30 protein-coding genes (1 of these 30 running past the window's edge) are annotated in these 45578 nt (G+C 65.2%); 17 read left to right on the top strand and 13 right to left on the bottom strand.

Translation table 11 applies throughout. From position 1 onward, the window contains the following. Window positions 1-19: 19 nt before the first annotated feature. Window positions 20-1951 carry an acyl-CoA dehydrogenase family protein gene (locus IIB36_08375; GenBank protein MCH7531757.1) on the bottom strand — a complete coding sequence of 644 codons (1932 nt, stop codon included), beginning with the start codon at window positions 1949-1951 and terminating at the stop codon, window positions 20-22. Window positions 1952-2061: 110 nt separating this feature from the next. Beyond that, window positions 2062-3258, bottom strand: a complete 1197-nt coding sequence (locus tag IIB36_08370; protein MCH7531756.1) for a patatin-like phospholipase family protein — start codon at window positions 3256-3258, stop codon at window positions 2062-2064. Window positions 3259-3422: 164 nt separating this feature from the next. Here IIB36_08370 and IIB36_08365 point away from each other — a divergent pair, with 164 nt between their 5' ends. Beyond that, window positions 3423-3893: a hypothetical protein gene (locus IIB36_08365; GenBank protein ID MCH7531755.1), complete on the top strand. Its 471-nt coding sequence runs from the start codon at window positions 3423-3425 to the stop codon at window positions 3891-3893. 18 nt (window positions 3894-3911) lie between these two features. Here IIB36_08365 and IIB36_08360 read toward each other — a convergent pair whose 3' ends face one another. Continuing rightward, window positions 3912-4298 (bottom strand): hypothetical protein, encoded by a 387-nt coding sequence (locus tag IIB36_08360; GenBank protein MCH7531754.1) that lies wholly within the window; start codon window positions 4296-4298, stop codon window positions 3912-3914. A gap of 581 nt (window positions 4299-4879) precedes the next feature. Here IIB36_08360 and IIB36_08355 point away from each other — a divergent pair. The 3 genes from IIB36_08355 to IIB36_08345 all read left to right on the top strand — a co-directional run bounded on the left by IIB36_08355 (window position 4880) and on the right by IIB36_08345 (window position 10028). Further along, window positions 4880-7855, top strand: coding sequence for a SusC/RagA family TonB-linked outer membrane protein (locus IIB36_08355; GenBank protein MCH7531753.1), 2976 nt, complete (start codon window positions 4880-4882; stop codon window positions 7853-7855). 19 nt (window positions 7856-7874) lie between these two features. Next, window positions 7875-9233: a RagB/SusD family nutrient uptake outer membrane protein gene (locus tag IIB36_08350; protein MCH7531752.1), complete on the top strand. Its 1359-nt coding sequence runs from the start codon at window positions 7875-7877 to the stop codon at window positions 9231-9233. A 219-nt stretch (window positions 9234-9452) separates the two neighbouring features. After that, window positions 9453-10028, top strand: coding sequence for a hypothetical protein (locus tag IIB36_08345; protein ID MCH7531751.1), 576 nt, complete (start codon window positions 9453-9455; stop codon window positions 10026-10028). Window positions 10029-10279: 251 nt separating this feature from the next. On the opposite strand, the gene IIB36_08340 is transcribed toward IIB36_08345, so the two are convergent. Next, complete coding sequence (locus IIB36_08340) at window positions 10280-11017, bottom strand: hypothetical protein (protein MCH7531750.1); 738 nt, start codon at window positions 11015-11017, stop codon at window positions 10280-10282. Beyond that, window positions 11017-12099, bottom strand: a complete 1083-nt coding sequence (locus IIB36_08335; protein ID MCH7531749.1) for a hypothetical protein — start codon at window positions 12097-12099, stop codon at window positions 11017-11019. Before IIB36_08335 ends, IIB36_08340 begins: the two co-directional genes overlap by 1 nt. Window positions 12100-12540: 441 nt before the next feature. Here IIB36_08335 and IIB36_08330 point away from each other — a divergent pair, with 441 nt between their 5' ends. Continuing rightward, a complete protein-coding gene (locus tag IIB36_08330) occupies window positions 12541-13938 on the top strand; it encodes a hypothetical protein (protein ID MCH7531748.1) in 1398 nt (465 codons plus the stop codon). Between the two features lie 13 nt (window positions 13939-13951). On the opposite strand, the gene IIB36_08325 is transcribed toward IIB36_08330, so the two are convergent. Then, window positions 13952-14371 carry a hypothetical protein gene (locus tag IIB36_08325; GenBank protein ID MCH7531747.1) on the bottom strand — a complete coding sequence of 140 codons (420 nt, stop codon included), beginning with the start codon at window positions 14369-14371 and terminating at the stop codon, window positions 13952-13954. Between the two features lie 308 nt (window positions 14372-14679). Here IIB36_08325 and IIB36_08320 point away from each other — a divergent pair, with 308 nt between their 5' ends. The 5 genes from IIB36_08320 to IIB36_08300 all read left to right on the top strand — a co-directional run bounded on the left by IIB36_08320 (window position 14680) and on the right by IIB36_08300 (window position 22866). Then, window positions 14680-16269 (top strand): hypothetical protein, encoded by a 1590-nt coding sequence (locus tag IIB36_08320; protein MCH7531746.1) that lies wholly within the window; start codon window positions 14680-14682, stop codon window positions 16267-16269. A gap of 134 nt (window positions 16270-16403) precedes the next feature. After that, entirely contained in the window at window positions 16404-17198 is a 795-nt protein-coding gene (locus tag IIB36_08315) for a TonB-dependent receptor (GenBank protein MCH7531745.1), read from the top strand. 200 nt (window positions 17199-17398) lie between these two features. Beyond that, window positions 17399-20398 (top strand): SusC/RagA family TonB-linked outer membrane protein, encoded by a 3000-nt coding sequence (locus IIB36_08310; protein ID MCH7531744.1) that lies wholly within the window; start codon window positions 17399-17401, stop codon window positions 20396-20398. Window positions 20399-20418: 20 nt separating this feature from the next. Further along, window positions 20419-21831, top strand: coding sequence for a RagB/SusD family nutrient uptake outer membrane protein (locus IIB36_08305; GenBank protein MCH7531743.1), 1413 nt, complete (start codon window positions 20419-20421; stop codon window positions 21829-21831). A 237-nt stretch (window positions 21832-22068) separates the two neighbouring features. Then, a complete protein-coding gene (locus tag IIB36_08300) occupies window positions 22069-22866 on the top strand; it encodes a carboxypeptidase regulatory-like domain-containing protein (GenBank protein ID MCH7531742.1) in 798 nt (265 codons plus the stop codon). A gap of 99 nt (window positions 22867-22965) precedes the next feature. On the opposite strand, the gene IIB36_08295 is transcribed toward IIB36_08300, so the two are convergent. The 3 genes from IIB36_08295 to IIB36_08285 all read right to left on the bottom strand — a co-directional run bounded on the left by IIB36_08295 (window position 22966) and on the right by IIB36_08285 (window position 27815). Beyond that, a complete protein-coding gene (locus IIB36_08295; GenBank protein MCH7531741.1) occupies window positions 22966-23388 on the bottom strand; it encodes a hypothetical protein in 423 nt (140 codons plus the stop codon). A gap of 624 nt (window positions 23389-24012) precedes the next feature. After that, complete coding sequence (locus IIB36_08290; protein MCH7531740.1) at window positions 24013-26994, bottom strand: hypothetical protein; 2982 nt, start codon at window positions 26992-26994, stop codon at window positions 24013-24015. Beyond that, window positions 26991-27815, bottom strand: coding sequence for a 3'-5' exonuclease (locus IIB36_08285; GenBank protein MCH7531739.1), 825 nt, complete (start codon window positions 27813-27815; stop codon window positions 26991-26993). The genes IIB36_08290 and IIB36_08285 overlap by 4 nt, the downstream gene beginning before the upstream one ends. A gap of 60 nt (window positions 27816-27875) precedes the next feature. On the opposite strand from IIB36_08285, the gene IIB36_08280 reads away from it, so the two are divergent. After that, window positions 27876-28853, top strand: a complete 978-nt coding sequence (locus IIB36_08280; protein ID MCH7531738.1) for an NAD(P)H-quinone oxidoreductase — start codon at window positions 27876-27878, stop codon at window positions 28851-28853. On the opposite strand, the gene IIB36_08275 is transcribed toward IIB36_08280, so the two are convergent. Then, window positions 28854-31667, bottom strand: coding sequence for a 2-oxoglutarate dehydrogenase E1 component (locus IIB36_08275; GenBank protein ID MCH7531737.1), 2814 nt, complete (start codon window positions 31665-31667; stop codon window positions 28854-28856). 264 nt (window positions 31668-31931) lie between these two features. Between IIB36_08275 and IIB36_08270 the strand changes: the two genes are divergently transcribed. The 5 genes from IIB36_08270 (at window position 31932) to IIB36_08250 (ending at window position 37917) form a co-directional block, all read left to right on the top strand. Continuing rightward, window positions 31932-32123, top strand: a complete 192-nt coding sequence (locus tag IIB36_08270) for a hypothetical protein (protein ID MCH7531736.1) — start codon at window positions 31932-31934, stop codon at window positions 32121-32123. Window positions 32124-32168: 45 nt separating this feature from the next. Beyond that, window positions 32169-32396, top strand: a complete 228-nt coding sequence (locus IIB36_08265; protein MCH7531735.1) for an OsmC family protein — start codon at window positions 32169-32171, stop codon at window positions 32394-32396. A gap of 295 nt (window positions 32397-32691) precedes the next feature. Further along, window positions 32692-33813 carry an MBL fold metallo-hydrolase gene (locus tag IIB36_08260; protein ID MCH7531734.1) on the top strand — a complete coding sequence of 374 codons (1122 nt, stop codon included), beginning with the start codon at window positions 32692-32694 and terminating at the stop codon, window positions 33811-33813. Window positions 33814-34465: 652 nt separating this feature from the next. Beyond that, entirely contained in the window at window positions 34466-36124 is a 1659-nt protein-coding gene (locus IIB36_08255; protein ID MCH7531733.1) for a glycosyltransferase, read from the top strand. Window positions 36125-37206: 1082 nt separating this feature from the next. Further along, window positions 37207-37917 carry a glycosyltransferase family 2 protein gene (locus IIB36_08250; protein ID MCH7531732.1) on the top strand — a complete coding sequence of 237 codons (711 nt, stop codon included), beginning with the start codon at window positions 37207-37209 and terminating at the stop codon, window positions 37915-37917. Here IIB36_08250 and IIB36_08245 read toward each other — a convergent pair. The 3 genes from IIB36_08245 to IIB36_08235 all read right to left on the bottom strand — a co-directional run bounded on the left by IIB36_08245 (window position 37910) and on the right by IIB36_08235 (window position 42985). Further along, a complete protein-coding gene (locus IIB36_08245; protein ID MCH7531731.1) occupies window positions 37910-38749 on the bottom strand; it encodes an alpha/beta hydrolase in 840 nt (279 codons plus the stop codon). The genes IIB36_08250 and IIB36_08245 overlap by 8 nt on opposite strands. Before the next feature lie 295 nt (window positions 38750-39044). Further along, on the bottom strand, window positions 39045-41732 hold the full coding sequence (locus IIB36_08240; protein ID MCH7531730.1) for an AAA family ATPase: 2688 nt from the start codon (window positions 41730-41732) through the stop codon (window positions 39045-39047). Then, window positions 41729-42985: a metallophosphoesterase gene (locus IIB36_08235; GenBank protein ID MCH7531729.1), complete on the bottom strand. Its 1257-nt coding sequence runs from the start codon at window positions 42983-42985 to the stop codon at window positions 41729-41731. Before IIB36_08235 ends, IIB36_08240 begins: the two co-directional genes overlap by 4 nt. Window positions 42986-43232: 247 nt before the next feature. Between IIB36_08235 and IIB36_08230 the strand changes: the two genes are divergently transcribed. Then, on the top strand, window positions 43233-45578 hold the start of the coding sequence (locus IIB36_08230) for an NAD-glutamate dehydrogenase (protein MCH7531728.1). It continues 2565 nt past the right edge of the window; 2346 of the gene's 4911 nt are visible here — the first part of the coding sequence; the start codon lies at window positions 43233-43235; its stop codon lies off the right edge, out of view.

Below are 45578 nucleotides of genomic sequence, written 5' to 3'. Positions count from 1 at the left end.
GCCTGTGAAGCATCTGGGGCTAGCCCGTAGCCACCGGTTCCCGGACTGAAGGCTCGGACGCGGTATCCGCGGCCACGCCCGCCTCGACCTGCTGGCGGTACGACTCGAGCGAGACGATGCCGCGCTCGAGCCACTCGAACTCGCCGCCCAGGAACCGTCTCGCGATACCGTACGTTGCTTCGTCGTCGTTGTTGAACATGGCGTCGAAGCGCGCCGCGATTCGGCGTCGAGCGTGCCGGCAATAAAGGTCCGCGAGAGCGGTCGCCCCCGTCTCATCACTGCCTCGATCCGTGAGCATCTTCGCGCGCACGAGGGAGGCCGTCATGACGAAGAGGTCTGCCCCGATATCGACGATCCGGCCGAGCACCGCTTGGCGTTTCTCGAGCGCGGGCCCGAAGCGGACCATGGCGTGGAAGGTCGAACGAGCGAGCCTGCGAGAAGTCCGCTCGACGAAACGCAGATGGCCTGCGAGCGGGCCGAAGGATGCGTAGCGCGGCCAAAAGCTCCAGCCGAGGAAACGCGTCGGGTACCACCAGGCGTAGTGCACGCCCGACCTGAAGAGCGCGGCCAGCTTCTTACCTGCCGACGCTTTCGGGTCGATGAGGGCGCCCGCGATGCTCAAATGTGTGTCCACGGCCTCGCGGGCGATGAACAGCCGCATGATTTCGGAGGAACCCTCGAAGATCGTGTTGATGCGCATGTCGCGGAGGTAGCGCTCGATTGGGTACGGCGTGTCTCCGCGCGCGAGCAACGAGGCATGGGTCTCGTAGCCGCGGCCTCCTCTGACCTGCAGCGCGTCGTCCACGATCTGCAAGCCGGTTTCAGATGCCCACAGCTTCGCGATCGCGGCTTCGAGTCGAATGTCGAAGGTCTTCGCGTCCGCCATCCCCGAGGTGAGCTCGACCACCGCCTCCATGGCGAACGTCTCAGCGGTCATCCTGCCGAGCATCTGTGCGATCGCGTCGTGCTTGCCCACCTGACGGCCCCACTGGACGCGGGACCCAGCCCAATCTCGGCACATCTCGAGTGCGCCCTTGCCGGCCGCCGCGCAGAATGCGGGCAGCGCAAGCCGGCCGGTGTTCAGCGTGATGAGCGCGAGCTTCAGGCCCTTGCCCTCTGCCCAAAGCAGATTCTCGCGCGGAACCCTCACGTCCGTGAAGCGAATGACTCCGTTCGAGAGTCCGTTGAGGCCCATGAAGGTGCACTCGCGTACGGTCTCGACTCCTTCCCACTCGGTCTCGACGATCAACGCAGTGATCGGCTTGCGCCGAGAGCCTTCGGGAGTCGGCGTGCGTGCCATGACGACGATGATGTCCGCCCGCGGCCCGTTCGTCGTCCAAAGCTTTTCGCCGTTCAGGATCCAGTGCGATCCGTCCTCGGAGAGTATTGCGGTCGTGGACATGTTCGCGGGGTCCGACCCCACGTTGGCCTCGGTGAGCGCGAACGCAGAGAGCGCTCCCCCGGCGAGCCGCGGGAGGTACCGTTGTTTCTGCTCGTCTGTCCCGAACTCCAGGAGTGGCCCCGGTACGCCGATGCTCTGGTGCGCCGATAGGAACGCCCCGGTCGAGCCGCAGCGCGATGAGACGATCTCCAGTGCGCGATTGTATGAGAGCTGGGACAGCTCGAGTCCGCCATACTCGCGTGGGATCTTGATACCGAACGCGCCTAGCTTCGCGAGTCCGTCCAGGACTTCTTGAGGGACGTGGCGGTCGCGGTCGATCTGGTCGCCGTCGATGTGATCTCGGGAGAACGCCTCCAGCTTCGCGAGGAAATCCGCCGCCCGCTCCTGCTCTTCCGGGTCAGGCACGGGGTGGGGGTGGATCAGATCCAGCTCGAATCGCCCTTCGAAGAGAGAGCGCGCGAAACTGCGCCGTTCCCAGTCCTGCTCGCGAGCGTACTCGGCGACCTCACGGGCCTCGAGTTCGGTGGCGAGCTTCTTGTCGTTTGCCATGTATGTTTCCGCGGTGATGGGCGCGTCCGTCCGCGAAGCCGGGAGGTGCCTGACGGGAATCGTTCCTAAAGCTAACTACGGGCCCAGATAGAGTGGCCACCGACGAGGCTCTATTCGTCGTCTTGCAGGAACTCCAAGATCTCCTGGCCCCGTGCCTCGGCGTCAGCCTCTCCGACCTCCATCAGTTTCTGGAGATAGTCGGGTTGGAAGAGTATCAGGCTCAAGAAGTCGGGGCTGCGCGCCTGTTTCGTTCCCAGTCCGCGCGTGAGGAAGCGAAAGGCCCTGGGCAGCTGGGGCTCGTACTCGTACGCGAGCCTCCCCAGGTCCATCGACGGTCGCAGCTTCAACAAGCGGACCGGCTTGAGGCCGTCCCGTTTCTCGGGGGGCAGGCGCTCGAGCAGCCGGTTGAGCCGCTCGAGCCGTAGAGCGTCGTTGTCGAGCAGGTCGAGGAAGATCGAGTTCATCAGGATGCCCGCGACCTGAGCTGGGGGAGGGTACGCCAAGACGGTGGGCTCCTCCGCCTCGTGCTCGCTGCCTTCGTAGCGGGTCGAGATCGCGAGGATCCTTCGGGCTCCCAGGTGCAGCGCTGGCGAGAGAGGAGCGGTCAGACGGATGCTACCGTCGCCGTACCACGCGTTTCCGAGTCGGACGGCGGGAAAGATGAGCGGCAGCGCGGCGGAGGCCATCACGTGCTCGACGGTCATCACCGCGTTCACGGCCCTCCGCCGGGCGCGCTGCCACTCGTGGATGTCGGATCCCTGCACCCAGGTGACCGATTGCTGGGTCGAGTAGCTCGACGTGCTGATCGCGACAGCCTTCAACGAACCACGCTCCAGATTGTAACGCACGCCCGTGAGCTCGCCGTCGACGGCGTGCAGCACCTCGGTCAGGTAGTTCCGGAGAGGCTGTGTGTCGACCAGCCCCCTCACTCGCGGTGCACCTCCCATGCCCCCGGATGCCAGCTGGCGCAGCCACCGAAAGCCGTTCATGGTGAGCGAACGGATATCGACGCAGAAGACGTCTTCGATGGTGAGGTTGCCCCACAACTGACTGAGTTCCCCCACCGCCTGCAGGAAACTTCCGTGATGCGACGCGATCAGCGCGGCGTTGATCGCCCCGGCGGAGGCGCCGGTGACGTACGGGATCCGCAGCTCCGGAAAGTTGCGGGCGACGTACCTCAGAAATCCCACCTGGTACGCCGCGCTGGCGCCACCGCCCCCCATCACGAGCCCGAGATCGCTCGGGCCGGCGGTGCGGTTAGCGGTGGGGACTTCCTCGAGAGGACCGAGCGGCGGGACTGGAGTCATGGACGCGGTTAGGTGGTGGGCGCGACGCCATGGTCGAGGCCCATGCCTACTCGAGTCAAGGGTGGATCGCTTGTCGCGTTGGGATCAGCACGACACGTTTCCGGTTTCAAATCGTCTACTGATATAGGCGCCCTTCGTTCTGACCCAAAATGCGATTGCAAAACATGCCCAACTTCCGTCCGCTTCTCTTCGTGGTTCTCTTCGCCGCTGCGGGCTGTGCCTCCTACCAGCCGGCTGAAATCTCGAGTCTCCGGCCGCAGGAGAAGATTCGTCTCGAATTGGAGCAGACTGAACTGGCGAGACTCATCGCGTTTGTGGACCCCGCGACGCGCTCGGTCAGTGGTCGCTTCGTGAACGAGATCGGTGACTCGGTGGCGATCATCGTGGAGACACCACTGTCGTACATGCAGGTCTCCGTTCCCCGCAGCTCGATCGTGCAGACGCGACGCCGCGTGGTCGACAACCGGAAGACCTTCATGTTTTCGGCGCTCATGGTCGGTGGAGTGGCGGCTTTGGCCGTGGTCGGCTTCGAAGGAGCTGGCAGTGACCCGGCCGGAGAGGACCCGGGTGTGGACCAGACCAAAATCCCGCTGCTGGGCTTCCGCATTCCGTTCAGCTTCTCGTTCGGCCACTGACGCGACTGCCGCTACCGATCAGCCTACGATCGGGCGACCGATCGCCATGATCCCCATGGCGACGAGCGCCAACGCTACCAACGTGCCGACGATGTGCGGCATGAAGGTCCGCTGCGCGATGGGGCGGCGTTTCATCACCGCCGCGACCACGTGGACCACCACCGCGGCGAGCACCATCGACGCGATGTGTCCGCCTAGCTGCGGATAGAATGATACTCCGCTCAGCAGGTAAGCCACTCCGAAGAGCGCCGTGAGGTCGATTGCACCTGTGAAGACGGCGGCCAGAATCCGCATGGTCTTGTCGTATTCGCGCTTCGTGGCCTGGCCGTATCCGGCGTAGCCCAGAACGAGGACGCCGGCCAAGAGCACCAGGTAGCGAAGGCCCGAGTGGGCGTAGAAGAGCATGACTGTTGATCCGGGATTAGGGTCTGTTCGTCAGCAAAGATGTCGAAAAACCCTCGGAACGCCGCATGTCGCATCGACATTTCAAGCTTGCGTGTCGCTGGGAGGTGGCTACCGCAACATCTTTTCGCTCCAGCCGTATCAATAACGTGGGGTGGATGGGTGATGGAAACCATTATGTGTTTCCCAGTTTCTTGGACCTAGGCTATAGGCTAAAGCTTCTCGGGAAAGTGCGCTCGTCTTGAGGGGAATCCCTCGACGGATCGCACCGGAATTAGCCCGACACACCAGGCCCTGCTGCCTCCATTCAGCCGTGGCGGCGCGTGACGCGTGAGGGGAATCGCGCTACGGAGCATCGCTGAACGTGCTCCTACAGTGACTTCCGGCTCCGCTTGTGAAATTTGGCACGAGCAGCTGACTCAAGGCTTAAATCCGGGACGTCCATGGGTGGTCGCCTAGCGTCGTGTCCCTGTGGGGAACATTCCCACGGGTGCAGCGGGTCGATCCCCACAGCGGGTGCTCGTGGTGCTGTGGAGATTGTCTCCGACGCTTGACTCCGGTCCCGCTCATGGTGAGGAGGCAACATGTCCCGAAGCAATGTTTGCAATGGGATCCTCCGCAGGACAACGCGCACCCTGACCATCACGGCCTTCGCCGTCATGGTTGGCTTGACTCCGGTCCAGGCGCAGACCGGCACGGTGACAGGTTCGGTTCGGGACGGCACCAATGGGCAGCCGATCGCTGGCGCCCAGGTGAGCATCTCGTCGCTCAACCTCGGTGCGCTGGCCAACAACGTTGGTCGCTACCTGCTTCTGAATGTGCCTGCAGGTACGCATTCAGTGCAGTTCCAGTACATCGGCTACGGCACCGAGACGATCGAAGTCACGGTCGCAGCCGGCCAAACCGCGACGGCTGACGCACGACTTCGCTCAGAGGCGATCAGCCTCGACGGCGTCGTCGTGACCGGCACCGCCGGTTCCGCGAGGCGTCGCGAGATCGGGAACTCGATAGTGCAGATCAACGAGTCCGTGATCGAAGCGATTCCGGCCTCGGACGTCGCCGACATTCTGCAAGGCCGGACCACGGGCGCGACCGTGCTGCAAAACGGCGGCATGATCGGTGCCGGCAGCACGATCAAGCTGCGTGGCAACAACTCGATGACGCAGGGTAACTCGCCGCTCGTCTACGTCGACGGCGTACGCATGCGTGCGACTTCCCTCGTCTTCTCGGACGAGGCCAACCAGGCCTCGAATCCGTTCGACGACATCAACCCGAACGACATCGCGCGCATCGAGGTCATCAAGGGCGCCGCTGCCACGACGCTGTACGGCACCGAGGCCGCGGGCGGCGTGATCCAGATCTTCACGAAGCGTGGCGTCGCCGGCGCCCCGGCGTGGAGCCTGATCATCGATCAGGGTCTGAACACGATCGGCCACATCGGTCCGGACGCGGACGTCAACCCGACCGGTCTCGGTCTGAACAAGTGCAACTACACCGAGGGTGGTGGGGACTCGATGTTCCCGGCCGACCCGTCCTGCCCGGAGAACGGCTCTTGGTTCAAGGACGGCTACAAGCAGCGCTACAATCTGTCGGTTCGAGGCGGCGCCGAGCGCATGAACTACTTCATGTCGGCGTCATGGGGTGACGAGCGTGGCGTGATGAACCCGGACGCGTGCAGCACGAACGAAGAGGGCGTGAAGCAGTGCGGCGCGGCCGGCGGCTTCGAGAACCCCGCGCAGGGTCAGCAGGACTGGAGCCTGCGCGGCAACTTCTCGTTCTCGCCGCTCGATGAGCTCGACATCCGCTTCAACACGTTCTACAGCCACAAGGACATCGACTGGCTGGCCGACGGCAACAACGCCGAGGGTCTTCTGCTGAACGTCTTCCGCGGTGGTGCGGACTATACGAACGACGAAGACGGCAAGACGCTCACCATGAAGCTGAACAACCTGAACGACCACTTCGTTACGGGCCTCAACCTGCTGTACAACCCCGGCGGTGGTATAAGCCATCGCCTCAACACCGGTATCGACTGGACGCGTGCCACGTACCGTGAAGACCGCCCGTGGGGCTTCTTCTACGTGCCGCTCGGTACCCGTGAGGTCGACGATCGCACGTTCCGCAAGCTGACGTTCGACTACGCGGGCACCTGGGAAGCCGACCTCGTCGGCGTCGCTTCCTCGTTCTCGTGGGGTGTTCAGATCTACAACGACTTCAGCTCCGGCATCAACGGCTTCGGTGACGACTTCGCCGGCCCTGGTGACAAGGTTCTGGAGTCCGGTGCGGTGACGGAAGCCTTCGAGTACAACTCCCAGGTCACCTCCGGTGGCTTCTTCTTCCAGGAGATGATCGGACTTTCCGACAAGCTGTTCCTGACGGCTGGTCTGCGCGTCGACGGTCACTCGACGTTCGGTTCCGACTTCGGTCTCGAGCCGTACCCGAAAGCGTCGGTCGCGTACATGATCTCGGATGAGGGCTTCTTCCCCGAGTTCATCGGCACCTTCAAGCTGCGGGCTGCGGTCGGCGAGTCGGGCAAGGCGCCTGGTCTCTTCGACGCTTCGCGTACGTGGAACTCGGTCGCGGGTGACAACGGCCAGCCAGCCGTTACGCCCGACAACCTCGGCAACCCGGATCTCGGCCCCGAGCGCACGCTCGAGTACGAGTTCGGTTTCGAGGGCTCGACGTTCAACGACAGGGTGACGTTCGAGTACACGTACTACGACCAGACCACCTCCGACGCGCTCGTCCGCGTCCGTCAGCTGCCCTCGGGCGGTTTCGTCGGCACGCAGCTCGAGAACGTGGGTGAGGTCTCGAACAAGGGCCACGAGATGTTCGTCAACGCCAACGTGATCGCCTCGGACAACCTGTCCTGGGACGTCGGCGCCCGTCTGTCGACGAACGACTCCGAGGTCATCACCCTCGGAGGTCTCGAGAGCATCAACGTCAGTTGGAGAAACTACATCCGTCCGGGTCTGGCGCTTCCCACGTTCTGCCACGACCGCGTCCAGAACCCGGACGAGATCGCCGCGCCGGTTTACGAAGAGGAATGCCTGGGCCCGACGACGCCGACGCACACATACGGGCTCAATACGTCGATTACGTTCGCCAGCCGGCTGACGTTCGACATTCTGGGCGAGGGCATGGGCGGCCACGTGCTGTCGTCCGGCACCGCGTACCAGAACGCGCGCCGTTCGGTGTGGCCACTGTGCCGCTCGACGGTCGAGGCGATCGCGGCGGGCAACCGCGGGACCCTGACGGCCGGTGAGCGCGCGCTGTGCGACCCGGGCAACACTCGTTACGGCATGTGGACGCAGGATGCGAGCTTCTTCAAGATCCGTTCGGCTTCGCTGAGCTACCGCGTGCCCGATGCGTGGCTGCCGTCGAGCATTCGTGCTGCGACGCTGCGCTTGCAGGGTCGCAACCTCGCCACGTGGACGGACTACGAGGGTGTGGATCCCGAGGCGTTCGAGGACGGGTCGGCTGAGGTTCTGTTCCGTCAGGAGTACTACAACCTGCCGCCGATCAAGAGCTTCAATTTCTCCGTCAAGATCGACTTCTAGAGCCACGGGAATACACATCATGAGACTGATGAAAAATCGCTGGCTCCCGATGGTGGCGCTCGTCGCCACGTTCGGAATGTCCGGCTGCAGCGACGAGCTGTTCGACGTCAAGAACCCGGGTCGCATCCTGGATGAGGATCTGAACACCCAGCGGGGCATCGCAGCCCTGGTGACCGGGATGTCCGCGGACTTCTCCGAGGGGTACGACGAGCAGGCATTCACCACCGCGATCCTGTCCGACGAGGTCGTCGGCTCGGGTAGCTATTTTGCCACAGGTCGTTACCGCCGAGGTCTCTTCGACTCGGAGGACTCCAACGGCCGTTGGAACGACGTTCAGCGCGCGCGCTGGGTCGCCGAGTCTGGTCTCCAGCGCATGGCGAACATCGAGGGATTCACCTTCACCGGGAACCCGTTGACCGCGCGGGCCTACCTCTTCGCGGGTCTCGCCAACCGCACATTCGGCGAGAACTTCTGCGAGGTCGTCTTCAGCAACCCCTACACCGAAGAAAGTCCCGGCCTCGGTGGAGAGATCGATCTGGGTGTGGCGCTTAACAGGACGGCCGCGTTCGAGCGGGGAATCCCGGAGTTGCAAGCGGCGGTCTCGCACGGCAGCACCGCGGGCGCGACCGACATCGTGACGGCGGCGCATGGTGCGCTCGCCAGCATGTACGTCGGTCTGGGACAGTGGTCGAACGTGATGACGGAGGCGGCCCAGGTGCCGACGAGCTTCGTATACAGCGCGGAGTACTCGTCGAACTCGAGCCGCGAGACAAGTGAGATCTGGGACGAGACCCATGGTCGTGCCGAGGTCTCAGCCTTCGGGACGCTGGCTGGGACGGTGGGCGCAGGTGACCCGCGGACGCCGTGGACCGACTGCAGCGACCCGGCGAACGCGTGCCCGTCGGCGAACGGTGCCGATGGTGTGACGATCCATTACCGCCAGGAGAAGTACCCGACCAAGGACGATGACATTCCTGTGGTGAAGGGTACGGACATGCGGCTTCTCGAGGCCGAGAACGCCTTGATGAACAATGACTTGACGACCTTCGACGCGAAGATCAACGAAGTCCGGGCGTTCCACGGTCTCGGTGCCTTGACGGCTACGGCGGTCGGTTCGATTACGGGTGGTGACGGCGGTGGGGCACACCTGACGTCGATGCTCGGTTGGGACATTCTCGACCGTGAGCGCCACCTCACTCTGTGGCTGGAGGGTCGCCGGCTTTGGGACATGCATCGGTGGAACCACCCGCACCTCGACGGTGGCGGCGTGATATACCAGGCGACCGTGGCACGTCGCGCGTCCTGCATGCCTATCTCCGACGACGAGTGTCAGGTGAACGACAACATCGACAGTGCCACCAAGTGTTTCACGATGTAGTCGACGTTCACTAGCGGGACATGCCGCCCCCTGGCCTTCGGGTCAGGGGGCGGCTTTGCGTCGGGGAGGGTCATCCCCTTTGATGACTGAGGCGCGTCGGGACGGGCGGTCGTCATGATGGGGGGTCGGGGGCGTATGGATTCTTGGACCGACTCTTTCGTTCGAGTCGGGGACGATGCACACTTCGAGACGGTCAGGACACGAGCTGGAGGCAGGACGATGACGAACCTGGACCGGGACGTGCGGCGGGCATCGCTTGCGGCGGTGGCATCGCTGGCGATCGCGTTCGCGACGCCGCTTCAGGGGCAGGTGAGGGTCGAGGGCGAGGTCATCGACAACAGGAGCGGGCTGCCGGTACCAGGCGTGATCGTCCAGTTCGCGGACCTCGGCCTGGCGGCTCTGACCGATTCGATGGGGTACTTCCAGTTCGACGCCGTTGCGCGCGGCACGCAGATCATGAACCCGAACGCGTGCAGCACGAATGAAGAGGGCGTGAAGACCTGCGGCGAGGCCGGTGGCTTCACATCACGGAACCCGAGCAGGGTCAGCAGGACTGGAGCCTACGTGGCAACTTCTCGTTCTCGCCGCTCGACGAGCTCGACATTCGGTTCAACACTTTCAACAGCCACAAGGACTATCGACTGGCTGCCCGATGGCAACAACGCCGAGGGGCTTCTGCTGAACGTCTTCCGCGGTGGTTCGGACTATACGAACGACGAAGACGGCAAGACGCTCACGATGGGGGTGCAAAACCTGAACGATGTAATGACCGGGTCATCAGTCGGAAACGTCTGAGCCTGAGCAGGCGCTAGCGAGAGGCCGGCGACCACAACGAAAGCGAGCCATGTGTTCTTCATGGATATCCGTCCGGTCGAGCTGATCACGAGCGGCGCAATCTAGACCTAGACCTAAGATCTAGTGGACTGTATCCGGTGTTTGGTAGACACCGAGAAGTCCACTGGGGGATTGTCTACCCGCAGTCGCGTGCCGGCTTCGACCGGGGCGTGCTCGGTCATCGGCGCGACGTTCGAGGGGGACAACCGTGCTCAGCGCGGCACCACCCTGCAGTCCACCAGTGTGCCGCAGCGCACTTCGAAACGGGCGCGATCCTCGGGCTCGAGCGAGAGGATCGTGACCGCCTCGACCGCCTGCCGCAGATCGATCACCTGCCCCGGGCGAAATGTGATCAGAAGCTGCCACTGCTCGTTGCCGTCCACGGAGGCCGACTCGAGCGCCGCGCCGGCGATCCACGGCACGCTCGCCAGCGCCGCGTGCAGGTCGGCTTCGTCTGACGGTGTAGCGGGCCCCGTGGCGAGGGGCAGCGAGAGCGGATCCGCCGAGAACGGGTGATTCTCACGCCAGCGGTTGACCGCGAGGTTCACCCTGCGCCAGTCCGCGCCTCGCGACAGCTCGTACTGGGCGTAAATCTGAAGGAGGTAGTTGTTGTGCTTCACGCCGGTAGCGAGCGCCTCCTCGAGCCGCGCGATCGCTTCCTCGTCGTCGCCGTCCGCGGACGCCTGCATGCCCAACAAGAAATCGGTGTCGGGATCGCCCGGATTGAGCTGGGCGACGACCTCCGTCATGTCCGCATGGCGACTCCAGAAGGTCGAGTCGTTTGCGGGGGCAGAGCTCTGCTGGCTGGAGGAGCATCCGGCGGCCGACTCGCACGCGCTGATCCAGTCGACCGTACCGCCGGAGCGGGATATCAGGAACTCCCGTGTGCCGAACACGAGCGTGACCACGTAGACGATCACCAGCATCCGGTACCGCTTCAAGACAGCCATCACAGCCCCGCCTGTACCTGCTTGTCCCGGACCTTCCAAATGAATGAGTCGAGATAGTAGTGCATCATGCCATACGCGTAGACCATCATCTGAGAGAAGAGCGCGTACGACGCCTCATAGTCCAGCGCCGGGATATTGAACTGAGGGATCGCCGGGTAGGGGGCGAAGTTCACCACCCCGAAACCGAACTCGTCCAACGGGTGGTTGATCAGTAGCTGGAAAAGAACCGCGTAGGCGGCGCCACCGAGCAAGAACCAGCGCAGTCGTCCCTGCCCCACCACCAAGCTCCAAAAACCTGGTTTGGCGGTTGGTCCGTCGGCGGTGCGTCCCATGAAGGCATAGACCATTACGATGTACTGCACGCCGTGCATGATCCGGTGGGCCACCGCGTACAGCAGGATCGAGTTGGTATTCCAGGCGACGAAGTACCAGAGGAAGTAACTCGCGGCGATGAACGCATACTTGATCGGGTTGATCCAATGGCCGGCCGCGATCGTCCTCCAGATGTGCCACACGTAGACGACGAGGTACGCGACCAGGACCAACCAGCTCGCGGTCAGCAGACCCTCCACGAAGCCGACCGAGACCGGAATGTCCATCCGGTGGAGCTCGCGGATCCACAGGAAGCGGAACATAGGCGCGTGCACGAACATGAAGCCGTACAGCACGATGTGGAGCGTGATGTCGAAGCGGCCGGTCGCGGGCAGCCCCGCCTTCGCCTTGAAGTCGTAGATCCGCGAGAGCCCATGTTGCTGCATGATGCTGTGCTGATGGTCCCACGCAGTGACGAGAAGCAGTAGCGTGATCGGGGCCCAGATCAGGCCGGCACCCGTCAGCGCGAGGATGACGAACGGCCCGACGAGCAACCGCTCCTTGAAGCGCTCCCACACGTCCGGCATGCCGTAAGAGCGAACCCAGCCGGCGTAGTGGTGCGGTATCGTGATCCAGAGATTGATGGACGCGACCGCGACGTACGGAAGCCATCGCTGAAAGCCCAGAGCGACCAGAACCGCGGCGAACGGCAGGCCGAGGAACCAGACAAGGTCCGCTCGGCGACTCAGGATGTAGCCCGTCTTGAACATGCCGATCAGCTAGCTGGATTAGGCTGGGAGAACCGGGGAATTTCAGAGTGCGAAAGCTATCCAGTCAGCACAGAAAACGGACATCCCGAACTCGAGGGACGCCTGCCGCCTCCTAAACCGACTCGGTGCCTCCCGGGGTACTACTCGAACGTGCGACTCTTGGATTGTATCTTGAGCCAGACTGACGCGTGGCACCGCTTGCGTTGGTCGGTCATCCTGCAGGATGTGCGCGAGAGGAGGAGGGGGCAAGCTCAACAAGGTCATCAAGCAGAAATGTCGGACGTCGGAAAGCCGACTACTGCTGCGGTCGGTCTCTTGCGATTCCGCTCACGGTCCCCGCGTCCGGTGTCATTGGACCTCGGCCGTGGCAAGGGGAGCCGGTTGCCGAGGGGAACACGCCACGATTAACCTCTCGTATCGGAGAAGTCCATGCGTGCAGTGCTGACAGTCTTGTCCTTGGCGGCGTTGGCCGCCGTCGCCGTGGTATTCGTGGTCAGGTCGGCCCCGGACCCCGCCGTCGTAGCGGCCCTCGACGAGAAGCTGCGCGCGCAGTTGGCCGAACGCGAGTTCACGGGACGCATCGAATCCACGCTCGAGGCGCGTCTCGGCAGGCCCGTCGATCCTCGCCTCGCGGAGGTTGGCCGGCTCCTGTTCTTCGATCGGATCCTCTCGCTGACCCGCGACAGTAGCTGCTCCGGGTGTCACGGGCCCAACGTGAGCTTCAACGACTCCAAGTCCATAGCGATCGGGGTCGGCAACAACGGCGTCGTCGGTCCGGGGCGCCGCGGGCCGTACAACCAGCGGCGTGCGCCGAGCGTCATCAATGCGGCCTTCTTCCCGCGCCTGATGTGGGACTCGCGGTTCGCTGCGGTTTCCATCGACCCGTTCCGCAACGACAAGGGCTTCAGCTTCCCTCCGCCGGACGGGCTTGCGCTCTCGCACATGGAGCACTTGCTGGGCGCGCAGGCATTCACCCCGGTCATCAACACGGTGGAGATGGCGGGGAGCTTCGTTGGCGACCATGAAGACATGAGAAGGGAGGTCTCCAGGCGCGTCGACGCGGTCGACGAGTACCGGACGCTCTTCAGCGAAGTCTTCCCGGAGGTCGCGGCCGGCCAACCGCTCCGCTACGAGCACATCGCGCTAGCCCTCGCCGAGTTCCAGTTCACGCTGGTGCGGGCGGATGCCCCCATCGACGCGTTCGCCCGCGGTGATACCGATGCCATGACCGTCGAGCAGAAGCGCGGCGCCCTGCTCTTCTTCGGCAGAGCGCTGTGCGGCGAGTGCCATATCGTGAGGGGCTTCGCGAACGAGATGTTCAGCGACTTCGAGCCCCACGTGCTCGGGGTCCCTCAGGTCGTACCGACGGACGGGATCCTGCCCTTCGACGGCCCCGGCGCCAACGAGGACCACGGACTGGAGCAGCATACCGGCAGGGAGCGTGACCGATACAAGTTCAGGACCCAACCCCTGCGCAACGTGGCGTACCAGCCTTCATACATGCACAACGGCGCCTACAAGTGCCTGAGCGACGCCATCCGCCACCACCTCGATGCCTTCGAGAGCGTGCGCAACTACACAACCGATCACCTCGACCCTAGGCTTCGAGGACCGCTCGGACCCAGCGAGCCCGTGCTGGCGAGAGTCAACAGATTCGTCCGCGACCCGGCGAGGCTTTCCGATGAGGAGTCCGGGCAGATTCTGGCATTCGTGCGATACGCCTTGACCGATCCGGAGGCGGCTCCGGAGGCGCTCAGGCATCTGGTGCCCGAGAGGGTGCCCAGCGGGCTGCCGGTGCACGAGTTCGAGTTTGGGGAGTGGGCGGGTGGGGGGTGCTAGGCCAGGCCGCTGGTCACCCGATGGTGCGGGACGTGAAGAGGAACTCGATGAACTCCCCGCTGCTGATCTCGGCCGACCGGTTGTGGAGCCGCTCGCTACCGATGAAGACCACCAGCCGAACCTGCTCCGGCGTGACCTCGTCGTTTGCGACGCGGACGTAGATGCGCGCGAAGCGCGCGATGCTGACCTCCTGTTCGAAGTCGCCGGTGAGTCGCGTGGTATCCGCCGTGAGAATCACCAGGTCACGCACCCCGGTCTCTTCGTCGAAACTGGCCAGGAAATTGGTGGAGACGATCAACTCGAGCGGAGCCGCCGGGTTGGCCTCGACCACCACGCGCGCGACCGTCGGTGTCTCGTCGTTTATGCACGCGGCGAACAGCGGTAGCCCCACCGCCAGGATGATAGCGACCCCCCTCATGGTTTCCGTCTTCACGTCAGCTGACTCCGTTCACGCCCAAGCGATCGAGGATACCCCACGTCACCCTCATCGGCTTCCTAAGTGAGCCGGCTCATATCTTGGCGCCCCGTTCGCCGATCAGTCAACCGGCCGGGATGACGCGCAACGCGTGCCGGCGGCACTCATCGCCGATTGTGCCCCGCAAGCCCGGCCCTTAACGTGCAGGCTTTCTCCCGCAGACGCGACACTATAGTCCGGAGTCCGGCGAGTGTCGTGGATCTCCCTCCCAAGCCGGACAGTTGGCCACGGGTGAACGAAAAACCAAGCACGAAAGACCGATGGCCATGGACCCCATGAAGCCCGCGGCATCCGGTGCGAGGCAACTCTCGCCCGGAAAGGCCGTGTTGTTGCCGTGCGCGTTTATCGCCGGGCTGGCCGGGCTCGGCCTTCTGGTACGACTGGGTGGTACTCGTCAGGCGGCGGTGGTGAGCCTCTCGATGCTGGGTGCGGGAGGCTCGCTCCTGGTGTGGGCAGCCGCGCTCTACGTGGCGGCGCGACGCTCGCATAGGACGCTGTTCCTGGAGGTCATGCTGGTCAGGGCCCACTGGGTGCAGGCGTTGACTCAGGTGGCGATCTACACCTACTGGGCATGGTACGTACCCAGCGTCCGCGTCTACTGGCCTTTGCTGCTCGCCCAACTGCTCTTCGCGTACGGGTTCCATATTCTGCTGACCTGGTCTCGGCGCGACCACTACGCTCTGGGTTTTGGGCCCGTCCCGATCACGGGTAGCTTGAACCTCTTCATTCTGTTCAGACCGGAGTGGTTTTACTGGCAGTTCGGGATCGTTGCGGTCGCGTTCGCCGCCAAGGAGCTGATCCGGTGGGAGAAGGACGGGCGCTCGGCACACATCTTCAACCCGTCTTCGTTCAGCCTCGTCGTGTTTTCGGCGGTGCTGATCCTGACAGGGACGACGGATAGGACGCTGGGTGTGGAGATCGCGTCGTGGTTGGTCCACCCGCCCCACATCTACGCGGTACTCTTTCTGGTCTCAATACCGGTTCAGCTCCTCTTCGGCGTCGCGACGATGACGGTAGCGGCGGCCGTCACGACGTACGTAGTAGGCCTCGCGTACTTCGGCATGACCGGTACCTACCTCTTCTTCGATGCGTACATCCCGGTCGCCGTCCTCATCGGCATGCTCCTGCTGATCACTGATCCGTCCACGGCCCCACGCACCGAGTCGGGCCGAATCGTCTTCGGCGTCCTGTACGGAATCGCTGTCATGGTGACGTTCGCGCTTCTGCGTATGGCGGACTTGCCGGCCTTTTACGACAAGCTGCTGCCGGTGCCCATCCTGAACCTGCTGGTGCGGGTCATCGACCGCGCGGCGGCGGCGGGAGCATTCAAGCTCGTGGATTTCTCGGACATCGGGCAGAAGCTCAACGCGGCAGGACGCCGCACCGCCATAGTGGGAATCTGGGCCTGCGTGTTCGTAGCGATCAGTGCCGCCGGGGCGCTCGATGACGAGCATCGAGGTCAATGGGTGCCCTTCTGGCAAGAGACCTGTCAGGAGGGGTCGGACCGTGCGTGTGAGCACCTGGCGGTCGTTCAGCAGAACCTCTGCCTGGCGGGTTCGGGTTGGTCCTGCAACGAGCTGGGCATTCTGCTCGTGGCGCTCGAGTTGGATCCATCCGAGGTCCAGGATGCGATCAGACGCGGGTGCATGTTGGAGTTCCCCACAGCATGCGAGAACCTGGGACGAATGACGACCGGCCCAGAGACGATGGAAAGCGCCCGCCCTCTCCCTGGAGATCTGCCGTTCATACTGAGAGGCAACAAGGGACCGATTCGTGAGCGGGACCCGAACGAGTTGTACGCGCTCGCGTGTGAACGAGGGTTCCAGGGCACATGCGGGATGCGCATCGACCCATAGTCGTGTCACGAAGTTCTAGTCGGTCTGGCCCTACTGTGCGCAGATTCTCGCGCAGTGGCTCGACCGTCCGCTGGCGCGCCGCCAGACCGGTCGCTACCGTTCACCGGTACTCGGTAGGCACAGGTGACCGCACCATGAGATTCACGCATATCCTCCCCGCGTGCGCATTCCTACTCACCGCGGGGCTCTCGGCCCAGGAGCCGCCCGCCGCGACCCTGGAGGGCGAGGTCGTGGACAGCGTCACGGGGCAGCCAGTGGCTGGCGTCCTTCTCCGCCTGGACTCCGGTCCCCAGACCCTCTCCGACGAAGACGGCCGCTTCCGGCTCGTCGGTCTTGAGCCGGGGCCGCATATGTTCGCGCTCCTCACCCATGACTGTCGGATCATGTGGAGCGAGGTCGAACTGACACCCGGGCAGGTCTCCCGTGTGGAGGTCCGGTTGGCGTCGGCCTTCGGCACGCGGGTAGAGCGGGAGCGCGAGCAAGCCGAGCGCCGCCGCTCCGAAGGGAAGCTGGTCACCGCCGAAGAGATCGAAGAGATGAACGCAACGTCGCTCGCCGACGTCATCCGGCGGGTGAAGCCGACGATGATCGGAGCTCCGCGCGGAACCGTCGGCGCCCCCACGTCGGTGAGCGGACGCAGCAGGAACTCCTTTCTGTCCGCGACCGGGGCGAGCGAACCCGTGGTGGTAGTCAACGGTGTCAGGGTGGCGCATGGGGCTCAGGCTCTGGACTTCATCCGCCCGTCCGAAGTGGAGACGCTCGAGCTGCTCCCCGGCGCGGCCGCCGGATGGGAGTTCGGCTCGGCCGGCTCGGCGGGAGTGATACGTGTCACGACCCGCCGGGGCGACGACAGGGCCCCTTCGCGTTCCGGTGCCGAGGGCTGCGTCGTCCCGGACTTTCCCGTTGGTGTGCGTCGCGCGCCGGCCTGAATCCCCCGTGGTTTCTGCGCAAGAGTACATGCAAGAGTACATGAAGGCAGCGTGGTCATTGACATTGGCGCTGCCCGGAAGTACACGTAACAATTCTGGGGCACCAAACGTAACAATTCTGGGGCACCAATAGGGGTAGGACCCTCCCTTTATGTTGTGTGTGTTGGTGCCGGGGCGTGGGTACTTACAGTGAGGAGGACATGATGATTCGTTCATTGTTAGAAAGCTTGGGTAGTGCTGCCACGCGCAGCCTCACCGGGCTCGCGATGGCTCTCGCGTTCATGGCGTTCGGTGCCGTGGGTACCGCAGCGCAGACGGGAACCGTGACCGGGTCGGTCGTAAACATCGTGAGCCAGACGGCACTCGCCGGCGCCCAGGTCTCCGTCCTGGGCACCAGCATCGGCGGGCTGGCCAACAACGTCGGGCGGTATCTGATCCTGAACGTTCCCGCTGGGCAGCACACCATCCGGGTGCAGCTCATCGGCTTCGCGACCGTCGAGCAGACGGTGACCGTGACCGCAGGCGAGGTCGCGGCCGCAGACTTCCGCCTCCGCCAGCAGGCGCTAGCGTTGGAAGGCGTGATCGTGACTGGCACGGCCGGACAGGCCCGCCGGCGCGAGATCGGTAACACGATCAGCCAGATCTCGGTCGAGGACATCGAGCTGACGACGGTCACCGACCTGGGTGACATCCTGCAGGGCCGTGTCACCGGGGTGCAGATCAACGACCACGGCGGACAAGTCGGCGGCGCGAGCATGATCCGGCTGCGTGGCAACAGCTCGCTCACGCAGGGGAACTTCCCGCTGATCTACATCGACGGACTCCGGATGGAGAACAGCGCCATCATGTCCGACGACGAGGCCGGTCAGGAGGCTTCGGCGTTCGACATGATCAACCCGAACGACATCGAGCGCATCGAGATCATAAAGGGGCCGGCGGCTACGACGCTGTACGGCACCGAAGCGGCCGGCGGCGTGATCCAGATCTTCACGAAGCGCGGTAGCGCGGGTGCTCCGGCGTGGACGTTCAACATGGACGGGGGCATCCACTCGATGAAGCACCAGGCGGGCGGCATCAACCCGAAGTCGATCAACCCCACGGGATACTATCTGAACGACTGCACGGTGAGGCGGGAGTTCGACACCAACACCAAGGAGTTCGTCACCATCAACGAACGCCAGGCCGGGTGTCCGGAAAGTGGGAGCTGGTTCAAGAACGGCTTCCTGCAGCGGTACAACCTGAGCGTGCGCGGCGGCGGTGAGACCGCGACGTACTTCGTCTCGGGCCGTTGGGAGAACGAAGAAGGCGTCGTCGACCCGCAGGGCCTCACCGCATACGGCGTGCGTGCGAACGTCTCGTTTCAGCCCTTCGACGGTCTCGACATCAGCCTGAACAACAGCTACCAGCACAAGACAATCACGTGGATCCCGGACGGCAACAACGCCTCTGGGTTCCTCCTCAATGTGCTGCGTGGGACCGCGGGCTACACGCCCCAGAACGACGACTCGAAGGTCTTCGAGAACGACATCCTATCGATCATCGACCAGTACCAGTTGTCCGCGAACATCAATTGGTCGCCGAACAGCACCTGGGCGCACCGCCTGAACGTCGGCCTGGACTACACGGTCAACGACTTCATCGACTGGAAGTACTGGGACTACTACGCCGAGCCGACGGGCGACCGTGAGGACGACCAGAGGCAGGACCGTAACCTGACGTTTGACTATGCCGGCACCTTCAACTACAGCCCGCTATCCGACGTGACGTCGCACTTCGCATTCGGCGGACAGCTTTACGAGGAGTTCAATTACCGTCTCAACGGTTTCGACGAGAGGTTCGCGGGCCCGGGTGAGCCGCAGCTGGGTGACGGGACCAACCCGGGTATATTCGAGAACCGTCTGCGGGTGCGCAGCGGCGGTGCCTTCCTGCAGGAGCAGCTGGGCTGGCAGGACAAAGTCTTCGTGACCGCCGGTGTGCGCTGGGACGGCTTCAGCACCTTCGGCGAGGGGTTCGGCCTCGCGACGTACCCGAAGTTGTCGGGTACGTACCTGATCTCGGACGAGTCGTTCTGGCCGGGCGTCGTGGAGACGCTCAAGCTGCGGGTGGCGTGGGGCCAGTCGGGTAGGGCCCCGGGCGCCTTCGACGCGGAGAAGCTCTGGGAGGCGACGCAGGCGGACGAGCAGCAGCCGGCGGTGGTCATCAACAACTTGGGCAACCCGGATCTGGGCCCGGAGAAGAGTACCGAGCTCGAGTGGGGCTTCGACGCCACGGCCTACGGCGGCCGGCTTACCGTCGAGTTCACGAAGTACGATCAGACGACGGCGGACGCCCTTATCCGCGTGTCGCCTACGCCCTCCACCGGGACGAACAACCGTGTGCTCCGGAACCTGGGCGAGATGAAGAACTGGGGGACGGAGCTGTCGGTGCAAGTGGTGCCCGTGCGCTCGGACGACATCGAGTGGGCGCTGGGTGTGCAGTGGAGCACCAACGACAGCGAGGTCACGGACCTGGGTCCGCTCAAGGACCTGGGCAGCACGATCCGGTTGGGCCTGCCGCTCCGGATCCGATGGGACGACCAGCTCATCGTCTGCGGGCGAGATAACGACCCCGGCGAGGCATGCTGGGACCCCGTGGCTGCGTACGACCCAAGCAGTCCTCCGAAGAAAGGGAAGAGGTTCATCGGGCGGCAGTTCCCGACGGACCTCCTCAACTTGACCACGCGGCTGACGCTCTTCCGGTCGCTCACGCTGGACGTGGTGGGCGAGGGGCAGTACGGCATGTTCCTGTCGGTGGGGCCGGCGTACCAGAACATGCGCCGCACGTCCCTCTCGAACCCGGTGTGGCCGTACTGCGCACCCATTCTGGACACTTGGAATAGCGGCGACCGGACATCCCTCACGAACCAACAGGTGGTCGAGTGCGTCCAGAAATTCTCGGACCAGGGCGTCTGGACGCGGAAAGCCGACTTCTTCAGGCTGCGCTCCACGACGCTGGCGTGGCGCGTGCCCGACAGGTGGGTGCCCGGCGGAGCCCGGAGCGTCCGGCTCTCGCTGCAGGGCAAGAACATGCTCACGTTCACCGACTACGTCGGGCTCGATCCGGAAGGGCAAGATAACGGGCTCAGCGACGCGACGCCGAACGACTACTACACGTACGGGCCGCCGCGCACGTTCCTGTTCGGCGTGAGGGTGACCTTCTGATGGCGCGCGCGCAGAGGACGGTGAGCAAGCGACCGATCATGGCCGCGGGCGGCCTCGCGGTGGGTCTCGTTCTTCTTCTTCTGTCCAGCTGCAGCCTGGACATCCAAAACCCCGGAGCGATCACGGACGATTCCCTGAACGACGCGAGCCTGATGCGCGTGGTGGTGAACGGCATCGCCAACGAGTTCAACACCATGGTCGAGGGCTTCGCCTTCGACAACGCCCGGCTCGGCGATGGTCTGGCCGGCACCGGGAGCTACTTCCAGACTGGCCGCCTCCGCCGCGGCGCCATGGATTGGGAGGAGACCGCCGGCGACTGGGGACAGATCCACGAGACGATCTGGACGGGCCAGCAGGCGTGGGGCCGGATGACGAGCCTGGAGGACTTCGACGAGACTACCAGCGAGCTCGCGTCCAGGGCGTGGATGCTGATGGGCTTCGCCCACCGGACCTTCGGCGAGAACTTCTGTCAGGTGGTGTATAGTGTTGACTTCGACCCCGAACTCGCCGGCCCCGTCCAGCCCAGGGAGGTGGCGTTCGACAGTGCCGTCGTGGCGTTCAATCGGGCGATCACCATCGGCACGGCCGCCGGGAGTGCCGGCGCCGACTTCGCGATGGCGTCGCGCGCCGGGCTGGCGCAGGCCTACATGGGCAAGGGCGATTTCGGGCAAGCGGTGACCCATGCCCAGCAGGTCCCGACGGACTTCGTGCTGTCGGCGATCTTCAGCCTCCAGTCGAACAATAACTTCGTCTATGTCGAGACGGGGGGCCGTGCGGAGGGTGGCGTCTTCGGGACGTACGCGTGGCAGCTCGACTCGCAGGATCCGCGGGCGCCGTTCACCATCTGCGGTACGTTCGACGATCCCGATAACCCCAAGAACTCGGACGTGACGCCCACCAACGCGGCCGGTTGTACGTCGCACCAGGGGGCGGACGGGGTCACGGCGCACTACCGGCAGGACAAGTACCTCGACGAAGGGTCGGACATCCCGGTGGCGACGGGCGTCGAGATGCGTCTGATCGAGGCGGAGGCTGCGCTTGTGAGCAACGACCTCGCCACGTTCACGGCCAGGATCAACGACGTCCGCACCTTTTACGGGCTGGCGGCGATCGCCCAGCCGGCGACGCGCGGCGCGTTGGAGTATCCCAACGCGTACGACGCGAGCACGGGAGATGTCACCGGAGCGGGTGTGGACGGCTGGTCGATCCTGGACGGCGAGCGTTGGCTCACCACATGGTTGGAAGGACGGAGGGTGTGGGACCTGCATCGTTGGAACCACCCCTTCCTCGACGGAGGGATCGTCTTCTGGGACTCCGAGGCCAGGAGGGTCTCGTGCTGGCCGATCCCTGAGATCGAGTGCACGCTCAACGACGCCCTCCGCGGCGAGACGTTGTTGACGGGCTTGGGGAGCGAGACGATGACGTGCGGATGAGTCTCGCCCACCGGAGTTGCGGGTACGGGCGTCCGTCGTAGCGCCGAACCCACACTCGACCGGGTACAGTTACCCCCGCCGGCTCGCCGGCGGGGGTAACGCTTTTCGGGGCCATCCGTATGTGCCCGGGTGCACGACGGGAGGCCACGACGGGAGGCCGGTTGAACCACGGGGAGTACCCGACGGAGGGACGCGGGGCGGGAGCCGAACGAGGAAGTGATGCGTGCGGGACATCGAATGCGAAGGGCCTTCGCGGCGGCGGCGTTCGCGGTTGGCGCCTGGCTGGCCGGCGCGGTGCCGTTGCACGGCCAGGTCATCCGCGGCAGGGTTGTCGACTCCGAGTCGGCCGAGCCCGTCGTACTGGCCTACGTGGGCCTCCTCGCCCCGGGCAGCGAGCTGGTCGTTGCCACCCTCGCCGACGACGACGGCCACTTTTCCGTGCGTGCGCCGGCCGTGGGTTCGTACTTCCTCTACGTGACGCGGACGGGATACCGGGCCGTCGTGGACGGGCTCTTCGAGCTTGGTGAGAACGGCGTCTTCGAGCTGTTAATCGGCATGAGACGGGCGCCGATCCCGGTGGACCCGATCACGGTCGCGGTGGAGGGGGGCGTCCGCGACCTACGCACCGTCGGGTTCTACGAGCGACGGGACCTCGGGCTCGGGCACTTCATCGAGCGGGAGGAGATCCAGCGGGTGGCGATCGAGGACCTGACCGACGCGCTGAGGGGGATCCCCCGCTTTCGGGTGGTCACGCCAGCACCCAGCCGCGTCGCGCCCACCGGAGTGCTGAAGCCCGAGATCCTCGTTCGCCAAGGCGCCGACTACTGCTCGCCCACACTCTTCATCGACGGGACAGTCGTCGCGTTGGGGAGCAGGAACCGCCGCAGCCCCCAGACGGCGGTGCGTCCGGACGACTTCGTCGATCCCTCCGACGTGGAAGCAGTCGAGATCTACACGAGCCCCGCCAGGACGCCTGCGGCGTTCGAGGCAACGGGCGGGTGCGGCGCCGTCCTCATCTGGACGCGCATGCGGTGAACTGGCGCCGCCTCTGGGTCCTCGGCCTCGGGGCTGCGCCAGCGAGGCCGCGAGGCCGGCGGCATGCCACGTGCCGGAGCAGCCAGTCCGGGACGCCCCTCAGAAGATCGTGGTTGCGGTGGTCTTGCCCGTGACGAGAAAGGCGCCGATCACGGTGACCCCCACGAGCACCCCTGCGATCAGGAGCGAGGTCTTGTTCGGTTCGACTCCCGCCACCAGCACTGCGCCGATGTCGGAGAGCGCAAAGGTGCGCGCCCGCGTAGTGTTGCTCCCGTCCGTCCCGCCTCCGTCCGGGGTCGCGAGCGCCCCGACGATCGAGAGCGTCGAATCGGTCCACTCGACGTGATCCACCCGACTGAACTCGATGCGCTCGCCCGACTCCGGGTCGCCGAGGACGACGCCGCGGACGTTGGTGGAGGATCGCAGCGCGGGCTCAGGGAGCGGTTGAGCAAGTGTGCCCATGCAGCCCGCGAGGAAGGGGACGATGCCCGCGATGACGAGGATTCTCCGGGGTTTCTTCATGGTCGCAACATGAGTGGGCCCGCTGGGCCTGGCAAGCGCTGCGTAGGGCGGTGAAGCGTCCGTGCTCGGCGAAAAACTCCTGCTTCACACACGCCAGGTCGGCGACACGGTGACCGCCACGTGCCAGCCTGTGATACGCGCCGAATAGCCGAGATTGCCACCTGTCGGTCGGGCCGTGGCCGTCGCGGAGCGAAGCGAGGGTGGCGCCCGGATCACCCGTGGACAAATTGCCGAAGCCCAAAGGCTGTCTCGCGAATGGGTTGAGGCACACTGTTGAGTTCAGGGACCATACTACGTAACACGCGACGGGGAGGGAGGACCGCGAGCAGATCCTCCTGCAGCAACACCAGCGGCAACCGAGGCTCGAAGATTAGAGCCCGAACGCCAGCAGGATAGAGCCGACGATCATCACTCGACGCCCTTGCGCGCGGCACGCAGATCATCAGCACCCACCACTTCGCGTGCGATGCGCTGGCGGCCGAGACGCCGATCGTGCTCGGTGATGTGCTCGCGCTCACGCCTCGTCCTATCGCGCTCGCTGGCGTCGCGGTCGACGTGCGGCCCCCGGGCGAGATCGGGTCGCTTGGGTACGGTCGAAGTCGTGACGAAGCGGCCGTCGGGCCGCTAGCCTCCGCGCACTTCCTCGAACAGCGCGCGCGCGGTCTGCACGGCAGCGCGTTGGCTCTCCGTAGGCGGATAGAGCGTTCCCGGTCTCACACCGCTGCCGTTCAGCGCGCCGTAGACCTGTTGAACCGTGCGCGCCGCCGCGGCGAGCTTGCCCGCCGGTGTGTCTATCGGAGGACGGCCGCCCCGGCCGCCTCGGCCCCGGCCGCCTCCGCCCCGGCCACCTCCGCCAAAGCCGTTCTCGCGCCGGTACGTCTCGATCTCGTCGGTGAGCGCGATCAGGTCGAGCATGAAGCGCTCGCGAGACTCGTACATCGCGACCGTGATCGGCATCTCCGGGTCGCCTCTCACCTCCACTCGAGTGGACGCGCTGGTGCCGCGGGCATTCACAGTGACCGTGTAAGAACCCGGCGAGACCCAGGGCCCTCGCTGCCCGATGGGCCGGGCGAGCTCCGGGTTCGTGAAGCGCTGCCATGTCTCGAGGCTGCCAGGAATCGAGTGACGCAGATCCCAGTTGACCCGGTGGGTGCCCTCGGTGGAAGGGACCCCCATCTCGCGCACCGTGTTGCCCATGGCGTTCGTGACCGTCAGAGTGGCCTCACCGCTGCCCGCGCCCAGCTTGTACGTGATCTCGACGCCATCGACCGGATTCGTGCCGGCGAACGCGGCCTGCCCGCGGTACGAGGTGTCCTTGCGGTAGAGCTGAATCGTGCCCCGGTCGGCCGAGAAGACCGTCACTGGGCCGGAGGCGTTCCCCCACTCGGCGAGCGCGCGCGTGTCGTCCAAGATCCAGAAGGACCGGCCGTGCGTCGCGAGCACAAGGTCCTTGTCGCGCGGGTGGATGAGCATGTCGTCGTAGTGTGTGGTCGGCAGGTTGGGGATCTCGGCCCAGTTCGTCCCAGCGTCCGTGCTTGCGAACGCGTGGTGCTCGGTACCGAGGAAGAGCACGTCGGTATTGTCGGGGTGCTCGACGATCACGTTCACGACGCCCAGCTCCGGCAGCGTCGACTGAAGCGGCTCCCACGACCCGCCGAAGTCCTCTGTGCGGAAGACGTAGGGAGCGAAGTCTCCGTCGCGGTGACCGTCGAAGGCGGCGTACGCCGTGCCCGGCGAGCGATACGAGGCTGTGATACGGCTCACGTACGTGCCGTCCGCGATTCCCGGTACGTTCCGGGAGACCTCGCTCCACGTCGCTCCGTGGTCGCGGCTCACTTGCAGGTTGCCGTCGTCGAAGCCGACCCACAGCACGCTCGGGTCGATGGGCGATTCGTCCAGGGTCACGGCTTCCCCGAAGCTGCCCGTGCCGTCGTTCCTCGAGATCGTGATGTCGCGACCCTTGATCCCCATCATGTCGAGCTCGTCGCGGTCGATCTGCCGGCTCAGGTCCTCCGTGCGCTCCCACGACGAGCCGCGGTTGTGGGAGATGAAGAGCCGGTTGCCGGCCACGTACAGCACGTCCGGATCGTGCTGGGAGAGCATCATCGGCGACGTCCAGTCGAAGCGGTAGTTCTCTCCGGGCGGCTCGATCGGCGAAACGTCGAGCATGTCGCCTGTCTTCGTGTCGTAGCGGAAGTAGCTGCCGCCGTTCGAGCTGCCGTACGAGTATCGGGCGTCCCTCGGGTCGGCTGCCCAGTACATGCCGTCGCCGAACCCGGACTGCATCCAATCGTCGTTGAGGATGCCGGCCCAGCGGCGCGTCTGGGACGGCCCCATGAACGAGTGGTTGTCCTGGAGCCCACCATACACCCAGTACGGATCGCGCATGTCGACGGCGAGCGCGTAGAACTGGGCGATGGGAAAGTTGTTGATCCTCTGGAAGTTGCCCCCCCCATCGTAGCTCTCGTGCAAGCCGGCGTCCCCGCCCAGGTAGAGGTGCTCCGAGTCGTTCGGGTCGATCCAAAGCGTGTGGTGATCCGCATGCACCCCAACGTCATACGTCGGTCGCCGGGCGATCTCCGTGAAGGTGCGGCCTCCGTCACGGCTCACGTACGAGTCCGTCGCGAGCTCGTAGACTCGGTTCTCGTCGTTCGGGTCGATGAAGATGTGCGAGTAGTACATGGGGCGGCCATTGAGAGCGTTCACGCGTTCCCAGGTGAGTCCGCCGTTCTCAGTGCGGTAGGTACCCTGAAGGTCCCTGTCGGCGTGCTCGATGAGCGCGTTGAGCACCTGCGGGTTCGACTCCGAGATCGCGATGCCGATGCGACCCTTGTCGCCTGCGGGCAGCCCGCCTTCGAGTTCGTTCCAGTTGGCTCCCCCGTCGATGGTCTTGTAGATGCCGCTCCCGGGCCCGCCACCGTTGAAGCCCCATGCACGACGTAGCCTCTGATATGTCGCGGCGTAGAGCGTGTTGGGGTCGGAGGCGTCCATTACGAGGTCCACCGCACCGGTGTACTCGTCGATGTACAAGACCTTCTGCCAGGAGCGGCCGCCGTCAGTGGTCTTGAAGACGCCGCGCTCCGCGGACGCCGCCCACAGGTTTCCCAAAGCCGCCACATACGCGACGTCGGGGTTGGTGGGGTGGATGCGCACCCTACCGATGTGCCGCGTTTCCTCCAGCCCGAGGTGTCGCCACGTCTCGCCCCCGTCGTCCGAGCGGTACACGCCGTTTCCGTACGACGTGCTCTGACGGTTCTGCTGCTCACCTGTCCCGGCGTATATGATCTCGGGGTCGGAGAGAGCGAGCGCCACGTCCCCGAAAGTGCTCACCTCCATATCGTCGAATACGTTCCTCCACGTCTGGCCGCGGTTGACGCTCTTCCAAAGGCCGCCGGAGGCGGAAGCCACGTAGATCGTCGAAGGGTCGTCTGGGATCGCCTCTACGTCGTGCACCCGTCCCCCGGTTACCGCGGGCCCGATCACGCGAGGGTGGAAGTTGACCATGTCCTCGCTCGTGATCGGCGTCTGAGCCGACAGCGATTGAGTGGTCGAAGCGACCGCGACGAAGGCTAGTAGCGTGCTGGAGAGACGGCTCATGTACGTCATGCTGATTCACTCCCATTGCTCGGGTCTGAAAGCGGTAATTCGGGTGGCGCGGAAGTGGTGACGGCTTCCTGGACGATGCTCAGCACGTCCTCGTCCATGTCTTCGACGTCGAGCATCCAACGCAAGTAGTCCGGCGCCTCGGCCGCGACCTGCGCCAGCGGTTGGCCCTGGTGCTTCCCACGCCGAAAGACACGTCCTTCTTCGGCGCTGCTGAACCAGCGGTCGACCTCCGTACGGAACGGCGAGAACTCGTCGCAATAGGCGTGCAGCGCATCCAAGTCCTGCGGGATGTGCGGGTACCGCTCGAGCTGGGCACCGAGCACCGCCGCCGAGGTCCGGATATCGCCCAGAGCGGTGTGTGCCTCTTCGTGCTCACGGCCCAAATAGAATCGTGCCGCGGCGGAGAGGTCTCGTGGCTCCTCGCGATGGAAGATGTTCTGCATGTCGAGCACGCGACGGCCGTCGAGAGTGAAGCGAATGCCACAGCGTCTGAACTCCGCGATGAGCATGTGCAGATCGAAGCGCCGAATGTTGAACCCGCATAGGTCGCAGCCCGCGAGAAGCTCGTCGTTAAGGTTCCTCGCGGTTCGGCAAAACGGGTGCTCGTCGGCGACGTCGTCGTCGGTGATGCCGTGCACGGCCGTGGCCTCGGGGGGAATCGGCAGGCCCGGGTTGTACCGTCGCACGCGCTCGAGCACGTCCCCCTGGGGCGTGACCTTGATGAGCGCGAGCTCGACGATCCGGTCGTTCTTCACATCGAGACCCGTGGTCTCGAGATCGAAGAAGATGAGGGGCCGGACCAGCTCGAAGGGCAGTTTCATGGGACCGGAAAGGTAGTGGGCGGGCTTAAAAAGGACTACGGTGACTCCATGAGTGACTCCATGCGCGCGATCGTCATGCGCGAATCAGGCGACGCAGACGTTCTCGAGATGCAGGACGTCGAGCGGCCTGTACCCGGCGAGGGAGATCTGCTCGTACGCGTCGCTTCGTCAGGCGTGAATCGGGCCGATCTGCTGCAACGCGCGGGCCGGTATCCCGCTCCCCCCGGGTACCACGAGCACATCCTGGGACTGGAGTATGCGGGCACGGTCGAGGCCGTCGGTCGGGGGGTCGAGCGCTTCGCGGTCGGCGAAGCGGTCATGGGCATCACCGGCGGCGGTGGGTACGCCGAGTTCATAGTCGAGAGCGCGAGCACCGCGGTCACCGCCCCTGCACACATGGAGTTGCTCCGAGTAGGCGCCCTACCCGAGGTCTTCATGACCGCCTTCGACGCGGCCTTCGTGCAGGAAGGCCTCCTCCAGGGCGAGACCCTCCTCGTGCACGCGGTCGGAAGTGGCGTGGGCACGGCAGCGCTACAGCTCGGCACGAGGGCCGGAGCGACCGTAATCGGCACATCCCGGACGCCCGCGAAGCTCGAGCGCGCCGCGGAGCTCGGCCTCGGGCACGGGGTTGTGGCGGAGGAGGGCTGGCCGGACCGCGTGATGGAGCTGACCGGGGGCCGTGGCGTGGACGTCATCTTGGACCTCGTGGGAGGACCCTACCTGGCGGGGAACCAGCGAGTGCTCGCCGAGCGTGGACGGCACATCGTGGTCGGCGTGCCGGGCGGCCTCAAGGCCGAGATCGACCTGAGAGCCCTCATGGGCCGTCGCGGATCGATTCGCGGCACCGTCCTGCGCGCTCGCCCCGTCGAGGAGAAAGCCGTCCTGGCCCGAGCCTTCGAAACGCACGTCCTACCTGGCTTCGACGACGGCACCCTTCAACCCGTGATCGACACCGTCTTTCCAGCCGCCCAAGCCGCCGACGCCCACCGCTACATGGAATCGAACCAGAACTTCGGCAAGATCCTCTTGGAGTGGTGACTACCCCTCTAACCCCAGCGCCTCCAGCACCAAAGTCGCTTGCTCCGCCGCATGCTCCTTCGCCTTCCCCCCCGCAGGGCTCGCGCGCTCCGGCCGTGCCACGTACGTCAGCGGCACCTTACGCGGTACCACACCCCGCAGCCGCGGCCCGATGAACGTGAGCCCACCCATGTTGCGGGGCTCCTCCTGCGTCCACACCACCTCTTTGAGGCTCGGGTAGCGGGCCAGCAGCTCTGTGAGGGCGTCTCCCGGGAACGGGTAGAGCAGCTCCAGCCTGGCCACCGCCGTCGAGGTCGCGTCGGCGCGGCGCTCGTGGGCCTGGATGTCGTAGTAGACCTTGCCGCTACAGAGCACGACTCGCTCGATGGCGGTCGGATCTGGGACGGTCGGATCGTCTAGAACGTGCTGGAATCCACCCTCCGTAAGCTCGGCGACGGTGGACGAAGCCATCGGGTGTCGCAGTAGGCTCTTCGGGGTCATCACGATCATCGGGCGCTCAGGACGTCGAAGCGCTTGGCGGCGGAGCAGGTGGAAGTACTGGGCCGGGGTCGTCGGGTAGGTGACCCGCATGTTTTCCTCGGCGCACATCTGGAGGAATCTCTCGAGGCGGGCGCTCGAGTGCTCCGGTCCTTGCCCTTCGTATCCGTGCGGGAGCAGCAGTGTCAGGCGCGAGTACTGTCCCCACTTCACCAGCCCCGAGGACAGGAACTGGTCGATCATGACCTGGGCGACGTTCACGAAGTCCCCGAACTGGGCCTCCCACAGCACGACGTCGGCGTCGGCACCGACGGAGTACCCGTACTCGAAGCCGATCACCGCTGTCTCGGTCAGCGGAGAATTGTAGATTTCCAGCCGCGCGTCCGAGACCTGTTGCAACGGCGTGAACTCCTCGCCCGTCTCCACATCGTGCAGCGTCAGATGCCGGTGGCTGAACGTGCCGCGCTGGACGTCTTGGCCGGTGAAGCGGATCGGGATTCCTGCCGTGAGCAGCGAGCCGAGCGCCAGCGTCTCAGCGTGGCCCCAGTCGAGCGTACGATCGAGGTCGAAGTCCTTGGCGCGGCGCTCCAGCTGCCTCCACAGCTTGGGATGGGGCGTGAAGCCCTCGGGAAGCTCGAGCGTGGTCTCATTGATGCGTGAGAGCAGATCGAGGTCGACACCCGTGCTCTGGGGGACCACCGGCACTTCGCGATCCTCGTCGGGCCCGTCGTCGCCCACCGGTTCGTAGTGGCGCACCTGATCTTGAGCGTCGCGCAAGCGACTCGCGATTTCCTCGCGCATCGTTTGAGCCTGCGCCGCGCTGAAGACACCCTCCTCCGCGAGCTGATCGGCGTAGATCGCTCCAGCGGTCGGGTGCCCGGCGATCTTCTTGTACTTGAGCGGCTGCGTGTACGCGGGCTCGTCGCCTTCGTTGTGGCCGTGTCGGCGATACCCGACGAGGTCGATCAGGAAGTCATCGTGGAAGTGAGCCCGGTACATCATGGCGAGCCGGACCGCGGCGAGGCACGCCTCAACGTCGTCGGCGTTCACGTGCACGACGGGGATCCCGTAGCCCTTGGCCAGGTCGCTCGAGTACACCGTCGAGCGGCCATCGCGTGGATCGGTGGTGAAGCCGACTTGGTTGTTGACGATGATGTGGATGGTGCCGCCCACGGTGTATCCCTTGAGGCGCGCCATGTTCAGCGTCTCAGCCACGACACCCTCGGCCGCGAAGGCTGCGTCCCCATGCATGAGGATCGGGACCACGGCGTCGAAGTCGGGCTCCGCAGCCTTGCTGCCGCTGTCGAACTGTCTCGAGCGTACCATTCCCGCGACGACGGGGTTCACGAACTCGAGATGGCTCGGGTTCGGCACCAAACGGACCAGGATTGTGCCGACGCCGTCGATCTCACGCTCGCCTTGGGCGCCGTGGTGGTACTTGACGTCCCCGGTGCCGGCTATATCGAGCTGTCCACCCTTGTACGACGGGCCCTCGAACTCTGCGAGCAGCTCCCCGTACGACACGCCGACGGTGTGTGTGAGCACGTTGAGGCGCCCGCGGTGTGCCATGCCGAGTACGACCTCACGGCCGCCTTTGCGGGCGGCAAGTTCGATACCGAGGTCCAACATGGGTACCAAAGAATCGTTTCCCTCCAGCGAGAAGCGCTTCTGGCCCAGGTAAGCACGGTGTATGAACTGCTCCATACCTTCCACTTCGGACAGGCGGTACAGGAGCGCACGCCGCTCGTCCGGGCTCATCTCCGGCAGGTGGCTCCCTGATTCGACCTGCTGCCAAAGCCAGTCGACCTTCACGTGGTCGTCCAGGTGCTCGAACTCGTAGCCAATGCTGCCTGCGTAAATGTTCTCGAGATCGGTGAGCGCGTCCGCGACGGAGCGGCCCTCGGCGCTCTCGTCTATGACGAGCGAGGCGGGCAGCTCGGCCAGTTCCTCCATCGAGGTTCCGAAAAAGGCCGGGGTGAGCTGTGGGTGTCCGGCTGGCTCGCTGCCCAGCGGGTCGATACGGGCGAGCCGGTGCCCGTGGTCCCTGAACGCCTGAATCAACGCGGTCGCACGAGAGACGACCGGCAACACCCGACGGAGGTCGTCGGCCGCTCGGGAGGTCGGCGATGCCTGAGGAGCCGGCGGGGCCTCGACGGAGCCGGCTCGGTTGCCGTTGAGTTGGTCGGGGACGAATAGTCCTTCCGCGACCGCCTGCTGGCCTCGGGTCTCAAAGAGCGTGCGCCACTCCGCCGGGACCCCTTCGGGGTTACGCGCGTATTCCTCGAACATCGCCTGAGCATAGGCGGTGTTCAGACTGTCGAAGAGTGGGTTGTCCATCGACGCGAAAACTACCGCAAAGGGCGGGCTCGTAGGAGTGCGAGTGATGCAGATTCGCGACGCCGTCGGCCAGTGCCGGGACTGCGTGCACCACAGGGTGACACGTAACCGAAAGGGCTCACGGTTCTATCTTTGTGGCCGATCGACGGACGATCCACGATTCCCGAAGTATCCACCGCTCCCGGTGATCGACTGCAAGGGCTACGAGCCCGGTGGGGCCGATCCCTGGGCGCGATATGTCGAACGCACGGATGAGGAGCTACCATGAGCGACCCGTTGTACACGACTCGATCGACGGTCACGAAGGTCGACGGCATCCATCGCCGGGCGACTCTCGAGGATGGAACCACCCTCGAGATGGGCGTGCATGGGCCCATCAAGGCCCACTACGGACTCGACTCGCAACCCAACCTGCCGTTGCCGGTTGACTACCTGGTCGCTGCCGCAGCCGGCTGACTACTCGGGACTCTCAACGGCGCACTGGAGGTGCGCGGGATCCCGATGGCTAACGACGCCATCAGCTGCACGGCGGAAGGCACGAACGAGATCGTGGACCGGATCATCGTGCTGACGAAGATCCATGTGCACTACACGCTGCGGATATCCCCGGAGGCCGCTCGGGACAAGGTGGACCGGGCTCTGGAGACTCATGTGAGCAAGTGTCCGACGGCTCAGAGCATCAAGGATTCGGTGGAGATTACGTGGACGGCGGATATCGTTGAGGGCTAGACCGGAGGATGACGATCCGCGTCGGGCGAGCCCACGGAAGGGGTCGACGATGTCACGGAGCTTCAGTTCTCGCCGCACTCGACCATCGCGTGAGAATTCGACGACGACATCCCCGACAACGCTCGCGAACTGGGTTGGAGCCTCCGGATCGAAGGTGTTCGATGGATAGTGCGTCTGGCTCCGAGCAGCCGGGCAGGCGCGAAAGCGCGCCCTCGCACGTGCCCTGAACCCGTCACTGGCCTACTTTTCGGCCGCCATCAAAAGGACGCGGGTCGTACTCAGGGAGGACCGTGCCATGCCGCACCGCGAATCGTCGGCCCATTCGAAGCTCGTCTCCGCAGCCTTGCTGACCCTCCTGTTGGGCGTCTCCGTGACCACCGCGCAGGCGCAGGAGACTCTCGAAATCTACCTGATCGACGTCGAAGGTGGGGGCGCAACCCTGTTCGTCTCGCCGGCCGGCGAGTCCTTGCTCATCGATACTGGGAACGGTGGACGGAATGCCGCGCGAGATGCCGGTCGCATCATCGCCGCCATGCGGGACGCAGACGTAGCTGAGATCGATCATCTGATCACGACCCACTGGCACGGCGACCATTGGGGGGCGATGCAGGAACTGACGAGCCGGGTTCCGGTGCGACACTTCATCGACCACGGGCAGAGCGTCGAGTCGAACGCCGCCGCGGCCGAGTTTCTCAGCACGACGTACCCGGCGCTGTACCGGGGTGCTCGACACACGGTCGTTACACCCGGGGACCGGATCGCCCTCGGCGGCTTCGACGTCACGGTACTTACGTCCGCCAAGCAGGTCATCGAACGGGCGCTGCCCGGCGGCGGCGGACGCAACCGCTACTGCGCTGATTTCGTCCCGCAGCGAGAAGACAACGGCGAAAACGCGCAGTCGGTAGGCATTCTCGGTCAGTTCGGCGACTTCCGGGTGCTCCACTTGGGCGATCTGACCGTCAACACCGAGTTCGAGCTCATGTGCCCCAACAATCCGATCGGTACGGTCGATCTATCCGTCGTCTCCCATCATGGGCAGCCGATATCCAACGCAGAGGTCCTGGTTCACGCCATCGAAGCTCGTGTGGCCGTCATGAACAACGGCACGCGGAAAGGCGGACAGCCGGAGGCGATGAAGGTGCTCTACTCCGCTCCCGGCCTGGAGGACCTCTGGCAGCTTCACTTCTCGCAACTGAGCGGACAGGAGTACACGGTACCCGGCCTGTTCATCGCGAACTCGGTCGACGAGGTGCAATCTGCCATGCCGATCGCACCGCTGACCAACGTTCGCGGACAGGGCGTCCCTCCGCGGCCGGTCCATGACGGGGAGGCGTTCTGGATCAAGGTGTCAGCATCCGCCGATGGCTCGTTCACGGTAACGAACAGCCGCAACGGGTTCACGAAGGAGTATCGCTAGGTCATGCGGGTTGCCGGTCTCCATGATATCCACGGCAATCTGCCGGCACTCGAGGCGGTACTCCACGACATGCAACAAGCCGGTGTCGCTACGGGCACGGTTCCAGAGCAGTTTCGTGAGAGCATCATGGGAAGGCAGGTGACGATGGCCGTGGCCATGTTGATGGCGGTGGTGGCATCATCGGCCGCGGCTCAGACGCGCGGCGCGGAGCCGATCGAGGAGTCGAAGTGTGGCTCAGCGTCGAGGTGGCAGGCAATGAGTATCAGGCGATTCTCGACCTCGGGACGCCCAGAGTGGTGGCCAACAAGCGTGTGCAAACGGAGACCGGCCTCGATGATGACGATCTGGCTACGTTGCGCTTGGGCGACACCACCCTGTCGGACGTGCCCGTGTTCATCCGCGAACTCGATCTCGGAGGCTTCACGGTGGGCGGTGGGGGTTTTGTGATCGTCGGCGCCCAATCGCGTACGACTGTGCGGTCTCCCTCAGCTCGGCCCACCGGGAAATGCGGATGTGTGTTCGATGAGCCCTATGTTAGAGCTTCATCTCGCCGTCCTCATCGCCAGCTTCGGCATCCGCGATGACGTAACTCGGGGAAAGTGCTCGATCCGAGCCCGGAACCGGCGAGCATGAAAGGGGATTGGGGGGTCGCATGTCAGATACAGTCGCGCTGCTCGTCATGGTCCTCACGTTGGGGGTTCTGGCGTTTTTGGTCCCGTTCGCGTTCCACCGGACGCTCCTGCTCCTCCTGTCGGGTCGGAGTCGGTCCGAACACGTCACGCCATGGCCGGAGGAGCAGCTCCCGCACGTAACCGTGCAGCTCCCGATCTATAACGAACGACATGTCGTCAGCCGGCTCATCGATGCCGTGTGCCTGATCGACTATCCCGCGCGGCTGCTCGAGGTGCAGGTGCTCGACGACTCCGACGACACGACGCGGCAGATCGTGAGTGAGCGGGTCGCGCATTGGCGAGCCCGCGGCGTCGATGTGGTGCACATCACGCGCGAACACCGAGACGGCTTCAAAGCGGGGGCCCTTGCCGAGGGGACGTCGGTGGCGAAGGGCGAATATCTCCTCGTCCTCGATGCCGACTTCGTCGCACCTCCAGACCTCCTGCGCGACCTCTTGCCGCCGTTCCGCGACCCGGCTGTGGGCATGGTGCAAGCCCGGTGGGACCACCTGAATCGCAACGAGACCTGGTTCACGGAGGCACAGTCGCTTCTTCTGGACGGACACTTCCTCTTCGAGCAGGGTGGACGGTACAACGGCGACCGCTTCTTCAACTTCAACGGTACCGCAGGCGTGTGGCGGCGAACGTGTCTGGAGGACGCAGGGGGGTGGCATACCGATACGCTCACCGAGGATCTCGACTTGAGCTATCGCGCGCAGATGGCTGGCTGGCGCTTCGTATACCTCGACCACGTTGCGGTGCCCGCCGAGATCCCTTCGACGGTCGAGGCCCTGGAGGTGCAACAGAGACGCTGGGCTCAAGGAGGAATCCAGACCGCTCGCAAGATCCTCCCGGCGCTGCTACGCGGCTCCTATCCCTTAGCGGTGAAGGCCGAGGCTGTGATCCACCTGTGCGGACACGTCGCGCATCCGCTCACGTGGGCGTTGGCGCTGCTGCTCTTTCCGTCCGCGATCGCTCGCCGGTCGCTTGGGCTCGAGCAGTACTTGCTCGTGGACCTGCTGATCTTCACTGCGGCGACCGTTCCGTTCATGATCTTCTACTGGTCCGCAGGCCGCAGGCGTGGACACGCCGGCCCCGGACTCGTTCGGGGCGTTGCGCGCACGCTCGCGCTAGGCATCGGGCTCACGATTCCTGTTACGCGGGCGGTGTTTCGCGGGCTCGCGGGCTATCAGGACCCGTTCGTCCGTACGGCCAAGACGGGGAACGCGCAGGATGGGCTGTATCCACGCGTGCCCGTGAGGCTGGATGATGTGGGCAAGAGCGTGATGGCCGCCTTGATGGCGACGTATCTCGCGCTCGCGATCGCTGGACGTTATTGGGGCCAGCTGCCCTTCATCCTTCTCTTTCTGACGGGGTACGCGGGTCTGGCGCTACCGGTGCTACGCTCCGGATGGGGGACGCGGCGCGGCGCGGCGCTCGGTGAGCTGCGCGCGGAGGGGTACGCGCTCGTGCCAGACCTTGGCAGCATCGATTCCGAGCAGAACGAGGAAGGGGACCCAGAGCAGCAGGCGCACCGCGATGGGCTGCGGCCACTCGCCGGTGTCCTGGAAGGTGGCCAGCCCGAAGTAGCCGAGGAACGAGAGGCCGGTCATCAGGATCCATGTCCGACTCGCGCGTAGCGCAGCGAGCGGGAGCATCCAGAGCACGTACCACGGATGCAACGTCGGCGTGAGGATCATGCCCGCACCGAGGATCCAGAAGAGAGCGCGTTCGGGCCGGTACCGCTGCCATGTGGTCCATGCGACCACGCCGAGTACGAGCGCGCCCGCGGCGTACCGGGCCGCCATTGGCCCTGGCAGCACGGCCTCGAGAAGCGTGAACGGGCCCTTCATGAACCACCAGTTTTCGGCATACGTGGTGAGGCCCGCAAACAGGCCACGACCCGCGAACGCATACGGCGCGTACAGTAGCGCGGCCGTGACTACGAATCCCAGCAGGAATCGGACGCCGAGCCTCCGGGTGAGCGCCGGTACAGCTACAACCGGCGCGAACTTCGTGAGCGCCGCCAACGCGGTCGCGGCCCCCGCGCCCAGGGGTGCGCGGGCCAACAGGATCACGAGTACCAACGCGAAGAGCCCGAGGGGTTCCAGGTGACCGCTCCACGCGACCTCGACCACCAGCAGCGGGGACCAGAGGTAGAGCAGCTGCGTGAGGCGCCGGCTGCGGCCCGTGACGGACGCGACACGCCCGAGCAGCCAGGCGGTACCGAGGTCGAGCCCGAGCCAGAGCAGCTTTGCCTGGAAGATCGCGCCGCCCGCCAGCGCGATCGCGAGGAATGCGAGTTGAGCGAGCGGAGGGTAGATGGTCTGCACGTCTGGGTTGTTGATCAGCCCTCGATAGACGGTACGGATCTCCGACAGCTCGATCGCGGCAGGGGCGTAGCGGTAGGGGTTGATGCCCGCGAGTTGCACCTGGCCGTCCCACAGGTATCGATAGATGTCGTCCGACAGCTCGGGCGTGAGCGGCAACAAGACCAGGCGCATTGCGATGGCGATGCCCCAGATATAGAGGTGTCCGCCGCGCGTGTGCAGGACCTGGCTCGCGCCGACCGCGTACGCCGCGAACGCCCCACCGAAGATGAACAGCCCCATCCACGGGAAGGTCGCACCCGGCCACCACCCGAGTCCGGCGAGCAGTGCCAGCTCCACCACCCCGGCGATGGCCAGGACGCGCCAGGGCTTGGACGGATAGCTGTCCGATGATGGCGTCATCCGAGCCCCGGCCTCGAATCGCTGTGATCATGCCAGCGCTCAACGAGGAGAAGTCGCTTCCGGGGATCCTCTCGAGCATGCCCGACTACGTCGATCGTGTCGTCGTCTCGGACAACGGCTCGACGGACGGGACAGCGGAGGTCGCGCGGGCGCATGGTGCCGAAGTCGTTTTCGAGGCCGAGCGAGGTTACGGTGCCGCGTGCCTGGCCGGGATCCGGCATCTCTCGGAGCAGACGAACCCTCCCGAAGTACTCGTATTCCTCGATGCGGACGGGAGCGACGATCCGAACGAGATAGCCCACGTGGTCGCTCCGATCCAGAGGGGTGAGGCCGAGCTGGTGCTCGGCGTTCGTCGTGGCATCGATGGAGACGTGGGCACGATCCTGCCGCACGCGCGTTTTGGCAACCATCTCGTGCTCGGCCTTACCCAGTTGCTGTTCAGCCACTCCTTCACCGACTTGCCGCCGTTCCGGGCCGTGTCGTTCCCCGAGCTGCTGGCGTTGCACATGGACGACCGCAGTTGGGGCTGGACGCTACAGATGCAGATCAGGGCGGTGCGTGCGGGGCTCCGGATCGTCGAGGTCGAGGTGACCCATCGGCGTCGAACCGAAGGCGTATCGAAAATTTCAGGGAATCTCGCGACCTCGCTCAAGGTCGGTGCGAAGATGTTCTATACGCTCGCTCGCGAGCGGCTCAGGTAGCGGCGGTCTCGTCCAAGAAGGTAGCGAGGCGCACAAACGACTCCTCTGGGATCTCTTCGGCGGGCATGTGTCCGCACTTTTCGAAGACGTGGAGGGTCGCGTTGGGCAGCGCCTCGAGCAACCGCTCTCCGACCCACAACGGGACCACACGGTCGTGTCGTCCCCAGAGGATCAGCGCCGGCACGACCAGGTCGGAAAAGCGAGCGTTGAGGGCGTCGATCCGCTCTGGCACCAGGTTGAGCGCCGAGTCGATGAGCGCGCGCCGCGCTTCGGTGTCGTTCAGTGGTGCCGCGTACCCTTCGACCTGGTTTCGGGCGACCGCGTGCGGATCGTACACGATGGAGCGTAGCACCTTTCGGATCACGAACCGCGCGCCGAGAAGTCGGAAGAGCGCGATCCCGATCCAGCGGTAACGCGCCAGACCGATGAAGGGCGGCAGTCGCTGCTCGTACGCGGCGCTGGCCACGAGGACGAGCCGTGCGAGTCTAGCCTCTTCGTCGTCTTGAAGTCGCAGCGCCAGCAGTAGCGCGATTCCACCGCCGAGGGAATGACCGACGACCGTGAGCCGCCGGAGGTCTCGTTGAAGAACGAGTCGATGGAGCAACTCGGCCTGGTCCTCCGGCCGGTACCGCCCGTCGTCCGGTTTGGGCGCCGCCCCCGATCCCTTGAGGTCGACGAGTACCACGGTTGCGCGCTCCGCGAGGCGAGGCGCCCAGTAGCGCCAGGAAAAGGCGGAAGCTCCGTAACCGTGGATCATGAGCACAGTGTCCACGTCAGGCGCGGGCTCCAGGCCCAGCGTCTCTACGTGGAGGGGAAGCTGCCTTCCGATCACGCGAGAAGGCTGATGAAGAAGTACAGTGGGCCGCGCACATGGTGCTTGCGCGCGTTCAGGCAAGGAACGACGAGGAGTCGTAGCCGAGCTACGGCGACGAGGAGAGACGATGGATCAACCGCGCAACCGCCATGTGCCCAACACCAGGATGAAAGGACACACAAGTTCGTGGGTTGTGGTGGCACGGCCCCATCTCCGTCGTTGGAGCTCCTCGACGTAGCGACGGCTAGGCCTTCGAAGCTCCGCCTAGGATATGAGGCCGTGGCACCGCAACGCGGCCCGCTGTACTTCTTCATCAGCCTTCTAACTCGAGCACAGCGGCCCCACAGCCGCTGAACTGTTCGGCCAGTTCCGGGTGGCAGGTGAAGACGAAGAGCTGGCGGTTGCGCGAGAGGCTGCCCAGAACCTCGATGCCCCGGCCGCGTCGCTCACGATCCCAGTTGACGAAGACCTCATCGACGAAGAGCGGGAGGCGCTCTCCCCCCTGGTCCAGATGGTCCACGATCGCGAGTCGCAGCGAGAGGTACGCCTGCTCGAGCGTGCCGGTAGACATCGGCGGCATGAGCGGTATTGGCGCTGGCAGGCTGGGCCCGAGCACCTGAAAAATGTCACCGGCACCTGTTTCGCTGACCAGGATGCGGTCGTAGCGTCCGCCCGTGAGGTGCTTCAGATACGCTCCCGCCCGCCGGATCAGGTCCGGCTGGTGTTCCTCACGGAAGCGCCGATCGGCGTCACGGATGAGTTGGGCCAGCACCCAGCGTCGGTCCCGTTCCCGGACGAGCCGCGCCTCTTCGTCCTGGAGGCTGGCGATCTCGCCGTCCACGGCGTCCACGGTTTCCTCTCCATGCAGGTGCGCGATGTCCCGGTCGAGCCCCTTGGCGCGGGTGGCCAGTAGCTCTATTCGCTCACTCAGCTGCTCGATCCCCGTGCGGCGGCTGGCGAGGTCGTCCTCGACGATGGTCCACGACTCGCCGGCCTCCTCGGATGCGCCGATGCGGTCGCGCAGTTCGTCGAGGTCAGGGTGAGTGCGCTCCAGCTCGTCCTCGAGTTCGTCGGCCCGGATGTGCGCGGCGAGCCGTGCTGTGGTTGCATCGACACCTCGCTCGAGATCGCCTCCTCCGAGGGCGGTCATGGACTCGGTGAACTCCCCCAACGCGGCCTCGGTTTGCCCGAGCTCCGTCACGAGCCGATCCCGTTCGCGGTGGAGACGTCGAAGTTCGCGGTCGGCTGCCGCTGCGCCCTCTCGGAGTCGCTCCGCGCGCCGGAGTTCGCGGTCGAGCAGGTGGGTCAGGACCTCGGCCTCGAGAGGCACTTCCAGCCCGAGACTCGCGGTCAGAGCGGCCGCCTCCGCATCGACGCGGTCGATCCGCTCCATGAGATCATCTCTCTCCCCGGATCGCTCCCGGTGATCTCTCATGAGCCCTTGAAGCCGTTCGAAATCGGAGGCGAGGCCTTCCGACGGCTCGTCGAGAAGAGCGGGCTCGGTGGGGATGTCCTTCAGAAGCTCGAGAACGAGGTCGCGAGTCTCCCGCTCGAGCTGCCGCGCTCGAGCGAGTCCAGCGGCTGGACTACGCTGGGCCCCTGCGGACGTGGCCGCCGTTCGGGCTCTCTGCCACTGGGTCAACAACGTGAGCCCGATCGCACCGGCGGCGGCCCCGAGCGCCGTCAAAATGCCGAGACCCGAGAGCGTGCCCGCCACCACGAGCGTGACTCCGAAAAGCGTCATCAGCATGGCAACGACGGGGATGGCTCTCCCGGCCTCCGCCGCTTCGGGATCGCCGTCGTCGAGTAAGCGCCGCTCGTCGCGGGCCCGGCGAGCATCTCGGACTCGGGCGCGCAGCGCCCGGGCGGACAGCGCCGAGATCGCTCCCTTCGGAGCTTCAGCGATAGGAACGGCAAGCAGCTCTCCGCCCAGCTCGTCAATCCGACGGGCGAGGTCGCTCGTCTCTTGCTTCAACCCCTGACGGCGTGCTCGGTCCGAGAGGGCCCCGCTCGCCAGTGCCAGGAAAGACTCGACTTCCTCGGAGCGGTCGAGTAGCGCCCGGGCTCTCTCGTCGTAGCTCGCGACCGCAGCCTCCGGCTCTTGCAGATCCCGGTCGGTCTCCGATGTACGCTCCGCCAGCTCGCGCACCCGAGCCTCGAGAGCGCTGAGGTGCGCACTCGGATCGGACGGCTGCGACTGTAGTGCCTCACGTGGCCCGCCCTCCTCTCGAAGCGTCGCGATGCGGAGGAGCTGGGCTCGGATTGGGGTCAGGGTCTGTACGCGCTCCACCGCGACGCGCTCTCGCTCTCTCGCCTCGCGAGCGTCGTACAACTCGGTCCGGGTCCGCTCGAGCTCCTCGGCGAGCGCCCTGATCTCCCTATCGCGCTCAAGCGCCTGTCGTCGCTGTGAACGCAGGGTGCGGATGTGGTCCTGCACTCTTCTAACCCGCTGATTCCCGCGTCGGTGAGGTCGCCACAACGCGCCGGCCTCCTGTTCGAGCACGTCCGCGACGCTACGGGCCGGCAAGAGGTCGGTCGTTCCCATCGAGCCGAGGATGCGATCCTGAATGCGTGCCCACGTCTCGGAGTCCAGACCCGCGAGATCCGCGAGCGTGACGGCGAAGACCTGGCGGAAGACGGAGCGCGGAACATGATCGACCCACGGGAGGGCACGATTGCGTAGCTCATCGACCCGCCCGTCGATCGTGAGCCTCCCCCCGGGCTGTGAACGCAGATGACGCTCGACCTCGACACACCCCTCCCCGTCCAGGCGCAGTCGTGCGCTGCCACAGGCGTCCTCGCCATCCCATGGCAGGTAGGGATTTCCCTCCCTGGAGGCAGGGTGAAAGCCATATAGCATTGTGGTAAGGAAGTGGAAGAGCGTCGACTTGCCCGCTTCATTGGGGCCGAGAACCACGACGAGTCCGGGCAGAGCGTCAGCGCCCGAGTCGAAGTTGCTGAGCCGCCCGAACGCGCGGACATGGATGCGCTCGATCCTCACGGTGCGTCACCCTCGGATGCGAGCAGACGCGCCGCGAGCTCCCCATCTGCCTCTCGCAGCAATTCGCGAACGTATGCGTCGACGACCGCCGCGTCTTCGGAGGTGACACCCGCGAGGGTGCCGGCGTCGAGCGCTGTCAACCGCGTCTCGCCCCGGCGGATCGATTCGCTGAGCCGCAGGGTCTCGCCGAGCACGTCGGTGCGGATGCGATGCTCATGGATCGGAATGACCGGGTGAACCCGGTCCGCCATGACGACGACGTCGAGAGCACCCAGCGCCTCCGCCAGCTCCCGAGCGAGCTCGTCCCGGTTCTCGTCGTCCTGGAGCTCCTTCCAGAGAGGGCACGGTCCGGCGAGCTGGACACGAACCATCCACTCGACGTCCGAGGCGGCTGCCTGCCCGTCGCGGAACGACCGCCACACGGCTCCGATGCGTTGCTCGAGCCGGTCGAGGGAGTCGGCTCCTTCCAAGTGGTCGACGGTGATCGTCTCCCACCGGATCGGCGTCAGGGCCCGGAAAGAGATCTCCGGCGCCTCGCGGTCGCTGAGGTCGACCAAGAGCGCTCCGCGCGCCCCGGTATCGGTATGGGTACGCCCCAGAAGGCTTCCCGCGTACACGACCGGAGGGTCCAGGGAGAGCTCCTGGCGGACATGCACATGGCCCAGCGCCCAGTAGTCGAAGCCGGAACGGATGAGATACGTGAGCTCCGAGGGTGCGTACGCGTGATGAGCTTCAGCTCCGAGGGACGAGTGCACCTGAGTGTGCAGCAACGCCACTTCGGGCAGGTCGCCCGTCGGAGCCGGAAGAAGTCGCGAGAGGTCCCGTTTCTCCCGGTCGCCTGCGTGGCCCGCGGCCGATACGTGGCCCGCGGGCTCACCTTCCCGGTCGTGTATGAGGATCCGTTTGGGAGTGGCGTCCCAGGCGACGTGCACGTTCGCCGGCCAATCCAGCGGTCGCGGGCCGGAGAGCGGCGACCCGGGGTCGTGGTTGCCCGTCGCGTATACCACGGTGACACCGTGTTGCTCGAGGCGGCGCATCTGCTCCAGGAGAAACCGCTCGGTCTGGAAGGAGAGTCGGTCGCCGTCGAAGAGGTCGCCGGCGATCAGGAGAGCGTTGGCGTCCTCTCGTATCGCGAGGTCGGCGGTGCGGCGGAAGGCATCCCGGGACGCCTCTCGGAGTCGACGTCGTACGGTCGCTGAACGGCCTGCGAAGGAGGTGTCGAGGTGGACGTCGGCCAGGTGGACGAAACGCATGGCAGAAGCTAGAGCAAAGCTCAATCCCTGGGAATTCGCTAGGCGGGTCTACGGTTGGCTACCATGGGACACTGACTGTGAGCCCCAAAACGAGCCCCGAATTCGGCCACTTGCATTGTGAAAGGCCGTTTCTCTTGCCAATGCGGGTTTCCCGCCGACAGCTTCACGGGTATCCTTCACTCAATATCTTTCTAGCGCTCAACGTCGGTTACCGAAGAGTCGTGCCCAGGCGCACACCCCCTTCCCCATGAGCGACACGACGGAAACGGCTGATCGCCGACTCCGAGAGGATTCCCCCACCGTCAGCGTGGTCTGCGAGCAGGTCGGCCAGATCATCGGCGGGCCGGAGGCCCGCCTGGCGGTCGACTTCGCGGAGATCTTTCTCTCCAGGACCCCGCGCGAGCTGCTGCAGGAGCGGGGAACCGACGACCTGACCCAGATGGTCGTGGGCTTGTTCCGCTTTTTCGCCGAGGCGAAGCCGGACCGTGTCAACGTCGTCGTGTCGAATGCGGACCCCGAGAGCGATGGCCGGCGTGCTCCCGTCACGACGGTGCAAACCAACGTCAGCGAGCGCCCCTTCATCGTAGACACGATCCGCGAGTTCCTGCACTCGCAGCAACTCTCGATCTCCCAGATCGTGTATCCTCTCTTCGATATTGATCGTGACGAGCAGGGGAACTTGGTCGCGGTGCGGCCGCCGGGAGACGGTGGGTCGAAGGAGTCGCTCGTGTACTGCGAAGTGGCTCGAGTCGATGATCATAAGAGGCTCGACCGTATCCAGCGGGAGTTGAGCAGCTGTCTCCAGGACGTCGTGCGGGCGACGGACGACTTCAGCCCCATGATCGACGCACTGAACTCCGTGGTGGCGGAGCTCGCGGAACACGGTCGGGCGCTCGAGGATCGACGCGAGGAAATCGACGAGATCCAGGAGTTCCTGCGCTGGATTAGAGACGGGGGACTCGTGTTCCTCGGGTATCGCGGATACGACCTGGTCGACGGACCGGGTGGAGAGCGCAGCGTACTGGTGGAGCCCGGCTCCGGACTCGGCGTTCTTCGCAACGAGGGCCAGTCGCGCTACGCGGGGCCGGTCCCGCTGTCGCAGCTGGATGACGGGGTTCGCGATCTGGTGGAAGGCGGCCCTGTGCTGATCATCAGCAAGACGAAGTCGGAGTCGACGGTCCATCGCCGGGTGCGCATGGACTACATCGGGGTCAAGAAGCTCAGGCCCGATGGAACCGCGGCCGGCGAGCATCGCTTCGTGGGCCTGTTCACCTCGAAGGCCTACTCCGAGGATGCCGAGAACATCCCGATCCTGCGTCAGAAACTCACGCAGATCCTGAGCGGGGCTGAGGCGGTCCAGGGGTCATACGACTACAAGGAGATCATAACGATCTTCAACTCGCTGCCGAAGGAGGAGCTCTTCCTCACTTCGGCAGCGGAGATAGGCGGCGACATCCGGACCGTGCTCAGCCGGTACCACACATCGGGTGTGCGTGTCACGCTGCGCGAGGACCCACTCAAGCGCGCTGCCGCGGTCATGGTCATCATTCCCCGGGATCGCTTCTCGGGGACTGTCCGCAAAGCGATCGAGGCCGCTCTAGTGGAGGAGCTGCAGGGCGAGGTCCTGAACTACCATCTCGCGATGGGCGAGGGGGACCAGGCCCGTCTCCACTTCTATATCGGCGCCACGAGTGAACGGCTCGAAAAGATCGACGCGAGGCAGATCGAGCGCCGCGTCGCCCTGCTCACGCGCACTTGGATCGACCGCCTGCAAGAGGGGCTCGAGGCCGTGCTGAAGTCGGCGGACGAGGCGCTTAGGCTGGCTACGCTCTACGGCTCAAGGCTCACAGCCGAGTACCAGGCGGCGACCGATCCCGAGATCGCAGTCGCCGATGTGCTCGAACTCGAGGCCTTGGCGGCCAGCGGCCGGTCGATATCGATCGCGCTCGCGAACCGCGGCGGGGAGATCTCTGTCGCGGGTGTCCAGGGGGTGACGGAGCTCAAAGTCTTTCTGCGAGGCGAGCGGCTGATCCTCTCGGACTTCATGCCGATCCTGGAGCACGCAGGGCTACGGGTGATCGCGGTGAAGCCCTTCGAGGTGGGCGAGTCGGGGTCGCAAGGCGCTACGATCTGCGTCTTCGCCGTTCAGGACTCCGAGCAACGGTTGCTCGACGTGGAGCGCCGTGGCCCGAACTTGTCGGAGACCATTCTCGCGGCTCGTGCCGGCGATGCCCTCAGCGACCAGCTGAATGCACTGGTCGTCAGCGCGGGACTCCACTGGAGAGAGGTCGACGTGCTGCGCGCGTACGCGGCGTCCGCCTTCCAGATCGGGGCCGTACCGAGTCGCAAGTCGATCCCCGCGGCCCTCGTGCGGTATCCCGGCATCGCGAAAGAGCTTCTCGATCTCTTTGCCACGAAGTTCGATCCGTCGACCGGTGCCTCGAAGGAGGAACGGCTCTCCGCGATCGCGGACATCCGGGCTCTCTTCAACGGGTCACTGCGGAGTGTGGATGCGTTGCCGGACGACCGTGCACTGCGCCGAGTCGAGGAGCTCATCGGCGCGACGCTGCGTACGAATTTCTATATGCACGGC

Source organism: Gemmatimonadota bacterium, from assembly GCA_022560615.1.
Classification (GTDB): Bacteria; Gemmatimonadota; Gemmatimonadetes; order Longimicrobiales; family Gaopeijiaceae; genus UBA1138.
The sequence above is the reverse complement of the archived record's forward strand: the minus strand, read 5'-3'. Positions and strand labels throughout refer to the sequence as shown.

Bases quoted from the DNA above. Each gene is read 5' to 3' on its own strand.
- IIB36_08375 (MCH7531757.1), bottom strand. From the start codon at position 1,951: ATGGCAAACGACAAGAAGCTCGCCACCGAACTCGAGGCCCGTGAGGTC.
- IIB36_08370 (MCH7531756.1), bottom strand. From the start codon at position 3,258: ATGACTCCAGTCCCGCCGCTCGGTCCTCTCGAGGAAGTCCCCACCGCT.
- IIB36_08365 (MCH7531755.1), top strand. From the start codon at position 3,423: ATGCCCAACTTCCGTCCGCTTCTCTTCGTGGTTCTCTTCGCCGCTGCG.
- IIB36_08360 (MCH7531754.1), bottom strand. From the start codon at position 4,298: ATGCTCTTCTACGCCCACTCGGGCCTTCGCTACCTGGTGCTCTTGGCC.
- IIB36_08355 (MCH7531753.1), top strand. From the start codon at position 4,880: ATGTCCCGAAGCAATGTTTGCAATGGGATCCTCCGCAGGACAACGCGC.
- IIB36_08350 (MCH7531752.1), top strand. From the start codon at position 7,875: ATGAGACTGATGAAAAATCGCTGGCTCCCGATGGTGGCGCTCGTCGCC.
- IIB36_08345 (MCH7531751.1), top strand. From the start codon at position 9,453: ATGACGAACCTGGACCGGGACGTGCGGCGGGCATCGCTTGCGGCGGTG.
- IIB36_08340 (MCH7531750.1), bottom strand. From the start codon at position 11,017: ATGGCTGTCTTGAAGCGGTACCGGATGCTGGTGATCGTCTACGTGGTC.
- IIB36_08335 (MCH7531749.1), bottom strand. From the start codon at position 12,099: ATGTTCAAGACGGGCTACATCCTGAGTCGCCGAGCGGACCTTGTCTGG.
- IIB36_08320 (MCH7531746.1), top strand. From the start codon at position 14,680: ATGGACCCCATGAAGCCCGCGGCATCCGGTGCGAGGCAACTCTCGCCC.
- IIB36_08315 (MCH7531745.1), top strand. From the start codon at position 16,404: ATGAGATTCACGCATATCCTCCCCGCGTGCGCATTCCTACTCACCGCG.
- IIB36_08310 (MCH7531744.1), top strand. From the start codon at position 17,399: ATGATGATTCGTTCATTGTTAGAAAGCTTGGGTAGTGCTGCCACGCGC.
- IIB36_08300 (MCH7531742.1), top strand. From the start codon at position 22,069: ATGCGAAGGGCCTTCGCGGCGGCGGCGTTCGCGGTTGGCGCCTGGCTG.
- IIB36_08295 (MCH7531741.1), bottom strand. From the start codon at position 23,388: ATGAAGAAACCCCGGAGAATCCTCGTCATCGCGGGCATCGTCCCCTTC.
- IIB36_08290 (MCH7531740.1), bottom strand. From the start codon at position 26,994: ATGACGTACATGAGCCGTCTCTCCAGCACGCTACTAGCCTTCGTCGCG.
- IIB36_08285 (MCH7531739.1), bottom strand. From the start codon at position 27,815: ATGAAACTGCCCTTCGAGCTGGTCCGGCCCCTCATCTTCTTCGATCTC.
- IIB36_08280 (MCH7531738.1), top strand. From the start codon at position 27,876: ATGCGCGCGATCGTCATGCGCGAATCAGGCGACGCAGACGTTCTCGAG.
- IIB36_08275 (MCH7531737.1), bottom strand. From the start codon at position 31,667: ATGGACAACCCACTCTTCGACAGTCTGAACACCGCCTATGCTCAGGCG.
- IIB36_08270 (MCH7531736.1), top strand. From the start codon at position 31,932: ATGAGCGACCCGTTGTACACGACTCGATCGACGGTCACGAAGGTCGAC.
- IIB36_08265 (MCH7531735.1), top strand. From the start codon at position 32,169: ATGGCTAACGACGCCATCAGCTGCACGGCGGAAGGCACGAACGAGATC.
- IIB36_08260 (MCH7531734.1), top strand. From the start codon at position 32,692: ATGCCGCACCGCGAATCGTCGGCCCATTCGAAGCTCGTCTCCGCAGCC.
- IIB36_08255 (MCH7531733.1), top strand. From the start codon at position 34,466: ATGTCAGATACAGTCGCGCTGCTCGTCATGGTCCTCACGTTGGGGGTT.
- IIB36_08250 (MCH7531732.1), top strand. From the start codon at position 37,207: ATGGCGTCATCCGAGCCCCGGCCTCGAATCGCTGTGATCATGCCAGCG.
- IIB36_08235 (MCH7531729.1), bottom strand. From the start codon at position 42,985: ATGCGTTTCGTCCACCTGGCCGACGTCCACCTCGACACCTCCTTCGCA.